The following is a 56344-nucleotide window of genomic DNA, read 5'->3' as shown; positions in this document are numbered from 1 at the left end:
ATCGGCCCGCTGACCGCGCCCGCGGGCACATTCGATGCCTTTCCCACGGCGGCGAAATGGCTGATGATTCTGGCGATGCTGATGGGGCGTCTGGCGCTGCTGGCGGTGTTCGTGCTGGTGCTGCCGCGGTTCTGGCGGGCGTGAGCCTGGCCGGGGCGGGGGAGCGGCGCTCGGGGGCATCGAGCCCCGCTCGCGCCGCGCTGCCGCGGGATGATCCGGAACGCTGTGGCGGTGGTGGGGTTTGAGACCCAGGGCGGGGATGTTTGGAAGCCGCGGATGCGCTGTGTTTGCCGGGACAGACCGCGACAAGGCCACAAGCGGTGGGGCCGGGCGATGCGGTGGAGGCCTCCGGCGGGGATATTTCTGGGCAGAAAATGCGGTGAGGGCCGGGGCAAACCGGGGGGGCGCAACGGGTTGGCCGGGCCGGGCGCGGGCGCGGCAGGCCGCAGCGGGTTGACAGCGCGCGCGCCGCGCCGCAACCCTGCGGCCATGTGGGATCTGCGCCCTGTGGGATATGTGACCGGCCTTTTGGTGGCTGTGCTGGGGCTGGCGATGCTGGCCCCAGTGGCTGTGGACATGGCGGCGGGCGACCCGCACTGGCGCGCGATGTTGCAGGCGGCGCTGATCACCGCGCTGGCGGGTTCGGTGCTGGCGCTGGCCTGTGCCAATGGCAAGGGCCGGGGCCTGACCTTGCAGCAGACATTCCTGATGACCACAGGGGTCTGGCTGGCGATGCCCGCCTTTGGCGCCATTCCCTTCATGCTGGGGGCGCCGGGGGCCAGTTTCACCGATGCGATGTTTGAATCCATGTCGGGGATGACCACCACAGGCACCACGGTGTTCGTGGGGCTGGATGACCTGCCCCTGGGCACGAACCTGTGGCGCGGCATCCTGCAATGGCTGGGGGGGCTGGGCATCGTCATCGTGGCGATGATCTTTCTGCCGGTGATGAAGGTGGGGGGGATGCAGTTCTTCCGGTCGGAAGGGTTTGACACATTGGGCAAGGTGCTGCCCCGCGCGCTGGATATTTCCGTGGCGCTGATCCGCATCTATCTGGGGCTGACGCTGGCCTGCATGCTGTTCTACGCCGCCCTGGGCATGACGGGGTTTGACGCGGTGGTCTTTGCGCTGAGCACGGTATCGACCGGCGGCTTTGCGCCCTATGACGCGTCATTCGCGCGCTATGCCGGCGCGCTGGAGTTTGTGGCGGTGCTGTTCATGCTGCTGGCGTCGCTGCCCTTCATCCGGTTCATCCAGCTGATGCAGGGGTCTGCGCTGCCTTTGTGGCGTGACCCGCAGGTGCGGGCCTATCTGCGCTGGAACGCCTATGCCATTGGCGCGATTGTGGTTTACGAGGTGGTGACGCGGGCGGCCCCGCTGGGCATCACGCTGCGCGAGACCACGTTCAACGTGGTGTCGCAGTTTTCGGGCACGGGGTTCACCTCGGCCGATCTGGCGGGTTGGGCGCCGTTCCCGTTCGTGGTGCTGATCGTGGTGGGGCTGATCGGGGGCTGCACGTCATCGACGGGCTGTTCGGTGAAGGTGTTCCGCTGGCTGATCCTGATCGAGGCGATCAAGGTGCAGGTGAAGCGGCTGCACAGCCCGCATGCGGTGATTGCCTTGCGCTATGACGGGCGGGTGGTGACCGATGATGTGACCGATGCGGTGATCCTGTTCTTCACCATGTTCATCCTGACATTCGGCGTGCTGGCGGTGGGTCTTTCCCTGACCGGGCTGGAGGCGGAAAGCGCCATCACCGCCGCTTGGACATCCATCGCCAATGTGGGGCCGGTGTTCGGCCGCGAGGTGGGCGTGACGGGGGCGGTGGGCGAGTTTCCCACGGCGGCGAAATGGCTGATGATCGCGGGCATGCTGGTGGGGCGGCTGGAGCTGCTGTCGGTCTATGTGCTGCTGATGCCGCGGTTCTGGCGGGTGTGAGGGGGCACGATTGCACCGGGCCAAGGCAACGGTGGCCCCTGCGGAGGCCTCCGGCGGGGATATTTGGGCCAGCAAGAATCCCGCAGGGCCGAGATGGTGGCACCAGGAGCGTGTCTGTGCGCCGCGACCTCAGGCCTCGGCGACCAGACCCGCCGCCGTGATCGCAGCCACGGCGCAGGCCGCGTCGTTTTCAGATGTGTCGCCGGTGACGCCGACTGCGCCCAGCACTGTGCCTGCCGCATCGCGGATCAGCACGCCGCCCTGCACTGGCACGAAGCGGCCATCGTAGATGCCGTTCATCGCCTGCACGAAATAGGGTTGCGCCTCGGCCCGCTTGTTCTGCGCGGCACCGCCGATGCCCAGCATGACGCAGCCATAGGCCTTGCCGCGCGCCACTTCGAACCGCCCGGCGCTGGAGCCATCCTGCCGCAGGAAGGCAACCGGGTGGCCCCCCGCATCCAGCACGACGACGGACAGCGGTTTCAACCCCATTTGCTGCGCATGGGCCAGAGTGGCATCAAGCAGGCTGCGGGCGAGTGCGGATGTCAGCATGGTATCCTCCGGTAGAATGGGTCAGCGGGCGGCCTTGGCTTGCAGGCGGCGGGCGTGCAGCACGGGTTCGGTATAGCCCGAGGGCTGGGCGCGGCCCTGCAACACCAGATCGCAGGCGGCCAGAAAGGCGGGGCCATCAAAGGCCGGGGCCATCGGCACATAGGCGGCATCGCCCGCATTCTGCCGGTCAACCACCAGCGCCATCTTCTGCATCGCCGCCATGACCTGCGGTTCAGAGATGACGCCGTGGTGCAACCAGTTCGCCAGCGCCTGCGCGGAAATGCGGCAGGTGGCGCGGTCCTCCATCAGGCCGACATCATGGATGTCGGGCACCTTGGAGCATCCCACCCCCTGATCGACCCAGCGCACCACATAGCCCAGAATGCCCTGCGCGTTGTTTTCCACCTCGGCCTGAATCTGCTCGGCGCTCCAGTTCGCGCCCTCGGCCAGCGGGATGGTCAGCAGCGCATCCAGCGTGGCGCGGGGGCCGCCTGCGGCGATGGCCAACTGCCGGGCGGCCACATCGGTGCGGTGGTAATGCGTGGCATGCAACGTGGCGGCGGTGGGCGAGGGCACCCAGGCGCAGCTGGCACCGGCCTCTGGATGCGCGATCTTGGCTTTCAGCATATCCGCCATCAGGTCGGGCATGGCCCACATGCCCTTGCCGATCTGCGCGCGGCCCTTCAGCCCGCAGGCCAGGCCGATATCGACGTTGCGATCCTCATAGGCGGCGATCCAGGGCTGTGCCTTCATCTGCCCCTTGGGCACCATCGGCCCGGCCTCCATCGCGGTATGAATCTCGTCGCCCGTGCGGTCGAGGAAGCCGGTGTTGATGAAGGCCACGCGGGCGCTGGCCGCGCGGATGCATTCCCTGAGGTTGGCCGAGGTGCGGCGTTCCTCGTCCATGATGCCCAGCTTTACCGTGTTGGGCGGCAGGCCAAGCGCCGTTTCCACCCGGCTGAAGATGGCATCGGCAAAGGCCACCTCTTCCGGCCCGTGCATCTTGGGTTTCACCACATAGACCGATCCGGCCACCGAGTTGCGCAGCCCGCCCGATTTGGCCAGATCATGCATCGCGCAAAGCGTGGTGACAAACGCATCCATTAGCCCTTCGCCCACCTCTTGCCCGTCACAGTCAAGGATGGCGGGGTTGGTCATCAGGTGGCCCACATTGCGCACCAGCATCAGCGCGCGGGCTTTCAGCGTCAGCGTGCCACCATCCGGGGCGGTGAAGGTTAGGTCAGGGTTCAGCGCGCGGGTGATCCGGTGGCCGTTCTTTTCCAGCACCTCGGTCAGGTCGCCCTTCATCAGCCCCAGCCAGTTGGCATAGGCCAGCACCTTGTCCTCGGCATCCACCGCCGCCACCGAATCCTCGCAATCCATGATCGCCGAAAGCGCGGATTCCAGCCGGATATCGGCGACATGCGCGGGGTCGGTGCGCCCGATCGGGTGATCGGCATGGATGTCGAGGATGATGTGCAGCCCGTTGTTCACCAGCACGATGGCGGTGGGGGCATCGGCGGGCCCGGCGTGGCCGGCGAATTGGGCGGGGTCGCGCAGGGCGGGCACCAGCGCACCGCCCGCAACGGCATAACCCGTCACCGCCGCATGGCTGCCCGTGGCCAATGGCACCACATCATCCAGAAACGCCCGGCCCCAAGCCACCACCCGCGCGCCGCGCGCCGCGTCAAACCCGCCCTTGCCGGGCAGGTCGCCCAAGGCGTCGGTGCCATAAAGCGCATCATAGAGCGACCCCCACCGCGCATTGGCGGCGTTCAGCGCATAGCGTGCGTTCATCACCGGCACCACCAGTTGCGGGCCGGGGATTTGCGCGATCTCGGGGTCAACCCCCGCGGTTGTGATGGTGAAATCGGGGCCCTCGGGCACCAGATAGCCGATCTCGGTCAGGAATTCCCGCGTGGCGGCGGGGTCTTGCGGCAGGCCGCGCCGCGCCTGATACCATTGGTCGATCTCGGCCTGCAACGCCGCCCGCTTGGCCAGCAGCGCGCGGTTCTGCGGCCCCAGTTCATGCACCAGCGCCGAAAGTCCCGCCCAGAACGCATCCGCCGTGACGGCCAGGCCGGGCAGAGCGGCGTTTTCCACGAAATCCACCAGCGCGGGTTTCACCTGCAGCCCGTGTCTGGCGATGCGGTCGGTCATGGCGGTCTCCCGTGATCTGGCTGGGTATGCAATGGCACACAAATACGGGAATCCGGCGGGCAGGGCAATGGAATTGGTCAGCCTGCATTACCAATCGCGCGCAACATCACCTTTCGGCTTTGCCAGCAAGTGCGCAAAGCTTAGTCATATCACTAAGTTTTTGTTGCATCGCGGGCCGCTTCGTGGTGCATTCCTGCATGGCCTATCATGCGTCCGACCTGACCCGCATCTTTCACGCGCTGGCCGATCCGACGCGCCGGGCTATTCTTGCGCGGCTGGCCGATGGGCCGGTGCCCGTCTCGGCGCTGGCCGAACCCACGGGGCTGGCCCTGCCCACGGTGCTGCGGCATCTGGCGGTGCTGGAAGAGGCCGCGCTGATCGGCAGCGTGAAAACGGGCCGGGTGCGCCTGTGCCACGCCCGCCCGGATGCGCTGGCGCAGGTGGAACATTGGCTGGCCGCGCAGCGGCGGCTGTGGGAAGGGCGCACCGACCGGCTGGAGGCGCTGCTGCTGGAACTGGAGGATGACGACGATGACCCCGCTCAACCCTGAGCTTGACCTTGAACTGACCCGGCTGCTGAAAGCGCCGCCCGCAAAAGTCTGGCGCTGCTGGACAGAACCGGAACTTCTGAAACGCTGGTTCACCCCGCATCCGGTTGTGACGCGCGAAGCGATCATGGATGTCAGGCCCGGCGGCCGGTTCTACACCGTGATGGTGATTGACGGGGTGGACCACGCCAGTGACGGCTGTTTTCTGGCGGTGGAGCCGGAGCGTCTGCTGGTGTTCACCGACACGCTTGAGGCCGGGTTCCGCCCGGTGGCGGAACCGGGCCTGGGCTTTACCGCCATGCTGACCTTTACAGCCGAGGATGGCGGCACACGCTATACCGCCCGCGCCATGCACGGCAAGCCCGAGTCGGCAAAGCAGCACGCCGAGATGGGCTTTCACGAAGGCTGGGGCGCTGTGGCCGTGCAGCTGGAGGGCGTGGCGCAGGGGCTGTAAGCTGGCTCGTCTTGCCATGCTGACATCCAGCCGCGTGACGGGCGGGCCCTTGCCCTCTTTCCAGAGACAAGTATCCTCGGGGGGCACGGGGGGCAGACAGCCCTCCGCCTCAAGTTTTGCTGTCCGGCTTGCCCTTTGCCCCCCGGCAGCGGTCCGAGCAGTATTTCACCTCGTCCCACACTTTCGCCCAGGCCTTGCGCCAGGCAAAGGGCCGCCCGCAGGTGGCGCAGGTTTTCGTGGGCAGGTCGCCCTTGCGGATCATCTTGGCCATCAGAGGTCAAAGCTCAGCTGCCCCGCCGCCACGGGGCGGGGGCGGCGGGCCATGCGAGCGCGGTCATTCTCGAAACCCCCCTGCGCAAATCCGGTATCGCCCGCGCGGCTGGCGTGGCGTTCAACCACCTCTGCCGCCTCGTCGTGAAATCCGGGCTTGCGGCGCAGGCCCCAGGCCAGATCGCGCGCCACACGCGCCGCCGCCACCACATCCACCACAGGCTCGGGGTAGCGGCGGCCCAGCAGGCTTTGCGCGCCCGGCCATTTCCACGGCTCTTGCAGGAACATGTCGGGCACTGGGGCCAGTTCGGGCACCCAGCGGCGGGTAAAGGCCCCGGTCGGATCCTGCTCCAGCCCCTGTTTCACCGGGTTGTAGATGCGGATCGTGTTGATGCCGGTGGTGCCCGACTGCATCTGCACCTGCGGCCAGTGGATGCCCGGCTCGTAATCGGTGAACCGCCGCGCCAGCACCGGCCCGGTGGCCCGCCAGTCCAGCCACAGGTGGTAGGACGCCACCGCCATCAGCATCGACCGCATGCGGAAATTCAGCCAACCGGTCGCCGTCAGATAGCGCATGCAGGCATCGACAAAGGGCAGGCCGGTTTCGCCCATGGTCCAGGCGTGCAGCCTTGCGGCATCAGGCTCGCGCGGGCGCAGGGTTTCGGCGGCGCTATGCAGGCAGCGTACCTCCATCCCCGGCTGATCCTCCAGCTTCTGCATGAAATGGTCGCGCCAGGCGAGGCGGCTGTGGAAACTCGACAGCGCACCGCCCCAGCGCCCGCCCGGCCGCTCGGCCAGCCGGGCAGTCGTAGCCTGCGCCACCTCGCGCCCCGACACGGCACCCAAGGCGAGATGCGCGCTGATCCGCGAACAGGCGCGTTCAGCGGTCAGCGGGGATGACATGGCGGCGCGGTATGGCTCGCCCCGGATGGTCAGGAAACTGTCCAGCAGCAAAAGCCCGCTGTCGCGCCCGCCCGCCTGCCGGTGCGGGCAGGGGTCATCGGCCAGCCGCAAGGCGCGGGCCGAGGGGATGCTGCCCGGCTCCACCCCCGCCACGGCGCGCAGGGCGGGCAGGTCGGATTGCGCCGCGGTGGTGAACGCCGCGCGGCCAGCGGCCCAGCCGTTGCGGCTGGCCAGCCTGCGCACCACGCCCGATTGCGGCAGTTCGTCCCAGCCGATGCCCGCAGCCCGCGCCCAGGCCGCCACCCGCCGGTCGCGCGCATAGGTCCACAGGTTGCCGGTTTCCTCGTGGCTGACGATGCGGGTGATCTTCTGCGCGCGGCACAGCTTCTCCAGCACTTGCACCGCATCACCCACCCGCAACACCAGCGGCGCCCCCAGCCCGCCCAGCTGGCGGCGCAGATCGGCCAGACAATCGGCGGCAAACTCCCACTGCCGGGCGGATGTGTCGGGCAAGGCCCAATACTCTGGCTCGACGATATACAGCGGCAACACCGCCCCCAGCGCCGCCGCATGGGCCAGCGCGGGATGGTCGGCCACCCGCAGATCACGTTTGAACCAGACGAGAACATTCATGGAACATGGATGCAACGCCCGGCGCGATTCGTAAAGGGGGCAGGCGGGCGCATGTGTCGCGGGCCGGCGCCAGGGAACCCGCGGCGACCTGCGGGCGTTGCCCCGGCAATCAACCGCATGGAGGCTACAATGGATTTTTCCTGGCTCGTCCCGTTCCTGTCGCTGTTCACCATTCTGGCGGTCAGCGTTCTTTCCCTTGCCAGCAAGGCGAGGGTTGAAGAGCGGCGGCATGACCCGCATGCGCCAAAATCGACGCTGGCCAAGGATGGCCCGCAGGGTGGCGTGGCGTTTCTGCTGCCGCTGGCCGAACAGCGCCGCCATGTGCGGCCCTTGCTGGAATGACCCGCTGACGCGGAACGGCTGGGAGGGGTGGAGACCCGATGCTCAAAGTGAATACAGGCGCCCCCCGGGGCGCCTGTTCTATTTGGTCGCGTGAAAATCAGTTCCGCGCGCGGTCCACCATCTTGCCTTTGGAAATCCACGGCATCATCGCGCGCAGCTACTCGATCAGCAGTTCGATCTGGTGTTTACCGTTGATGCGGCGGGTACTCAATTGATAAAACATGTCTCGGAAATTTAGAATATGTATTGAAGAGTGTTTTTTCCCGCATTGAGCATGAAAAGGCCGGATGTGATTGATATCATGGTCAACCAGAAAAGGATTAGAGGGGATGGTATAGCAAGGGCGAAGTCCCAACCTTCGTCTTTATATGAGCGCCATTGAGCCCCTTTGCTAAAATAACTGTCTCCTTCGAGTTCTGCGTCGGTTAATTGCTTTCTTTCACCATCATGTGTTGGCTCATAGCTGTGCCAATTTGACCTCTTTGTTAGTTGCGGGAAAAGGCTGGGGTAGGGCATGTCATTTATCCGGTTAAAGATCACCCATTGATCTTTGGCCCAGAGGAGCGAGCGTCGTGACGACTCCACACTCCTGAAGGAAAAAAAAGCAAGCGAAGCTCCGAGGATGGAAATGGCGCAAATAAAGGAAAGGCGTGCGAAAAAGTTTAAGTAGTCAAGGTCGGCAGGTGTCTTCATTAGCTCGTTGACCATTAGTGCGAAGGAGGTGATAATGAATCCTTGAAAAATCAGAGTGAGATTCAGTCTCTTGTAGGTTATATCGTCTTCGCGCTCGATTTCTTTGCGTGCGTAGTCATAGTAGTTCTTGATAAAATCGTATCGTTTTGCTGGGTCTTTTTCCAATATGATCTTTGAAACTATATGTTTAGATAATGGTGTAAGGATCCTGTCATGATCGTGGCTTTCATCCTGCTGCCGTAGTGCATGCATTATGCTTCCAGTGAGGCGACGCATCGTCGAATGTAAACGCTCAAGCATTGATTTTACCTAGTTTTAATTGAAATTTGTGAATTATCATGATTTCGCTGTTTCCGCTCAGTTTATTGTTAAACTGTAGGGTTATCTGGTGTGCTTTTCAAGAGGACACCAAACATTCATGAGGGCGCAGCAATCCACTACTGCGCCCTGAATTTTTCATTCGCGTGGCGGAAGATCAGTTCCTTGCCCTGTCCACCATCTTGCCTTTGGAAATCCACGGCATCATTGCGCGCAGTTTTTCGCCGACTTTCTCGATCTGGTGTTCATCGTTGATCCGGCGGGTCGCCTTGAAGAACGGCTGGCCAACGGCATTCTCCTGCATGAAATCGCGCACGAACTTGCCGGTCTGGATGTCGGTCAGCACGGCTTTCATGCGGGCCTTGGTTTCCTCGTAGGGCAGGATGCGCGGGCCGCTGACGTATTCGCCATATTCGGCGGTGTTGCTGATCGAGTAGTTCATGTTGGCGATGCCGCCTTCATAGATCAGGTCGACGATCAGCTTAACCTCGTGCAGGCATTCGAAATAGGCCATTTCCGGCTCGTAGCCTGCTTCCACCAGCGTCTCGAACCCCATGCGGATCAACTCGACCAAACCGCCACACAGCACGGCCTGTTCACCGAAGAGGTCGGTTTCGCATTCCTGACGGAAGTTGGTCTCGATGATGCCCGAACGCCCGCCACCGATGGCCGAGCAATAGCTGAGGCCGATTTCCATCGCCTTGCCGGTCGCGTCGTTGTGCACGGCCACGAGGCAAGGCACGCCGCCACCTTTCACATATTCGCCGCGCACGGTATGGCCCGGACCTTTGGGGGCCATCATGATGATGTCGACGCCCTTTTTCGGCTCGATCAGGCCGAAATGGATGTTCAGGCCATGGGCAAAGGCGATGGCCGAACCTTCGCGGATGTTGTCATGGACGTATTTGCGGTAGGTTTCGGCCTGCAATTCGTCGGGCATGGTGAACATGATCAGGTCGGCCCAGGCGGCAGCCTCGGCGATGCCCATGACCTTCAGCCCCTCGCCTTCGGCTTTCTTGGCCGAGGGCGAGCCTTCGCGCAGGGCGACGACAAGGTTCTTGGCGCCCGAGTCGCGCAGGTTCAGCGCATGGGCGTGGCCTTGCGACCCGTAGCCCAGAATGGCGACCTTCTTGTCCTTGATCAGGTTGATGTCGCAGTCCCGGTCATAATACACGCGCATGATGCGGTTCCTTTCGTGTTCATCTGGCGGGCAGAATAGGGATGCGGGCGCGATGATGGCTGCATAATTTGACCACTTCCGATTTTTCTGCGAAAAATCATTCACCAGATGCGCAAAAGGCGGAAAATTCATGCTTGACGATACCGACCGACGCCTGCTGCGGCACCTGCTGGCCGATCCCGGGCTGGGCACCGCGGAACTGGCCGAACGCGCGGGCATCACGGCGGCGACCGGCTGGCGACGGCTGGAAAAGCTGACGGCGGCGGGGGTGATAAAGGCGCAAGAGGCGGTGATCGACTGGCGCAGGCTGGGCTATGAGGTGGAGGTGGCGCTGCGTTTCACGCTGGACAAGACCGAGCCGCGCGCCTTTGACGAATTTCTGGCGGCGGCCCGGCTGGTGCCCGAGGTGACGGGGATCGAGACCTTTCTGGGCCGGGTGGATGTGCGGCTGACCGTGATCGCCCGCGACATGCAGCATTATGCCGACGTGTATCGGTCGCGCATCCTGATGCTGCCGCATATCACCGATATCGAGGCGCTGATGCTGATCGCCACGATCAAGGATGCCGAGGCCCTGCCGCTGTGATGAAAGGCCAGCCATGATCGACCTTGACGATACCGACCGCGCCCTGTTGCGTGCCCTGTCGCTGGATGCCACGCTGTCGGCGGGCGCGCTGGGGCGGCGTTTCGGCCTGTCGCAGCCCGCCACATGGCGGCGCGTGCGGCGGTTGGAGGAGGCGGGGATACTGGCGGGCCGCAGGCTGGTGGTGGACCGTGCGGCACTGGGCTTTGGCGTGACGGTGTTTCTGGGGGTGAAGCTGGCCACCAAGGGCCGCGTCAGCCTGGAGGATTTCGAGCGCGCGGTAACGGCGATACCGGAGGTGCAGGTGGTGCAGCATGTGCTGGGGCTGTTCGACTATCGCCTGCGCGTGGTCGCCCGCGACATCGCCGATTTCGAAAGGGTGCTGCGGCGGCGGATCATGACGCTGCCGGGCATCGGGCAGGTGGAGGCCAATGTGCTGCTGACCGAAGAGCGGCGGCCGGGGCCGCTGGGATAGGCGGCGGGCCTTTTCACGGAGTTCGTCCTTTCACCGAGCGCCGGGGAGGGGGCGGTCTGCCCACGACCCCGCCCGTTGCCAAGCGCCGGGGAGGGGGCTGTCTGCCTGCGACCCCGCCTTTTGCCAAGCGCCGGGGAGGGGGCTGTCTGCCCCCTCCCCGGACCCCGCCCCCGAGGATGCTTTTGCCAATGAGAAAGCATGAGAAAGGTGATTTCATCTGGCGACGATGGGGGGACATGCCCTATCTCTTGGGGGCAACCGGGAGGAGCCGCCGATGAACGCCTTGCACCAGAATATCGATCCTGACGGGTTGATGGAGTTTTCGGTGGTTTTCACCGACCGTTCGCTGAACCACATGTCGGCGCGGTTTCAGGGGGTGATGCGCGACATCTCGGCCCTGTTGCGCGAGGTCTATGCGGCGGATGCCGTGGCGCTGGTGCCGGGGGGCGGCACCTATGCTATGGAGGCGGTCGCACGGCAGTTTGCCAGCGGTGGCCATGCGCTGATCGTACGGAACGGCTGGTTTTCCTACCGCTGGAGCCAGATATTCGAGGCGGGCGGCTTTGCCGGGCAGACGACGGTGGTGATGGCGCGGCAGACCGGCAACGACCCGCGTGCGCCCTATGCGCCGCCGCCGATTGCCGAAGTGGTGGCGGCGATCCATGAGGCGCGGCCCGATGTGGTGTTCGCCCCGCATGTGGAGACCAGTGCAGGGTTGATCCTGCCGGATGACTATATCGCGGCCATGGCGGCGGCGGCGCATGCGGTGGGGGCGCTTTTGGTGCTGGATTGCATTGCAAGCGGGGCGGTCTGGGTGGATATGGCGGCCACGGGGGTGGATGTGCTGATCTCGGCCCCGCAGAAGGGCTGGTCGGCCTCGCCCTCGGCGGGGCTGGTGATGCTGTCGGCGCGGGCCGCGGCGCGGCTGGCTGAGACCACCTCGAACAGCTTTGCCATCGACCTGAAGAAATGGCGCGGCATCATGGCGGCCTATGAGGGTGGCGGGCATGCCTATCATGCCACGATGCCCACCGATGCCTTGCTGGGCTTTCGGGATGCGATGCAGGAAACCCGCGATCTGGGCTTTGTCGCGCTGAAGGCCGCGCAATGGGAACTGGGCAATGGCGTACGCGCGATGCTGGCGGGCAAGGGTGTGGTGTCGGTGGCGGCAGAGGGTTTTGGTGCGCCGGGTGTCGTGGTCAGCTATACCGACGACCCCGAGGTGCAGAACGGCAAGAAGTTTCTGGCCCAGGGCATGCAGATTGCCGCCGGTGTGCCGTTGCAGGTGGGGGAAGGGGCGGCGTTCCGCACCTTCCGGCTGGGGCTGTTCGGGCTGGACAAGCTGACCGATGTGGCGGGCACGCTGGAGCGTTTGCGCCGGGTGGTGGATGCGGTGCTTTGAACGCTAGAAGTTCAGGCCCTTGCGCATCAGCGTCTTGCGCAACGGTGTGAGGGCGTAAAGCGCGCCCAGCCCTGCGCCGCGCAGATCACGCAGCGCGGGGGCGCCCAGCATGGCGGCCCGGTTCAGCGCGTCGATGCCCATCACGCGCGTCCGCACCTCGGCATGGCGCTGGCGGTGATAGCTGTCCAGCATCGCGGCATCGCCCAGCGTGGCGGGGCTGGCCTTGGCCAAGGCCAGCAGCGCGGCCAGATCGGCCAGGCTCATGTTCAGCCCCTGCGCGCCGATCGGCGGCATGACATGCGCGGCCTCGGCGATCAGCGCCACACGCTGCCCTGCCATCCTGTCGGCAATCTGGCTGATGATCGGCCAGACCCGGCGGGGCGAGGCCAGCGCCAGCGGCCCCAGAACGTTGCAGGACCGGGCGTTCAGCGTGTCTTCAAACTCTGGCACAGGCAGGCCGGCCAGCCGCAGCGCCTCGGGGCCGGTTTCCATCCAGACAACGGCGGAATGGGGCTGGCCGTCGCGGTCGGGCAGCGGCACCAGCGTGAAGGGCCCGCCGGAGCGGTGGATTTCGGTGGATACATCGCCATGCGGCAGGGCGTGGCTGACGGTGAAGGCCAGCGCCTTCTGGCCATAACGCAGGGTGGTCACGCCGATTCCCAGCGCGTCGCGCAGCAGCGATGCGCGCCCGTCGGCGGCAATGGCCAGCCGGGCGCTGATGTGGCTGCCGTCTGACAGGGTGATGCGCGCTTCGGCGTCGCGGGTCAGCACCCGGGCGGTGGCCACGCCGGGCAGAAACCGCACATTGGGCAGATCGGCCAGCCGGGCCAGCATCTCGCGGCGCAAAAGCCAGTTCGGCAGGTTCCAGCCAAAGGGCTGGTCCGACACATCGGCGGCGTCGAAATCGGCGATGCGGCGGGGGGTGGGCTCCGCCCCGCCCGCGTCGATGATCCGCATCACTTGCAGGGCGGCGGCATGCGGGGCCAGCCGGTCCCACAACCCCGCGGCCGCCAGCACCGCGACCGAGGGTTGCAGGAATGCGGTGGAGCGCAGGTCGGCCCCCTCGGCCTCGCGGTCGGTGACGGGGGGGGCGGGATCGGCACAGATCACCGAAAAGCCCGCCGTGCCAAAGGCCGCCGCCGCGCATAGCCCCGCCACGCCGCCGCCCGAGATGAAAATATCGGTCTGGGTCATGATTTGCCCCCTTTGGCGGCAACATAGCGCGCCACGGGGGTGGGGGCGAAGCGACAATCCGTCCCGCCGGCGCCCCGGGCGTGGTTCGGGGCCAGTCGCAGGGTGCGCCGCTATGGATTGCGGTTGATCAGCGGGGCCGCTGGGCGCTAACGTGCCGGATGCGGCCCGGGGCCGCGCCCAGCAATGACCGGAAGACCCGTGCCCAAAGACGCCTACACCCTGATACTCGAAGCGATTGACGGCGGGCTTTACAAACCCGGTGACCGGCTGGTCGAATCTGAACTGGCCGAGCGGCTGGGCGTGTCGCGCACGCCGGTGCGCGAGGCGCTGCAACGGCTGGAAACCCAGGCGATGCTGCGGCGCGACGGGCGCAGCCTGATCGTGGCCAGCCTTGACCACAACCAGCTGGCCGAACTTTACGCCGTGCGCACCGAACTGGAGGGGCTGGCCGCGCGGCTGGCCGCCCGCCATGCCACGGATGAAGAGATTCGCGTGCTGCGCCGCATGGTCGAGGATGACCGCGGCCTGCTGGGCGGCGACCCCAGGGTGCTGAGCCGGGCCAACCGCCGGTTTCACGCACAGATTCATCTGGCCTCGCACAACCGGTTTCTGGTGCAGCAGCTTGATCTGGTGCACCGTTCCATGGCGCTGATGGCCACCACATCCTTTGCGGCCGAGGGGCGCGACGAGGTGGCGATGGGCGAACATGACGACATCGTGCGCGCGATCGAGGCTCGCGACGGTGACGCCGCCTATGTGGCGCTGCGCAGCCATATCTCGCAGGCCTATGAAACCCGGCTGCGGGTGGATGCGGGCGAGTTGAAGCTGCGCTGAGGGCCGCCTGCGGCGTGTTGTCGGCCCGTCGCCGGGCGTGCCGTGGCCGTGGTGCCGCCCCGCACGAACCGGACAGGGCGACGCGGCCCTATTCGCCCCCGCCGGGACCGATGAAGACACCGTGGCTGGTCTTGTCCCAGTAAAAGGGTTTGCGCACCAGTTCCCAGACCGCCTTGTAGGACGCCAGCGCGCCCAGCGGAAAATACAGCGCAAGCGTGGGCACCCACATTGCGCTCATCCCGTGCCGGGTCAGCCGCAGGCCCCTGATGCCCAGTGTGATGTTCACAGCCTCGGTCAGCGCGAACAGCACCAGCAGCCCCAGCGCGGCCCAGCCCGGCAGCGCATCGGCCAGGGGATGCGGCAGGCCCAGCGGCACCAGCCAGAACGACCACAGCAGCGGGGCCAGCAGGAACTGCGACAGGGTGCCCAGGAACAGCACCTGAAAGCCCGCGAATTTGCGCGGCCCCAACTGCCGCCACAGCAGCACGGGGTCGCGCATATGCACGGCCCAGGTCAGCATGTAGCCTTTCAGCCAGCGCGACCGTTGCCTGATCCAGGGCAGGGCGCGGCCATTCGCCTCTTCCAGCGTCACGGTGTCGATCAGTTCGGTGCGGTAGCCGTGCCGTGCCAGCCGCATGCCCAGATCGGCGTCTTCGGTGACGTTATGCGCATCCCAGCCGCCCAGTTCCTCCAGCGCCTTGCGGCGAAAGAACAGCGTCGTGCCCCCCAGCGGCAGGGCCAGACCCAGCCGCTGCATGCCGGGCAGCAGGATGCGGAACCAGGTGGCGTATTCGATGGTGAAACAGCGCGACAGCCAGTTGCTGCACGGGTTGTAGAAATCGAGAATGCCTTGCAGGCAGGCCACCTCGGCCCCGCGCTGGTGAAACCGCGCCACCACGCGGCGGATCTGGTCGGGGTCGGGCGCGTCCTCGGCATCATAGACGCCGATGATGCTGCCCCGACAATGGTCCAGCCCGAAATTCAGCGCGCGGGGTTTGGTTTTCAGCGGGCCGTCGGGCACCACAACCACCCGCATCATGGGGGGAAGGCTGGCACATTGCAGGGCGGCGCGGGTCACATGATCGCATTCCTCGACCACCAGCAGGATATCCAGCCGGTCGGGCGGGTAATCCAGCCGCCCCAGCCGGGCCAGCAGGCGGGGGGCAATGTCGGCCTCGTGATACAGCGCCACCATGACCGACACGACAGGCAGCCGCGCGATCAGCGGCGGTGGCGGGCCGGGCGGTGCGGGGCGCAGCATCACCAGTGCGGCCGCGAGTTTCAGCCCGGTCGCCAGCGCCAGCGTCAGCGCGGCCCAGCCCAGCAGCACCAAAGGCACGGCCGCAGGGGCCAGCACCAGCAGCAGCGCGGCCCCCGCCAGCAAGGCCAAGGCCCAGCGGGGGACGCCCCCCTTTGGGCTGATGCGGCAGCTTTCCGCAGCCGGCACCCGGGTTTCTGCCGCGTCGCGCAGTGCCGCACCACGCAGGGCCAGCAAAGCGGTCGCAATCTGCGGCGCGGGGGCCAGGGCCGCGATCACCGGGCCAAAAGTGGTTTCCAGAAGGTCGCGGTGGCGCAGGAACGCCTCTGGCTGGCTGGCGATCACCACCGTAGCCCCGCCCGCATCGCGCCAGGGCAGCAGCCCGTGGCGCAGACAGACCCTTGCGCCGATCCGGTCGATCAGCCGCGTGTCGGGCGGGTGCGTCACGGGGTCGATCAGCGCCAGCCCGCTGTGGCCCGCCAGCGCCGGATACAGCACCTGTTCGCTGATCATGCCATGCGCCAGCAGCAGCGGGCCAAGCGCCCCGTCGCCCCGCGCATTATGTGCCAGCGCCTGCACCATCGCATGCGGCGCAACCAGCCCGTCACGCAGCAGGGAAATGCCCGTGGCCCTGGCCCCCGCCGGAATGGCGCGCATCGGGCCGTCACCCTTCGGCAAAAGACGCAGGATGTGCGCAGTCATGGCGGTCCACCCCCTTTTGCGCAGGCTGGGGCGGAAGGGCTTAAGTTTTGGTTAAGCCGGGCCGGAACGACAAAATATATCCGTCACCGCCCAGCGGCGGCTGCGCCTGCGGCAAATGCGCCCGAAACGGGGTTGCCTCAGGCCGCCCGGCGGGCGCGCATTGCGGCGGCGAAACGGTCGAACAGGTAATAGCTGTCCTGCGGGCCGGGGCTGGCCTCGGGGTGATACTGCACCGAGAACACCGGCCGGTCGGCCATGCGGATCCCGCAGTTCGACCCGTCAAACAGCGACACATGGGTTTCCAGCACGCCTTCGGGCAGGGTCTGGCTGTCCACGGTAAAGCCATGGTTCATCGAGGTTATTTCAACCTTGCCCGATTCCACATCCTTGACCGGATGGTTCGCGCCATGATGGCCGTGGTTCATCTTCACGGTCTTGGCCCCCAGCGCCAGCGCCAGCATCTGATGGCCCAGACAGATGCCGAACAGCGGCAGGTCGGCGTCGAGCACACCGCGGATCATCGGCACGGCATAGTCGCCCGTCGCAGCCGGGTCGCCCGGGCCGTTGGACAGAAAGACACCCTCGGGGTTCAGCGCCAGCACATCCTCGGCTGTGGCCGAAGCGGGCAGCACGGTGACTTCGCAGCCCGCCGAGGCCAGACAGCGCAGGATGTTGCGTTTCGCGCCATAATCGATGGCCACAACGCGCAGGCCGGGGCCCTCGCGCCGCACATGGCCTTGCGGCCAGGCCCAGCGCATTTCATCCCAGCGGTAGGATTGCGCGCAGGTCACATCCTTGGCCAGATCAAGCCCCACGAGCCCGCGCCAGCCGCGTGCCCTTGCCACCAGCGCGCCGATGTCGAAATTCCCCTCGGGGTCATGGGCCAGCGCCACATGGGGCGCACCCTGCTGCCGGATCGCCCGGGTCAGCCGCCGCGTATCAAGCCCGCCGATGCCGATGCGACCCTTGGCCAGCAGCCAGCTTTCCAGATCACCCGTGGCGCGCCAGTTCGACGGCTCGGTCGGATCCCATTTCACCACCATGCCCGCCGCCACCGGCTGCGCGGTTTCGTCATCTTCTGCCGTCACGCCGACATTGCCGACATGTGGAAAGGTGAAGGTCACGATCTGCCCGGCATAACTGGGGTCGGTCATGATTTCCTGATAGCCGGTCATCGCGGTGTTGAACACCAGTTCGGCCACCGTTTCCCCCGTGGCGCCAAACCCCATGCCATAGAACACGGTGCCATCTGCAAGGGCCAGGCAGGCGGTGGGTTTGGGCTGGCTTTGGTGGCTGGTGGCGGGCATGGGCGACTCCCCCGTGGATGCGTGGTGCAAAATCTGCCGGACACTAAGGGCGCAGCCGCGCGGGGTCAAGGGTGCGGCGCAAAAGCGTTTCCTATGCTTTTCAACGGCTTGGACGAAACGGCTTTGGTTGTCTTGCGCGGCGGCAGGCTGTATGGTCTGGCTTTGCGATGGTGTGAAGCCAAGGCTCGGGGATGAACCAGATGACAGTGCGTGACCGGCTGCAAGCAGGCCTGAAGGAAGCGATGAAGGCAAAGGCGGTGGAGCGTCTGTCCACCCTGCGGCTGATCAATGCCGCCATCAAGGACCGCGACATCGCCGCGCGGGGCGAAGAGGGCACCGAGGCCATGGTGTCGGATGCCGACATTCTGGGCATCCTGGGCCGGATGGTAAAGCAGCGTCAGGAAAGCGCGCGCGCCTATGAAGAGGGCGGGCGGCTGGAACTGGCGGAAAAGGAACTGGCGGAAGTCAGCGTGATCGAAGAGTTTCTGCCGCGCCAGTTGACGGCAGACGAAGTGCAGGCGGCGATCGCGGTGGCTGTGGCCGAGGCGGGGGCCACCTCGATCCGCGACATGGGCAAGGTGATGGCGGTGCTGAAGGCACGCTACATGGGCCAGATGGATTTCGGCGCGGTCGGCCCGCAAGTGAAAGACAAATTGGGGTGAGGCACCAAAACGGTCCGGGGGACCGTTTTGGTGCCGAACGCACGGCCCTATGGGCCGGGCCGGGGGAACGCACGGCGCTCTGGGCCGGGCCGGGGGAACGCACGGCGCTCTGGGCCGGGCCGGGGGAACGCACGGCGCTCTGGGCCGGGTGTGCTGCGCAATACGCCTTTCGCGCCTTGCAGGCCGCTCTTCCTTCGCTTGCGGTCCGGCCTAGCCTTTTTCCACCGTCGTCATGGTATAGAAGGCGCCGAACTCCGCCTCCAGTTCGGCCCGCAGCGCGGGGCCGGCCTGCATGGCCAGCGCCTCCAGCGCCAGTTCGCGCTGCGGCCAGCCGTTCGTGTAGCCCCAGCGATGGTAATGCATGATGACGGGCGCGGCCCCCGGTTCATGCGCCCGGGCCGAGACGGAGAAATTATACTCCACCGGCACCAGATGATAGCCAAGGCCAAAGCGTTTCAGCACCAGCGGCAGCGTGATCTGGTCCAGCCATGGCCGTTTGCCGCCGACCTCGGCCTTCCAGTCGAAATCCAGCGCCGTATCCAGCCACAGCTGGCCAAAACTGCGCCCATCCGCCACGTCGCCCTCGGGCATCAGCACGAAACCCGCGTTGAAATAGGGCAGAAAGCTGATCCGCCTGCGCCGGGTCAGCTGCACCCGCTCGGTGGGCATGGGCAGGCCGAAATGGGCATAGGCGCGTTCCCAGCGGTCGCCCGTGCGGCCCCAGCTTGGCACGCCTTCGGGCAGCAGGCCGACATGGCCGGGGCGTTGCAGCGATGCCAGATCCAGCGGGGCGGTGCAGATCATGTCGGTGTCCAGAAACAGGCCCCAGTCGCCTGCACGGCGGTCGGCTGCGGCCAGTATCTTGTTGCCGTGCGGATAGGCCACGCGCCAGGGCTGCGCCGGTTCCGGCAATGCGCGCAGCGCCACGCCGCAGCGTTCAAACAGGCTGCGCGTGGCCGGGCGCAAGGCGGCGCGGTGGCGTGCGGGCACATAGGCGGCATAGGCGAAACGGCGGCCGTTGTGATGCGCCAGCGTGGCCGCCAGCAAGGTGGCCTGCGCCTCCAGCGCCGGTCCATCGACTATGAAGAAGATCGTCGTCATGCCGACATCACCAAACAAGACCCGCGCTGCCGCTAGTTAAAGCACAGGGCGGAAAAGGGGAAACCGGATCGGCACAAAGGCCCGGATCATGGCAGAATAGTCGCAGGACCATTGCCTTGGCTGCACCGGGCACCGGGCCGCGTTCCGGCTCGTGGGATCATCGTTCCGGGCTGCGGCAACGGCGCAGGGCGGCGTTCAATTCACCCAGCAGCGCCAGCCGTTCGTCCTCGGCCAGAAAGGCACCCAGTTCGACCTGCCGGTCGCCGCCCTGAAGGGTCAGGTAATTCGGAACTGGCCCGCCGGTGCGGTGCAGATCCAGCCGCACCCAATAGGGGTTGGCCTGCCAGTCCTGCCTGCGGCCCCGGGGGCCGTGGCGCGTCAGGGTGATGCGGTCGGGCGTCAGGGTCAGATGCTCGACAATCTCGCCGTCACGGTAGCTGCGGTTGAGAGCGAACCAGACGGCGGCCAACGCCAGCAGGAGGAACGGCAGCAGCCCCCACAGCACGGGCGAGCCAAGGACGGCCAGCAAAGGCACCAGCAAAAGCGTGGCCGTGCCGCCGATGAACCAGACGAACCCGGTTTTCGGCAGGGACCGGTAGGGCCACAGGTGCAGCCGGGTTTCGGTGGGGGTGGCTGGAAGCCATTCGTAGGGCATCTGGCAAGTCTAGCAGCCGCTTGCGCAATGGAAAGGGGACTTGGCGCGACAAAGCTGCGCAGTCAGGATCGCAAATGAACGGCCCCGGATTTCTCCGGGGCCGTTCATTGCTGTCACAAGATCAGTGCGCGTGGCCCTTGTCCCAGTCCGACTGCTTGGGCAGTTGCTCGAACGTGTGTTCGGGCGGGGGGCAGGGCAGGGTCCATTCCAGCGTGTCGGCGTGTTCGTTCCAGTAGTTGTTCTCGGTCACGCGTTTGCCGTAGCGCAGGGTGTAGACCACGATGCCGATGAAGAACAGGAACGAGGCGAAGGACAGGAAGGCGCCGATCGACGAGACATAGTTCCAGGTGGCAAAAGCCTCGGGATAGTCGATGTAGCGGCGCGGCATGCCCTGACGGCCCAGGAAATGCTGCGGGAAGAAGGTGAGGTTCGCGCCGATGAACATCGTCCAGAAATGCAGCTTGCCCGCCCATTCCGGGTATTGCCGGCCCGACATCTTGCCGAACCAGTAGTAGATGCCTGCGAAGATCGCGAACACCGCACCAAGGCTCATCACGTAGTGGAAGTGCGCCACGACATAATAGGTGTCGTGATAGGCCCGGTCCACCGCGGCCTGGCTCAGCACGATGCCCGTCACGCCGCCCACGGTGAACAGGAAGATGAAGCCGAAGGCCCAGAGCATCGGTGTCTTGAACTCCACCGACCCGCCCCACATCGTCGCGATCCAGGAGAAGATCTTGATCCCGGTGGGCACGGCGATGACCATCGTGGCCAGCATGAAGTAGGATTGCTGGGTCAGCGACATGCCCACGGTATACATGTGGTGCGCCCAGACGACGAAGCCCAGCACGCCGATGGCAACCATCGCATAGACCATCGGCAGATAGCCGAAGATCGGCTTGCGCGAGAAGGTGGCGACAACCTGGCTGATGATGCCGAAGCCCGGCAGGATCACGATATACACTTCGGGATGGCCGAAGAACCACAGGATGTGCTGATACAGCACCGGATCGCCGCCGCCCGAAGGCTGGAAGAAGGTGGTGCCGAAGTTCCTGTCGGTCAGCAGCATGGTGATGGCACCGGCCAGCACCGGCAGCGCCAGCAGGATCAGCCACGCGGTCACGAAGATCGACCAGGCGAACAGGGGCACCTTGTGCAGGGTCATGCCGGGGGCGCGCATGTTCAGGAAGGTGGTGATGATGTTGATGGCACCGAGAATCGACGAGGCGCCCGAAAGGTGCACCGCGAAGATCGCGAGATCCATCGAATAGCCGCCTTCGTTGGTGGACAGCGGCGGATACAGCACCCAGCCCACGCCCGAACCCAGCTGGTCGTTGCCGCCCGGCGAGAACACCGAGGCAATCGCCAGTGCCGTGCCCGCGATGAACATCCAGAACGACAGGTTGTTCATCCGCGGGAACGCCATGTCCGGCGCGCCGATCTGCAACGGCATGAAGTAGTTGCCAAAACCGCCGAACATCGCGGGAATCACCACGAAGAACATCATCAGGATGCCGTGGCCCGTGATCAGCACGTTCCAGAGGTGGCCGTTGGGCGTGCATTCCGCCGTTGTGGCGGCAGCGGTCAGACGTGCGCCCTCAAGGCACATGTACTGAACGCCCGGTTCCATCAGTTCCATCCGCATGTAGACGGTGAAAGCGACAGAAATGAAACCGACAATACCCCCGGCAAAGAGGTAGAGGATGCCGATATCCTTGTGGTTCGTTGACATGAACCAGCGGGTAAAGAACCCGCGGGTGTCATGATCGTGGCCATGAATGGCTGCGTCGGCCATGCGTGCCTCCCGTTGCGTTGACTTGAGACTGGAGCGGAGGCTGCCCGACCGCACCTGATTTACCCTTTCGGTTTTAGAGGGCGGGCGCGGCCACGGCAATGTCTGACTTTGCCGCAGGGCACGAAAACCTACGCGCCTGCGGCAACTTGCAGTGTCATTCTGACGCAGCGGCGGGTGCAGCCGCCGTGGCCGGGCTGGCCGAGGCCAGATAGGCCACCATATCGGCGCTGCCCTTGGCCAGCTTGAACGACATTTTCGACCGTGCGGCGGAATCGCCGGTCTTTTCCTTCAGCCAGGCTGTCGGATCCTGCATGTAGGCCGCAAGCAGGGCTTCGTCCCAGACCAGACCGGTGGCACCCACGGCCTTGATCGACTCGCCATAGTTGAAATCCGTGCCCGCCACGGCACGGCCCAGCACGCCGTAAAGGTTCGGCCCGGTCTTGCCGCCTTTCTGAATTTCGGTGCCATCGGGGGCCACGATCATGTGGCAGGCCCTGCATTTCTTGTAATCTGCCTCGCCCTTGGCTGCGTCCTGCGCAAGGGCGGGGGCTGCGGCAAGGGCGGCGGTCAGGGCCAACATTGCTTTCATGTCTTGTGCTCCTTTGGAAGGCAGCGCGTTTGCTGCTGCAGCGACTGAAGCCCCGCAAGAGGCCCGTGTAAATCTGCACAAACGTCGCGCCATTGGGCGCGAGGTAGGTCAGGCAGGTCTGGCCTGCGGATTGGCAGCGGCCTCAGGGGAACGCGCGGGGAAAGCAGCGGATCAAGGCCGCATCCAGATCGGCCATCGTGACCGGCAGGCCAAGATCCACCAGACTGGTCACGCCATGGTCGCGGATGCCGCAGGGCACGATGCCGGTGAAATGGCTCAGGTCAGGCTCCACATTGATGGAAATGCCGTGGAAGCTGACCCATTTGCGCAGTTTCACCCCGATGGCGGCGATCTTGTCTTCGCGCGGGCTGCCGTCGGGGTTGGGGGGCAGGTCGGGCCGTGTAACCCAGACACCCACCCGGCCCTGTCGGCGTTCGCCCGTCACGTTGAATTCGGCCAGCGTCAGGATCACCCAGTTTTCCAGCGCGCAGACGAATTTGCGCACGTCGCGGCCGCGTGCGTTCAGGTCAAGCATCGCATAGGCCACCCGCTGCCCCGGCCCGTGATAGGTGTATTGCCCGCCGCGCCCCGCCGCATGCACCGGAAACCGGCCGGGGTCGGTCAGGTCGGCGGGGTTGGCCGATGTGCCTGCGGTGTAAAGCGGCGGATGCTCCAGCAGCCAGATCGCCTCGGGTGCGGTGCCTGCGGCAATCTGCGCCACCCGGGCCTCCATCGCGGCCAGGGTATCGGCATAGGGGGCCAGACCCGGAAGATGCGCCCATTCCACCAAAGACATCGCAGATTCCCGTTGTTTCCTTGACTGCCCGGCGAAAAAATCGCCTGACAGCCCTGATTCCCATGCTAGGCTGACGCTTATTGAGTCCGCACCCGTTAGGAGAGATGTGATGAAGTTGAAGGCAATTGCAACGGCAGGCATCGTGGCCGCCCTGTCCTTCGCCCCGGCAGAACCCGTGCGTGCCGATGCGGGTGATGCCATCGCAGGCGCGATCATCGGCGGCATCATCGGCAATGCCATTGCCAAGGATCAGCAGAAACGCAAGCAGCAGCAGACACGCTCCACCACCCGGTCCACCAAATCGTCGGGCATTTCCTCGGCGCAGCGCGAGGCCAACCGCGAGGTGCAGGTGGCGCTGAACTATTTCGGCTATCCGGTCGGCACGCCTGACGGGGCGATCGGCCCCAAAAGCCGTGCGGCCATCTCGCAGTATCAGGCGTTGCTGGGCTATCCGGCCACCGGGCAACTCAGCCAGTATGAGCGTGACCTGCTGGTCAATGGCTATTACCGCGCGCAATCGGGCGGGGCCACCACGGCGCAGCAGATCGCCAGCAATCCGCTGGGTGTGCAGGGCCTGCTGCTGATGTATCGGGACGAACAGCTTGGCATCCGCACGGCGTCATCAACATCGGGCAAATACGGCGGGCTGCCCGCCGAAGTGGCGGCCTCGGTGGACGAGATTGCGCTGAACTCTGACCCGACCGGCACGCAGTTGGTGCAGAAGGCCGGTTTCATCCAACTGGCCGACATGAATCAGGACGGGCGCACGGATTACCTGCTGGATACCTCGGTAACGGGCAGCGCCTTCTGGTGCAACGCCACGGCCTGCGCGGTGCGGGTGTTCGTCTCGACCCCCGAAGGCTACAGGCGCAATGATTTTCAGGCCTTCAACGTGACACCGGCGATGTTTGATTGCCAGCGGGGCGACTGCACGCTGATCGGGCAGGGCGGGCAGGGCACGGTGATGGCGGCCACGCCAGCCGCGCCGCCGCCGCCGTCTGGCACGATCATGGCGGGCGCGCTGCCCACACTGCCGGTGCCTTCGGCGCAGCCGGTCGTGTCGGCGGCGGTGCCCACCGCCCAGCCGGGCCTGCCGACCTTCCTTGAAACCGGTCCCACCACCGTGTCGCTGGCGTCGCATTGCAACAAGATCAGCCTGATGACCAACACCAACGGCGGCTATACCAGCGCCGCCGCCATGACCGACGCCGGGTTTGCATTGGGCGAACAGTTCTGCCTGGCGCGCACCTATGCCATGGCCACGGGCGAGGAACTGGCAGGCAAGGTGCCCGGTTTCACACCCCAGCAGATTTCCCAGCAATGCCAGGCGTTTGGCCCGGTGCTGAAGGATCACGTCTCGGCCCTGTCGCTGAAACCGCGGGACGAGGTGTTGCAGGGCGTGCAGGGGTTCATCCTGGCCTCTGGCATGGCGCCTGCGCAACTGGCGGGCACGGCCACGATCTGCCTCGGTGTGGGCTACACCACGGACAACATGGATGTGGCGATCGGCTCGGCCCTGCTGCTGACCGTTCTGGGCGAAAAAGCCTATGGCGAATTGCTGGGCCATCACCTGTCCCAGGGCTTTGGTGCCTCGGTGCGGCCCGATCTGGCGCTGCAATGGTATGAAACCGGGCTGGAGGCGATGCAGGCCGGTGGCAGCATCTTTGCCCCCGGCCTGCCCGACCGGACAGAGTTGATTCGCAAGGCCGCCTACACGATCGGCGGGCGGGCCGATCTGCTGCCGCCGGCCACCCTGCCGGTCTTTGCTCCGCTGACACCCGAGGCACCCGCGCCGGTGGAACAGGCCGCAGTCCAGGTGCCGGCACCCGCGCCGGTGGTGGCTGCGCCGGTGGTGGCTGCGCCGGTGCCTTTGCTGCCCGAACCGGTGGCCGCGGCGGGCGGTGCCCCGGTGGCCGCAGGCCAGGTGCTGTCGATGGCTGCGAAACTGCCGTTTCTGCTGATCGGGCAATAGTCTGGCGGGGCCGGACCGCCGCGATTCCCCGGCGAAAAATCTGCTTTCCTTCGCCGGGGCCATTCGCTAAACACCCGTCACCAAGCCACGATATGCGGATATGGCGGAATTGGTAGACGCGCAGCGTTGAGGTCGCTGTGGGGTAACTCCCGTGAAGGTTCGAGTCCTTTTATCCGCACCAGTGACCGACAGGCGGCCCCCGTGGCCGCCTTTGTCATTTGCCTCCCCTGCATTGAAATTTGTATGCATACAGCCAGTTCAGGCGCAGTTCAGCGCCTGGGTTGCTTAAATTTCAGGCGCTTGCCTGCAAGCGTGCAGCCCGACCACATGATCGTTGCAATGCGCCGGGGCTTCCGGTTAAGTCGGGGCAAGACAAGTGCAGGAAACCTGCCGGGAATACACAGGGAGACTGGGGTGGCTGCTGATACCCGCGCCGACGGCTTTGTCGTGTTTGATCACGTGCAGAAAAGCTATGATGGCGAAACGCTTGTCGTCAAAGACCTGAACCTTGGCATCGGCAAGGGCGAATTCCTGACCATGCTGGGCCCGTCGGGTTCGGGCAAGACCACCTGCCTGATGATGCTGGCCGGATTCGAGACGGCCACGAACGGCGAGATCACGCTGGACGGCCGCCCGATCAACCAGGTGCCGCCCCACAAGCGCGGCATCGGCATGGTGTTTCAGAACTATGCGCTGTTCCCGCACATGACGGTGGGTGAAAACCTGGCCTTCCCGCTGGAAGTGCGCGGCATGGCCAAATCCGACCGCGAGGCCAAAGTCAAGCGCGCGCTGGACATGGTGCAGATGTATGCCTTCATCAACCGGCGGCCCGCGCAGCTTTCGGGTGGCCAGCAGCAGCGCATCGCACTGGCCCGCGCGCTGGTGTTCGACCCTGCGCTGGTGTTGATGGACGAACCCCTTGGCGCGCTGGACAAGCAGCTGCGCGAACATATGCAGTTTGAAATCAAGCATCTGCACGACAGTCTTGGCATCACCGTGGTCTATGTGACCCATGATCAGGGCGAGGCGCTGACCATGAGCGACCGTATCGCCGTGTTCAACGACGGCCGCATCCAGCAGCTTGCGCCCCCGTCAGACCTTTATGAACGCCCCGAGAACGCCTTTGTCGCGGGGTTCATCGGCGAGAACAACAAGCTGCATGGCAAGATCGAGGAGATTTCCGATGGCCGCGCCCTGGTGCGCCTGCCCACGGGCGAGTTGATCGACGCAACCCCGGTGAATGTGCACCGCAAGGGGCAAAGCACGCTGGTCTCGATCCGCCCGGAAAGGGTGGAATTCAAGCCCGAACTGCTGCCCCCCGGCGCCCATGCCATTGACGCCGAGGTGCTGGAATTCATCTATATGGGTGATCTGTTCCGCACCCGCCTGCGGGTCGCCGGATCGGATGATTTCGTGATAAAATCGCGCAACACCCAGGGCCAGCGCATGCTGCAACCGGGGGAAAAGATCAGGATCGGCTGGGCACCCGCAGATGCGCGCGCGCTCGATCCGGTCAACTGAGCCTGCCCCGCCTCGGGGCCAGAAAATTCAACCAGGGAGCCTGACAATGAAAAAACTGCTTGCCTTGACCACCGCCCTTACGGCTGTGGCCTTTACCGCCCAGGCGGATGTTACCGTGATGTCGTGGGGCGGCGCCTATGGCGAGGCCCAGACCAATGCCCACCTGATTCCCTTCACCGCGAAGACCGGCATCAAGACCGTGATGGTTGACAGCGACAACCCCGCCACGCCGATCAAGGCGATGGTCGAGGCCAACAACGTGACCATCGACGTGGCCTCGCTGGAATATGCCGATGCGATCCGCCTTTGCGACGAGGGCCTGCTGGAGCCGATCGACCCGGCCATCCTGCCCGCCGGTGCCGATGGCACGCCCGCGACCGATGACTTCCTGCCGGGCGCCATCACCGATTGCGCGGTGTCCACCGACATCTGGTCGAACATCTTTGCCTATGACTCGTCCAAGCTGACCGGCACGGTGCCCACCACCGCCGCCGATTTCTTTGATCTTGAAAAATTCCCCGGAAAGCGCGGCATGCGCAAAGGCGCGAAGGCCGTGCTGGAATTCGCGCTGATGGCCGATGGCGTGGCCCCGGCCGATGTCTATGCGACGCTGGACACGCCCGAGGGGCTGGACCGCGCCTTTGCCAAGCTTGATACGATCAAGTCCGACGTGGTCTGGTGGGAAGCGGGCGCACAGCCGCCGCAACTGCTGGCCGATGGCGAGGTGGTGATGACCACCGCCTACAACGGCCGGATCTTCAACGCCGCGATTGGCGAGGGCAAACCCTTCACCATCGTCTGGGACGGCCAGCTTTACGAAAACGAGATGTATGCCATCCCGAAAGGCGCCCCCAACAAGGATCAGGCGCTGGAATTCATCGCCTATGCCACCTCGACCGAAGGGCTTCAGGCCCAGGCCCAGCAGATCAGCTATGGCCCGGCCCGCAAATCGGCCAACGCGACCGAGATCATCTTCAAGGATGGCAAGACCGTGATGGGCCCGAACCTGCCCACCGCGCCGGAAAACCTGGCCAATGCGCTGGAAACCTCGTCGGATTTCTGGGTCGACAATGACTCGGAACTGAACGAGCGGTTCAACGCCTGGCTCACCGCCAACTGATGCCTCTGGCGGCGCGCAGGGTTGCACATGCGCGCCGCCGCATACTGACCAAAGGGGCAGCATGGCCGATATGACCGCCGACCACATGCCGCAGGCCGCGGCGAAACTGACAACGGCCGATGGCCGCCCGCTGAAGGCCGCGCTGGCGCGTGCGCAATCCAGCGCCCGGCGCCGCGCCTTTCTGCTGGTGCTGCCGCTTCTGGCCTTCGTGCTGCTGACCTTCATCCTGCCCATCGGCCAGATGCTGCACCGCTCGGTGCACAACAACGGCTTTTCGGCGAACATGCCGCTGATGACCCAGTGGTTTGCCGACAACCCCATCGGCACCCAGCCCGACGAGGCCGCCTTTGCCGCGCTGGCCACCGACATAAAGGCGGCAGCCGTAGCGCGCACCATCGGCATCGTCGGTACGCGGGTGAATTACGAACTCTCGGGCACCCGCTCGCTGTTCACCGCGACGGGCCGCAAGGCGGATGATCTGGCCCCGCCCTATCAGGCGGCACTGGTGGCCGCAGATGAACAATGGGCCGACCCCGTGCTCTGGGCCACGATGCGCCAGGTGGCGCGTGCCTATTCGCCCAACTTCTTTCTCGCCGCCGTCGATCTGGCGCGTGACACCGACGGCAGCATCATCCGCGCACCCGAAGACCGCCGCGTTTATGTCATGCTGTTCATCCGCACCTTCGTGCTGGCCGCGCTGATCACCGTCTGCTGCCTCATCCTGGGCTTTCCCATCGCGCATCTGCTGGCCACGCTGCCGTTGCGCTGGTCCAACCTCTTGATGATCCTGGTGCTGTTGCCGTTCTGGACGTCGCTACTGGTGCGCACGACAAGCTGGATCGTGCTGTTGCAGGGGCAGGGGGTGGTGAACAACACGCTGGTCGCCACCGGCATCCTGACCGACGACACACGCATCCAGATGATCTACAATCAGGCGGGCACGATCATCGCCATGACGCATATCCTGCTGCCCTTCATGATCCTGCCGCTCTATTCCGTGATGCGCCCGATCCCGCCCTCCTACGTCCGCGCCGCGCGCAGCCTGGGGGCAACCAGTTGGACAGCCTTCCGCCGCATCTACCTGCCGCAGACCCTCCCGGGCATCGGCGCGGGGGCGCTTTTGGTATTCATCCTGGGCGTGGGCTATTACATCACCCCGGCACTGGTCGGCGGGGCCTCGGGCCAGCTCATCTCCAACCTCATCGCCTTCCACATGCAGGACAGTCTGAACTGGTCGCTGGCTGCGGCGCTTGCGGCCGTGCTTCTGGCCTGTGTGCTGCTGCTTTACTGGCTTTATGACCGCCTGATCGGCATCGACAACCTGAAGCTGGGCTGAAGCCCGTTTTCATTTTCTGTCTCTAAATATCCCCGGGGGTCCGGGGGCAGGCAGCCCCCGGCGCTGACAACAGGAGCACCCTCAGATGGCCCTTCCCAGCTATGCAAGCCCCCTCGAACGCCTCTGGCGCTATACCTATCTGCTGATCTGCACGGCCATCTTCATCTTTCTCATCGCGCCGATCCTGATCGTGATCCCGCTCAGCTTCAACGCCGAGCCCTATTTCACCTTCACCGAAAAGATGCTGGCCTTCGACCCCGAGGGTTATTCGCTGCGCTGGTATGACATCCTGCTGACCTTCGGCATGGCCGCCCCCGAGGCGGCGCGCGACGGGGCGTGGTGGGCCGATGTCTGGGAAAACGCGACCTGGGTGCAGGTCGCCAAGAATTCGGCCATTGTGGGCGTGTTTTCCACCCTGCTGGCCACGGTGCTGGGCACGATTGCAGCACTTGGCCTCAGCCGCCCGGAAATGCCCTATCGGCGGGCGATCATGGCGGTGCTGATCTCGCCCATGATCGTGCCGATCATCATCACGGCCACCGGGCTGTTCTTCTTCTACTCCTCCACCGGGCTTTCCGGCTCTTACGCCGGGGTTGTGCTTGCGCATGCCACGCTGGGCATTCCCTTTGTCATCATCACCGTCACCGCCACGCTGATCGGATTCGACCGTTCGCTGAGCCGGGCCGCGGCATCGCTGGGGGCCAGCCCCACCACATCGTTCTTCAAGATCACCATGCCGCTGATCATGCCGGGCGTGGTGTCGGGTGCGCTGTTTGCCTTTGTCACCTCGTTTGACGAGGTGGTGGTGGTGCTGTTCGTGGCGGCACATGACCAGCAGACCATTCCGCGCCAGATGTGGAACGGCATCCGCGAACAGATCAGCCCGGCGATATTGTCGGTGGCAACGATCCTTGTGGTGATTTCCATCGCGCTGCTGGCCATGGTGGAAATCCTGCGGCGGCGGTCGGAAAAGCTGCGCGGGGTTACGCCCTACTGACCGTCATCGGCAGGGCTGGCCCGCACTGTCGCCCGCAAGGGCGGAAAAGCGGCCTCAGGGCAAGATCGCCAGCCACAGCCAGACGGTGACAATCGACCCGGCAGTCGCCAGCAGCACGGATGAGGCCGCCACCCGTTTGGCCACGCCATACATGTTGGCAAACAGATAGGCATTCACCCCCGGTGCCATCGCGCCGGTGACGACAGCCGAGCGCAACTGCGCCGTCGTCAGATCCAGCGCCAGCGCAAGGCCGAAGGTGATGGCCGGATGCAGGATCAGCGATATGGCGCAGACCATGGCGATGGTTTTCATGTCGCCCTCGGGGCGATAGCGGAACAGCACACCGCCCAGCCCGAACAGCGCGGTGGGCAGCGCCGCGCGCACCATCATGTCCAGCGCCGCCGTGAACACCTCGGGCTGCGGGATGCCGCCCAGGTTGACGATGAACCCCGCCGTGATGCCGATGACCAAGGGCTGCGTGAAGATCGCCCGCAGCACCTGTGCCGCCAGTTTCGGGGCCGAATGGCCCAGACCCCGGCTGCGGACCAGTTCCATCACCGTGATGCCAAAGCCGTAAAGCAGCGGTGAATGCAGCGCGATGATGGTGAAGTTGCCCGCCAGCGCATCGGCACCGTAAGCCCGCTCCATGATCGGCAGGCCCAGAAGCAGCGAGTTCGAGAACAGACAGCAGAACCCGATGGCCACCGCATCCTGCACCGGGCGGCCAAAAATCAGCCGCGCACCCAGATAGCCCGCGCCGAACCCCGCAAAGGCCCCGGCGTAAAACGCGGTGAACAGCCCCAGATCAAACTGCGCGGCGATGTCCAGCCCGGCGATGCTGCGGAACAAAAGGCAGGGCACGGCAAAGTTCTGCGCGAAACGCATCACGCCATCGACCGCGCTTTCGTTGAACAATCCTGCGCGGGCGGCGGCATAGCCGAACCCGATCACCAGAAACACTGGCAGGATCACATCCAGCAGCGCGGTCATTCCGCTGCGATCTCGATCACCATGCCGTCAAAGGCGGGGCAGATATGGCCCGGCAGTTCGGCGGCCAGAATGTCATGGTCCAGATCGACATGCATGTTGGTCAGCACGGCGCGGGCGGGCGCGGCGCGGGCGATCCAGTCCAGCGTCAGGGCCAGATGGGCATGGGTGGGGTGGGGCTTGCGGCGCAGGGCATCCACCACCCAGACCTCCAGCCCTTCCAGCACGCCCCATGTATCCGCCGGAATGGCCACCGCATCGGGCAGATAGGCCAGCCCCCCGATGCGGAACCCCAGCGCATCCATCGTGCCGTGGTCGGCGGCAAAGGGCACCAGCATGACCGGCCCGCCCGCCCCGGTGATGGTGAAGGGGCCGTCGATCGTGTTCAGGTCCAGAATGGGCGGATAGGGAGAGCCTGCGGGCTGCACGAAGGCATAGGCGAACCGTGCCAGCAGCGATTCCTGCGTGGGGCCATCGGCCCAGACGGCCAGACGCGCGCGCATGTTGAACACGATCTGGCGCAGGTCGTCGATGCCATGCACATGGTCGGCATGGGCATGGGTCCAGGCCACGGCGTCCAGCGTGCCCACGCCTGCATCCAGCAATTGCTCGCGCATGTCGGGGGCGGTGTCGATCAGCACGCGGGTGATGCCTTCGGCCCCGATGCGTTCCACCAGCAACGAGCAGCGGCGGCGGCGGTTTTTCGGGTTGGCGGGGTCGCAATCGCCCCAGTCGCCGCCCAGTCGCGGCACGCCGCCCGATGATCCGCATCCGAGGATGGTAAAGCGCAGCCGGTCCATCACGCCGCACCGGCTTCTTGCGTCTGCAAGCCGGGGGTGGGCGACATGCGCGCCTTCCAGAACAACCGGTCGAAATTCGCCGTGGTGGCTGCGGCGAAATCTGCCAGCGGGAGGCCAAACACATCCGCCCCGGTTTTCGCGGTAAAGGCGGTATAGGCCGGTTCATTCCTGCGCCCCCGGTGCGGCGGCGGTGCCAGATAGGGGCTGTCGGTTTCCAGCAGAATCCGGTCCAGCGGGGCGGCGGCAAAGATCGCCCGCAGATCGGAGGATTTCGGAAAGGCCGCGATGCCGGACATCGACAGATAGAACCCCAGATCCAGCGCGGCCTCGGCCAGTTCCGGCCCGGATGAAAAGCAATGCATGACGCAGCTATAGGCCCCGGCGCGGTATTCGGCGGTCAGGATGCGGGCCATGTCGTCATCCGCAGCGCGGGCGTGGATGATCAGCGGCAGGCCGGTCTGCCGGGCCGCCTCGATATGGATAGCGAGGCTTTCCTGCTGCACGGCCTTCGTTTCGGCGGTGTAGTGGTAATCCAGCCCCGTTTCGCCGATGCCCACGAATTTCGGATGCCGCGCCAGCGCCACCAGATGATCGACGCTCAGCAGCGGGTCTTCGGCGGCGCGCATCGGGTGGGTGCCTGCGGCATAGAACACCGCAGGGTTCGCCTCGGCCATGGCGCGCACGCGCGGCTCGTTGTCAGGCCTTGTGCAGATCGTGACCATGCGGCTGACGCCCGCCGCTTGCGCCCGGGCCAGGATGTCGGGCAGTTCGCCGTCGAAGTCGGGAAAGTCCAGATGGCAATGGCTGTCGACAATCTCGGGGGGTGCTGCGGTCATGGGGATCACCTTGGGGCGAGGCTTCCCGCCGTCTCGTCGATTTTCAGAACCATATCCATGAGAAGGGCGGCAGGGTCAAGGTTCACCGCCTTGCCGCGCCGGGCGCGGATGCCCAGCGTCTGCGCGAGTTCCGCCCAGATGCGTGCCGCCTGCGGATCGGGCGACAGCCGGGCGATCAGCGCCGCCTCGCCCGGTGCCGCCTCGGGCGGGCAATGGCCAAGGGTGCCCGCCCGCGCCAGCCGGGCCAGAAACAGGTCAAGCAGCGTCAGGATCAGGTCGAACCGCGCGTCATTGCCGCGCCCGCTGCCCGCCTCGGCCAAGGTCAGCAGGCGCGAACGGTCCAGACGGGGCAGGGTGGCGAACAGATCGACCAGCGAACGATACAGCGCCAGCCCGTCCAGATTGGCCAGCCGCAGCGCCGCACCCACCGACCCGCCCGCAAGTTCGGCCAGCGCGTCAGGCGCATCTGTCTCGGCCCCGGCCATCGCCATCGCCGCCGCCATGTCCTCTGCGGCCAAAGGCCCCAGCCGCAATTCGCGGCAGCGTGAGCGGATGGTAGGCAGCAGGCGAAACGGCTGGTGGCTGACCAGCAGGAATGTGACACCCGCAGGCGGTTCTTCCAGCAGTTTCAACAGGGCATTGGCCGAACTGGGCGGCATCTCGTCCACCGCGTCGATGATCGCGGCACGGCGGCCACCATCTGCCGCCGACAGGTTGAAGAACGCCTTCATCCTGCGCACCTCGTCCACGCGGATGTCATCCGACAGGCCCGTGCCCGTGCCATTCATGCCCCGCCGCAGCAGGAACAGCCGCCCTTCGGACAGTGCGGCCATGCGGCGGGCAACGGGGTGGCTGGCGGGAATGTCCAGCGTGGCGGGTGGGGGCGGGGCGAACATGCCGCCGTCATCGTCCGGCGTGGCCAAAAGGAAACGCGCGATTTTCCAGGCCAGCGTGGCCTTGCCCACGCCGCGCGGCCCGCTGATCAGCCAGCCGTGATGCGGCCGGCCGGCATTGAACGCCTCCAGAAACGTGGCTTCTGCCGCCGCATGGCCGATCAGGGTCTGGGTTTCGCGCGGGTGCGGCGCACCTTCGACCCGGTCGGGTTCGGGCAGATCCTCGGGGGCCAGTGCCATGGCCTAGGCCCCCAGCCGGGCCAGCGCGCGGGCCAGCACATCGGCGGCCACCGCGCCGGGCGCGCCTGCGCCGTCGATCACGCAGAACCGGGGGGCCCCGGCCGCCAGCGCAAGAAAGCCGGTGCGCATCTGCGTTTGCAGGGCAAGGCCCATATCCTCGAACCGCTGCTCGGCGGTGTTGCGGCCCAGTGCGCGGGCCAGACCCACCTCGGGCGCGATGTCGATCAGGAATGTCAGGTCAGGCTCCATCCCGATCATCATGGCATGCAGCTGGTCCACCATACCGCGCAGGTCGCCCCGGCTGATGCCCTGATACATCCGCGTGCTGTCGGCGAAACGGTCGGTGATCACCACAGCGCCCCGGTCCAAGGCGGGCCGGATGGTCTTTTCCAGATGGTCGCGGCGCGCGGCGGTGAACAGCAAGAGTTCGGTTTCGGCTGACCAGCGGTCGGGGTCGCCCTCCAGCACCAGACGGCGGATATCCTCGGCCCCCGGGCTGCCGCCGGGTTCGCGCGTCAGCACCACGTCACGGCCCGCCGCACGCAGGCTGTCGGCCAAGAGCCGCGCCTGCGTCGATTTGCCAGACCCGTCGATGCCTTCAAAGCTGATGAACAGCCCCGTGCCCCCTGCCAGCCCGGCCATGTCAGGAGGCCGGAGCCTCTTCTGCCCCGCCCTCGTCACCCAGAACCTGCCCGTAAAGCGCGGATGCCGCCGTGCCGATGCGGGTAAAGAACCCGCCGCGTGCCACAGCCGTTTCAGCCACCAGCGGAATGCGGGCGTCGGGCAGGTCTGGCACATGGATCACCAGTTCCGCCAGTTGCTGCCCCGCCGCGATCGGGGCGGCAAACGGCCCGGTATAGATCACCTCGGCGGTCATGCCTTCCTGCACCAGCGCGGGCACCAGCAGGCGCGCGTCGGCGGCGGGCACCAAGCCCACGGTGCGGGCGGCGCCCATCCAGACCTCGGCCTCGGCCACGCGCACGCCTGCCTTGGCCACTGTTTTCTGCACGAATTGCCGAAAGGCCCAGTTCACGATCTGCTCGGCCTCTTCGGCGCGCTGCTTTTCGGTGGCCAGCCCGGTGATGACAAAGATTACCCGCCGGTCGCCCTGTTTCGCCGACCCGACAAGGCCATAGCCCGCCTCTTGCGTGTGGCCGGTTTTCAGCCCGTCGGCGCCGATGCCCAAGCCCAGCAGCGGGTTGCGGTTGAAGCGGTTGTCGGGTGCGCGGTTGTCAAAGGGAAATTCGGTTTCCGCGAAATGCCCGTAATGTTCGGGAAACTCCTCGATCAGGCGGCGGGCCAGAATGCCCAGATCCTTCATGCTCATCCGGTGGTCCGGATGCGGCCAGCCCGAAGAATTGGCGAAAACCGAGTTTTCCATGCCCAGCGCACGCGCGCGTTCGGTCATCTGGCGCGAAAACGCCTCTTCCGTGCCGGCCAGACCCTCGGCCACCACCACGCAGGCGTCATTGCCCGAATTGATGATGATGCCCTTGATCAGATCCAGCACGGTGGGGCGGTCACGTTCGTTCAGGAACATGGTCGATCCGCCCATCTCCCGCGCCTTGGTGGAAACGCCAAAGGTGGTGTCCAGCGTCACCCGCCCGTCGCGCAGCGCCTCGAACAGCATGTTCAGCGTCATCAGCTTCGACATCGACGCGGGCGGCAGCGGCTGATCGGCGTTCTTGTCCATCAGCACGGTATGGGTGGTCACATCATAGACCCAGGCGGCACTGGCGCTGGTGTCAAAGGCCTGAGCGGGCAGGGCTGCCAGCAGGGCGAGGGCAAGGCTGAGACGGTGCAGCATGCGATTGCGTCCTTGTCGTTGTGGCCGGGGCAGGGGGAGGTGCCCGGCAGACAACCCGGAATTACCGGGTGAGATAGGCATCGGCAAAGCCTGCGGCCTTGACCTTTGCCAGTGTGGCGGCGGAATCGGCGCCGCCCCGGGCGACCACGCTCCAGAAGGCTTTGCCCTGGCTGGTTTCCTGCCGCTTTTCGGCCGGAACGCCTGCGGCGGTCAATGTGGCGGCGGCACGGTCGGCATTCGCCTCGACCGAGAAGATGCCGATCTGGATCAGGCGGCCACCGCTGGCCGCCGTGGGCGCGGGGGCAGGGGCAGGGGCGGGGGGTGGCACCGCCGCCTCGACCTCATCCAAAGCGGCTTCGGCCACGGCAACCGGGGCCAGCGCGCTGGTTTCCACGGTTTCGGCCGCATCCAGGATGGGGCTGTTGGCATCGGGGCCCGTATCGGCCACTTCTTCGCGCCGCAGGGCGGTGACATTCAGCGTGGCGGGTGCACCCGCCAGCATCCCCAGCGCCGCCGCCGCATCGGATGAGATTTGCAGCTTTGGCCCCGGGTTTTCGCGCTCGCGCCGGAACAGCGCGCCGATCACGAATTTGCCGTTGCCGGGGTTGCGCAGGATCACCCGTTCCGGGTCAACCGCATCGGGCGAGGCCACCCAGACACCACCCAGCGACGGGCGGCCATCCCACAGCGCCTGATCCGTGACCTGAAACACCTGCGGCGCCTCGACATCGCGGTCCACCAGCCGGACAGAGGTGGATTGCGCCACGGGTGCCGCCTCGGCATCGGCCGGGTTGTCCTTGCGCGCAAAGGGGTTGGTGCCGTTTTCGCAGCCCGCCAGCAGGGCCGCTGCCGCTGCCGTCAGGATGATGTGCCGGATGAAACCCCGCGCGGCCGGTTGCCGCGCCCCGCTGTGATATGCCACGCCTCGCCCCCATGTCGCGCGGATTCTGTGCCACGCTTGTCCTCGGCCACCCCGCCCGGATGCCCTGCTGCCCGCCGCGCGAACGCGGCACTCGGGGCGCATGATAACCGTGATGCGCGTTGCTGGAAAGGGCTGCGGGCGTGGCGCGGGGAAATCGGCAGCCGCCCGCCATCACCTTTCTGTGGGGGCGCGACCGCAAGGTTTTTGCAGACCCGCGCCATGATCCGCCGAATTTCAGGATTGCCCACCCTTTCAGAATCGGAACAGCCCCGCTAAGCCGCTTGTAACGGAGGAGTGGCAGAGCGGTTTATTGCACCGGTCTTGAAAACCGACGTGGGTGCAAGCCCACCGTGGGTTCAAATCCCACCTCCTCCGCCACTTCCCCCCCCACCACCTGCATCTGGCCTTATCGACGCGCGCTCTCTGGCCCTAAGACGCCAAGGCGCTATCCCTGATCATACACAAAACCCTGACAGGAGATCGCCATGGACGGCAACCAGCCCAATGACATCAGCGCCGTGGTGGCCGCCGACCGCGCGCATGTCTGGCACCACATGATCCAGCACAAACCCTTCGAGACGATCGACCCGCGGGTGATTGTCGAGGGCAAAGGCATGCGGGTGTGGGATGCCCGCGGCAAGGAACATCTGGATGCGGTGTCCGGCGGGGTCTGGACGGTGAATGTGGGCTATGGCCGCGTCAGCATCGCCGATGCGGTGCGCGACCAATTGGTGAAGATGTGCTATTTCGCAGGCTCTGCCGGCTCGATCCCCGGGGCGATCTTTGCGCAAAGGCTGATCGAAAAGATGCCGGGCCTCAGCCGCGTCTACTATGCCAACTCAGGCTCCGAGGCGAATGAGAAGGTGTTCAAGATGGTGCGCCAGATCGCGCACCGGCACCATGGCGGCAAAAAGTGGAAGATCCTGTATCGTGAGCGTGATTACCACGGCACCACCATCACGGCGCTTTCAGCAGGCGGCCAGCAGCAGCGTGCGGCACAATATGGCCCGCTGACCCCCGGCTTTGTCGAAGTGCCGCATTGTCTGGAATACCGCCGCCAGTGGGACGGGCCGGATTATGGCATCCGCGCCGCCGATGCGATCGAAGACGTGATCCTGCGCGAGGGCCCCGACACCATTGGTGCGATCTGCCTGGAGCCGGTTACGGCTGGCGGCGGTGTGATCGTGCCACCGCATGGCTATTGGGACCGCGTTCAGGACATCTGCCGCAAATACAACATCCTGATCCATATTGATGAAGTGGTCTGCGGCATGGGCCGCACTGGCGAATGGTTCGGGTATCAGCACTACGGCATAAAGCCCGATTTCGTGACCATGGCCAAGGGCGTGGCCTCGGGTTATGCCGCCATCGCCTGCACGGTGACGACCGAGGCGGTGTTCGACATGTTCAAGGACGATGCCGATGACCCGCTCGGCCATTTCCGCGACATTTCCACCTTTGGCGGCTGCACCGCGGGGCCTGCGGCGGCGCTGGAAAACATGCGCATCATCGAGGATGAGGGCCTGATCGCCAACACCACCGCCATGGGCGCGCGGCTGATGGCCAATCTGGCCGCCTTGCAGGACAAGCATGCCGTCATAGGCGATGTGCGCGGCAAGGGCCTGTTCTGCGGGGCCGAACTGGTGGCGGATCGCGTGACGAAAGAGCCTGCGGCGGAAAAGCAGGTGGCCGCAGTGGTGGCCGACTGCATGGCGCAGGGCGTGATCATCGGCATGATGAACCGCAGCGTGCCGGGGCTGAATTGCGCGCTTTGCCTTGCCCCCGCGCTGATCGCCACGCCCGACGACATCGACCAGATCACCGGGGCAATCGACGGTGCGCTGGGGCGGGTGTTCGGCTAGGCGGCACACCCGGCACGGCCAGATCCAGCCGGTTGCGCCCCAGGGCGCATCCGGCAGCGCATCCGGCATGGCGTTGCAACGGCCTTTCCCGCTGTGGCGACGGGCAGGCCTTCATCTGGCTCTCTGTCTTGCGCGTGGCATGCCTTTTGACCGTCAGGACCGCGAAGCCCCCGGGCAGGTGATGTTAAGCCATCGCAGGCGCGGGCAAGCCAGTGCGGGACGGAATATGCATGACGGGTTCTGCGGCCCGCGTGCCAGGGCCTTGTTCGGCAACACGCCTCGCATCATGCGAACCCGCCGGGCAAACCCCGCACGCACATTGCCCCGCCAGTCCGCTGATTGAACGCATGGCTGCCCGCCATTGCGCCGTCACAGCGCGGCAGAAGGGCAGGGCATGCGTGATGCCACGATTTCGCCCCGGCTCAAAGACGCCGCATCTTCCCCTGCCGCGGAACTGGCAGGCGCGTGCCATTACCGGCGCGGGAAAGCCGTGCGACCCGCGCTCCACCTGCGACCCTGTGCTGCCGCAACCGTGGCGCGCCGTTTCAGTCACCACCGCGAAGCAAACGGCGCTCGCTGTCACACAGGACGCGCGCACGCCGCTGCATCCCGCCTTTCCGCCCCGTCCCGTCCGTCATTTTTCTGACATTAGCCTCTGGACGCCCCCCAAACCCCCCGCTATAAAGCCCCCGTGTTCCGGCGTAGCTCAGCGGTAGAGCAGTTGACTGTTAATCAATTGGTCGTAGGTTCGATCCCTACCGCCGGAGCCAGAAATCTCAAAAGATTTCAATGAGTTACAGGGGAGGCAGCAACGCCACCCCGTATCATTTCTGCGACGGTCAGACATATAGCAGACATTTTGCGATTTCCACAGTGGCGCGCGTCAGGTTCGCAGACAGCCCGCAAGGCGCTGATCTGGCTGTATAATCCTGCAACGATGGAAATCCCGACCGAAAATCTGGCGCAAGCATAGAGCGTCAGGCTTCCCTCGGTAGGACCCCACCCTCTATCTGTATAGGGGGACAAACTCCCATCGTCCCCGAACCCGGTCACACAGCCCTCTCGTCCAGCATCATGCCGCATGGCCGATGACGGCGACGAGCAGACACGATGAACCACGGAATCAGACAGCACAGACTGATACCGGGATCACGGCGTGGCTGTCGTGCAGACGACGCACGATACGCGACACCCCTCAACACGCACGCAAAACCACGTCACAGCGCACGATGCCCCCGAACTCGACACGTCCCCTCATCGAACGCACGCCCCCCCCTCGCCCCTCAATAACCACATGGGGCCGCACGGGCCGGGCTGTCAAAGGGCGATGACGGACGAACCAGCTCCTCCACCCCCTTGTTACGCTCTGTCATGGAGGTATGATCGAAGCATAACAGAAAATTCCGATTTGATTTCAACAGTCTGTTACGGTTGTTATAGTGTTATGAAAAACATTGAAGTTTCATTATTTCAAAAGGAAATGTGGGTAAAATATGTATTGATCGCCCATACAGAGAGAAAATGCGTAACACGTAACATTTCGTAGGCAACGCCATGATATTGCAAAAGAAATTTCGTTATGAACTGCGGTGCGCTCCCGTAACACGGGCGTAACGCGGATCATAACATCGGCGCATTCCGCGGCACAGATGGCCGGTTGCTTGCCCAAGAAGAAAGTGAACCCGACTTCTTCGCTATTTTTCGTTAGGTCCAACTTTCGTAGTTCGATAGGGACAAGGAGTCCAAATCGTTGGCAACCCCGAGCCCCCCTGTGGAGATACTCGTCAGGCGCGCGCCAAGTCCTTGAGATTCCGTTGAGAAGTCTCTGCCGCGACTTCCCATGCGGCAGGGTCCATCACAGGGACGAGTAGCAGGCCAGAGGTCTTCACCAGCGCCAGCGCGGCCTGCTTCCGAGCATCATCACGGGCAGAGATCAGTCGGAACAGGCGATCAAACGACTTGGCGGCATGGTCAGACTCTGCGCGGTTGATGTCCTCCATGCCCATGTAGTTTTCAAATTCGGTCTTCAATTCATCCAGCGTCTGACACTCCTGAAACCGAACCGGACGGACTCGCTTCGCCCTTTCAGCAAAAAGAAGTTTGGCAGCGTCAACGTCGCCGCCCTTCGCGCGGAGGGTCAGGCCAACAACAATTCTTTCTTCGTCCTGCTCGTCCATCGCGCCCTCGCGTATTTAATCAGCCCCATTATATGCGCAGATTCAATTCAATCAATCTCACGCAATCTCAATAATCAGGAATACACGAAATTACCGTTTAATTGAGTGACGCGGGAATAATAAAATCAATGCAGTTGAGGGGTTTGAAAATGAGCAAGGGTGTCCCAATAGAGGAATATAGGTTTAAAAGCCTATTGGACCACGCCTCCAAGTTTGGGGCGCTGATGGGCGGCATCCAATGGTATGGCCCCGCGTTGTCCGATACCCTCCCTCAATCGAACTTGCTGCACGGACAGTTCTGGCACTCGACAGCCGACTTTCATGATAGCTTGCAGGAGATGCGCGATTACTGCCGCAAACACCCCGACAATCACGGGCTGGATCACGCCCACGTTTACGCGCTGGACGGACGCGGCGGCGCGATGAAGTTTCATGCCTACCTGTGGACGCCGATCATGGGTGAAGCGATGCAGCCCCTCGATTACGGGCGCGCAGTTGACCCTCACAACCGGGCTTACTCATCCTGCATCCTTGAAACGTTGCTGGCACAGAAGAAGGCTGTCAAAACGTCCACAGTGGTGAAGCGGGCGCTCCCCTTGGCCCTGCAACGGTTGGGCGCAGGGGTCAGCGAGGAGACGCACAACGTCCTGCTGCACAAAGCCTTGACCGTGATGATGAACACCGAATCCCTGATCTACACACGGCGGTTCGACAGCGACCACTCCCCGAGCGGCCAATTCACGATGGTTGAACACCTCGGAATTTATGACAAGGAACCAACATGGCTACTCTGATCCCCCTCGACCTCGCGGCCTTTGAACCCAAGCTGACGCATGAGGCGCAGGAACGCTTTGACCGCTGGCGGGCGATCTATGACGATATGGCCCAACATTGCAGGCAGGCCGGGGATTGGTCATGGGCAGGGGAACTGGTTTACAAGGTCGCATCGGTCAGGCGCATGTGCCGCAAGATGCCACAGCCCGTCAGTCTCGAGCACATGGATATGATCATCGAACTGGTCAACGAACACCACCGCCTCCCCGTCAAGCACAACCCTGTGGTCACCCTGACGGCCTGACTCCGCAACCTTAACTTGCTTGCCAAGCGTTCGCGCCCCGCGCTAGTGGTGGAGGGAGTTTACCCTTCACCATTGGTACGGCATTGGCGACTAAAGCGAACCATCACTACATTCCGCAATTCTATCTTCGGGGTTTCTCTGCTGGCATTGGCCGTCAGGCTCAAGTGTTTGTCTTTGACAGTGATACCAAGAAATCATTTACCACACTGGTTAGAAATATTGGAAGCCGCAGACACTTTAATCGTGTCGAAGCACATGGCGTCGGGCCAAATCACATCGAAGATGCCATGTCGAAAATTGAGGCAGAGATCGCCCCGCACTTACAACAGGTGATTGAGGCACAAGCATTCCCCGGCCCTGAGCACTTCAATTCGATAATGAACCTGATGGCACTTCTATCGGTTCGCAATCCTCGACTTCGGGGAAACATGAGCGATTTCCATAAAGACGTTGTTGAGCGCATTATGGGGCTATCCGTATCGACAAATGATATTTGGGAATCCCAAATAAGGAAGATGCGAGAAAGCGGTGTGCCTGTAAAAGAGGATGTCACATATGACGAAATGAAGCGTTTCCACGAAGAACGAAACTATGAGATCGTCATCGACCAGACCCATCTAATTACCCTTGAACTTAAGATGGTTGAACCGGTGTTGGAACAGCTTTCTCGTCGCAGCTGGTGCTTTGCTCGCGCGCCGAAGGGCCATCAGTTCATAACCTGTGACGATCCAACGGTGTTAAGTTGGACTGACAAGGTGAAGCAGCCGAACCCTTGGTCTCCGGGTCATGGCTTGCAGAACACCATCGTGATGTTCACGCTATCCCCGGAACTGGCACTTGTCGGGCTATTTGAGGACCTGCCCCAACGGTCGGACTATCGCCCTGAACAAGTCGTCGCCCTTAACACGGCTGTTGCGCGTCACTCGCGCAACCAGATCTATGCCAGAGACGGGGGCTTCATGTTGCACCTCAAGGATGGGCAGTTTGTGCGGAGTGACGAACTCACTCGCGTGTTCTTGGGGCGCGGATGATACCCTGCCGCTCACAGCCGCCGAAAAACCGCTCTCACACGCGCTGTCTGCGTTCACGCGTGTCCTTGCTGCAAAAGCCCGTAACGCTGCTGTGATACAGGTCACAGCAAGCGCACGGGCGGCATGGGCGACGTCAGCCACACCGTCGCCCCCTTGCTTCACAGCACACGCCAGAGGATAGTGCCGCAAGAAACTGCAAGCGGGTGATACCTTGAGATACTTAAATAGTGCGACGCAAAACCCCCAAGATGCCGTGGGGCACTGGGTTCAAGCAGAGAACGCTGCGGAAATCAACCACCTCAGGGTAACGAGTGGATACTTTTCACTGAATGGCTTAAGTGCGTTTAAAGCAATAATAGATGCCCTTAACGCAAATCAGCGAGATATCTCTGTTGTGATTGGGGCGAACGCCCGAGACACCCTTCAATCAGACGTAGACGCTTTAATCGACCTTATACAACACCCCCGACAGAACACGAAAATCGCAGTTGTGGGTTTCTCAAATGGCCTTTTTCATCCCAAGGTTTACCATCTGACGAGGACGGACGGAAGTCAGCTTGCGTACATCGGCTCCGCAAACCTAACACCAGCGGGCATCACGGGGCTGAACATTGAAGCCGGAATGCTTCTAGACTCGAGGAATGGCGACGATCCGGGCGTTCTGAACTCCATCGCCTCTTCAGTTGACGACTGGTTCCGCGCACCACTCGATAGTCGGGCCAACATTGTCGCTGCCAAAGCGGACACCTCTCAACTCGTTGCCGACGGGCTTCTAGGTATAGCCCAACCGCCGCGTCAGGGAACCGCTGCACCGGCGAACGGACCGTCCAAACGTCCATCGCTCAAGCCACTTGTCGTTGCGCCCTCAATTATCCAGCCCGCCCCGGCGGTTGCAGCACCAAATGCACCGCCAGCGCCGCCGGCGCCGCCTGCCGGACAACAACAAGCAGTAGCGCCTGCACCACAACCGCCAGTGGCGGCAGCGGTTGCAAACGATGTGCTAGTCGCCGAAATCGGTAAGGGCAACCGCTGGAAGCAAGCCAACTTCCCTAAGGAAGTTATGAAAACCTACTTTGGCGTCGATCCCCTTGCAAACGAACATGTTTCACTCATTCCGGTTACAGCGGCGGGCGTAGCTTCGCCACCGGTAAACACGCAGGTTGTTCACGTTAAAAGCGTGAATTTCAGAATTGAACTCACTGCCGTCAATGGAATGGCGTATCCGGCTCAGAACATGCCGATTGCGGTCTTTAGGCGCACCAAACTCAAGGAATTTAGGTATCACGTTTATATGCCCGGAGACGCAGAATACGCAGCACTAGATCAATTTCTAACGACACGCTATGTAGGCCGTTTCCTGCGTCGAGTTATAGCAAACGCTGCTGATCTTGCAGTTATCGCACCGCCGATTAACGTTTAACGAGCACCCTTGCAAATTATCAGGAACTCAGCCTCAGCCGCACCCTCTTTGTTTAAGTCGGTGCGGTTAAGCTTGGAGTGAACAAAACTTCCCACTGAAACCACGTCCACCTCAGCGTAGTAATTTCTACTAATTTCGAGAATTGCATCAATAGTCATCACTCTCGGATGAGCATCTTTATCGGCGGCATATGGCGAGTACGACACCACAATTGGGACCCCTTGGACGGCTACGCCTTCAAACATTTGGTCGAATGCCAAAGGAGCTTGGCTCCGAATGCAAAATGGAGATTGATGCCGCTCCTCTCGATAGGCTCCCCGACTAGGCAACACTTGACCGTTCACTTTGTTTGTTGAAATTCTAGGATCGTCACGAAGCGCCATTGTTTCAAGAACGTGATAAAACCTACTGTAGTGATCTCTTGTGTAAGGAGGATCAGCATATACTACTCCACCTTTTAGATTAGTCTCACGAATGAAATCTAAATAGTCCAACCTAACAGCCCGGCAATCAAAAGGTGGACGTCGCAAATTAGAGTACTTTGATATCGCACTGAGAAAAGACGTGGAAGCAACACGCATCCGATCTCTCGCAACCAATCCATACAAGTTGCCTTTAACCATGCCCTCCTTGTTGCGAGGGCGAATTGGTTGAGCGAACTGCTTTCCCACAGTGTTTACCAAATCGCTTGCACACGTCAGCGCCGCAGCAATAAGAGTATCCTTTGTGTCTTGCCGATAACTATGTGAAAGCGACAAGATAACGTCCAGTTCTGCGGCCTGTCGGAATGAGAAGTAAAGCCCTCCGAAGTGTCGAAGCATCATGGCAGAATATTTTCCGGCATCTGATAGGGAAGAAATGCGTCGTTCCGCCTCCCTATGAGCTTTATCCACTATTGCGTTTGCTGATTTTGTCACGCTGATTTGGAGAGAGCCTGCCTCAAGCAAATCTGCTAGAAGTTCCGTCTTACCTTGCGATGCGAGTTTGATAGCCTCTTGCTCAACTTCTATTAACGGCATCACTGCACTGATGACACCTGACTTTAACGATTCATCTATTCTTGTCGAAAGAAGTTGGCCTACTTCGTCAAAACTCACTGCCACTGGTGAAAGCAGTGAATTATTAAGAACGCGAGAGTATTCTTGAATATCCACAGATACAACGGGACGGCTTTGCGCTAAGAATGAAGAGACCGTTCCTGATCCGGAAAATATATCATAAACCGTGCTGCCTACCGAAGTTACACTAGATAGCGCGTCTTCAATGCTTGTGAGCGCGCGCAGTTTGCTACCGAGGTAGTGGATCGGACGCCATGGACTAACCGCCGTGTCGATGCCATACGGTTCGCTCGCGACCACGGCTCCATGCAGATTTGCTTTCATCTTGTCCGATTCTCGCTGATCGTGTAAGTGTAACCGTATATGGTGTGCGCTCGAAGCCCAAGCCCTACAATTAGTCAAAGGAGCCGCAAGTGCTAGACGAAGTGATCCTCAACCGTGCCAAGCAGGGCACCAAGGGCAAAGGGGTTGAGGATGTGCCTGAACTGCGGCTTGGTGACAAGGGGCCTGTGTCGTTTCTCGTTCACGGTGACAATGACGAAGTGCTTGACTGCGTTAGCCCGCTTTTGAATGGTTCTGTTAAATGCGTCTACATTGATCCTCCTTATAACAACCTTGAGTCATACACGCACTATGAAGACCGCGACACGCATCGCGATTGGATTGATCGACTCACTGGACATGCTGAGAGACTTAAGCCGTTACTCTCAGAAACTGGCAGCATATGGATTTCAATAGATGACCGTCAGGTGCATTATTTGAAAGTTGCACTTGATGCGGTTTTTGGGCGTGGTAACTTTGTGGCGACAGTTATTTGGGAGCACAGGAAGACGCGTGAGAATCGTCGGGCTTTTTCTAATAATCACGAGTATATACTTGTTTATGCAAAAGACGCGGAAGCCTTCAAGAAGTCGCGCAATCGTCTTCCCTATGATAGCGAGGTCCTAAAACGCTTCAAGAATCCAGACGGCGATCCTCGGGGGCTTTGGCAATCAATCTCCCTAAATGTTCAGGCTGGGCACGCAACAGCGAGCCAGTTTTACGAGATAGTAGGGCCATCAGGAAAGAGACACGCACCACCCCAAGGAAGGTGCTGGATGTATACGCTAGATCGGGTTCGAGAATTAATTTCAGACAATCGCATCTATTTTGGCAAGAATGGTACTGCCGTTCCACGATTGAAACGCTTTCTCTCTGAAATCGATGGGGGGTTGACTCCACAGACTTTATGGCGCGCAGATGAAGTTGGTACGACAGATTCTGCAAAGAAGCATACTATCAGTTTGTTTCCCGGATTACCCGTGTTTGACACTCCGAAGCCCGAGGAATTGATTGATAGGATTTTTGGCATAGCCGCCAATCCCGGTGATCTAGTGTTGGACAGTTTCCTTGGTTCAGGCACGACTGCCGCTGTGGCTGTCCGGCGAGGGCTGCGCTTCTTCGGTATCGAACGGGGCGACCACGTAGTTACCCATTGCCACGACCGGCTTAAGCCCCACGTGACTAAGTTTGGTGGAACGGTCCATTTCCTACGTCAGCGGTAGGTTCGATGGTCGGCGTCGTGTACCGCCCGGTATCGACCTGATTTTTCCGCTCAAGTGTATATGGAGTCGCCCCGGCATGGACACCCCCCACCCCCCACCTATGCCCCCCTCCTTGTGGAGGTGTCCGGTCAATCGAGCGCCCAGTCCTCCATGCCGTCGCCCCAGTCGTATGCCGACACATTCTGATGGAAGAGGAAGGCCATACGAGCATCAGTCAGCTTGGGCAGCGTAAGGACGCGCCACGACTTGGATGCCTGACCACTGACGTTGATGCGCCTGACGCGCACAGGGGACAGCGCCACAGGGGCGAACACACGCGCGGGCTGCGGATAGCTATGCCCCACCTTGCTGCTGTTCTTGATGAAATGCTCGGTCAATGCTGTCACCCGTACTTCCCACGTCCTCCCGTCGAAGTGCGAACATGCAGGCAGACGGCCAGCTTCAAGAAAATCAAACAGCACACGCTCAGGGCCAACTACAGAAGCCATCTTCTGTTTGTCCTTGGCTTGAGTGAACGGGATGACACTCGGGCGGAAGGCCGATATGTCGCGCGTCCGCAGAGCGTGCATGAAAGCCTCCATCTCCTGTGGAAATGCGTCATGCGCTGCGGACCAGAACGCAGCATTGTTCGCGTGTTTGGCCGAGACGTTTAGCACAAACATTCGGCGATCATGTCGGGCCAAGTGCGCCACCTGTTGTGCGTTGGAGGTCATGAACACCCGCGCGAAGTTTCGGGCCTCGATTACCGCAATGCCCTTGGGGTTATAGCTGGCCGTTTCATTGGTAATCAGCGCCTTGATCTTGCTTTCAATCTTGCGGTCATTCGGGGCAACGGCTTCTTCAAAGTGCAACAGCACCTTATTTAGGGCGCGGTCATTGTGCGGTCCGACGAAGTGATCTGCGTCAGAGGTGGATGCGCAGTAGCGCGACCCGAGCAGTTTACGCAGCAAGGTCATAAATGTGCTCTTGCCCGTCCCTTGTTCCTCGCTTTGCAGTATTACAGCCGTTCCCGGCAGCACATGGGGTTTCTGAACCATATGCGCCAGATAATTAAGAAGGTATTCCGTCGCATCGACAGAACTCGAGCAAATAATGTCGCGGATTAGATAATGAATTGCAGGCCATGTCCCGGCAGCGGGCATCGTTGCCCAGCCTTGAAATAGGTTGAATACCTTTTCCCCATTTATATCTACCACCCTTTCAGTCGTCTCAAACCGCATTTCCTGCTTTGCGTATCGGCGGGCCTTTGGGCTTTCCGTCCACATGCGAGCAAATCGCTCAACATGCGGTTTATCTTCCGAAATGTTGAAAGACAGCAGAACCAACTCGTGAACTTTCGCCTCTTGGAAGGCGCGCGGTCGCCAGAACTCTTGTGCGCCGCTTTCAGGATGAAACGCATCCCGAAACACCATCGCGGAGCCGCCATAGTTTTCGACAATATAAAACTTCTCGTTGTATTCCTTAAAACGGACCTTAACGCTAATCCGCTTTTCCTCGGCGATCATTTCGCCCATGAAGTCGTTTAGCTCAATAACCTCTGTGGTCGTGGCGCTTTGAGCCATAATGCAGGCATCAAGGCACAGCTTCGCCATATCGTCCTTTTTAGCCGCCCGCAGCATATTGGTAAGGCTGTTTTGACGTTCGGGCGTCAGATAGCGGAACAGGGGGGCAAGGGTTTCAGCATCAGTCCCGCGATACAGCCCCTCCGTGATAAGGTCTTCTGCGCGCTGTTGAACCCTGAACTTGACGTAACCGCTCTGACGGCAATCCCAAAGATCGGCCAATGTCAGGGGGCCAATATCCACATGGGCCGCAGCCTCAGCCCTACGGCTTGGCTCGGTCTTAATCAGGGAGTCGCGCCATTCCTTCGCCCAAAGGCGGTCCAACTTTTCAATGCGCGACACTGACCCTTTGTCCTCGGCCAGTTGAACAAGCCCGCTCGTTGCGATGACCTGATAAGCAAGCTGCTCGTCGGTGCAGAACTGCGCCGTTGCGTTCAGGATCGCCTTGAATGTGGTTGACCAATCGTTCGCCCTGCGCCCGTCACGAAAAGCTTCCCCGTTCTTCCCTGCCGACAGGATCAGCTTAAGCTGTTTCGCGTCTGTGACGCGGCCGGGGGTGATGACGCCATCTGCGGGAAGGGTCGCAACGCCCGTTGCAGGCCCGTCACCCTCATTGAACTTGCGATGAAGCGACTGCACCTGCGATGAAATGTCTGCAATCTCCGTGGTCGCGTTCGGGGCCTCGGGCTGATGATCGCCCGTCACGACAAGGAAGGATCGGATAAGGAGATCAATGTGGTATTCCGGGTGCTTCACGCAGGCTTTGTCGGTCGGGGGCGTGGGGCATCGCCCGATGAAGTGCCAGCCCTTACCCGAGCGTGAGACTTCGCTGTAAGTAAGAGGCGTAAGCCGTTCTCGGATCAGGCGTTGCTGTTCAGCCGCCCCGTCCCGATGTTCGGGGGCCACCTTGTCAAGGTCGTCCAGATCGACACAGGCGAAGTCGTTGCCGACACCCAGGACAAAGCCTAGCCCAAGCGAGGGATCGGCGGCAATGGCCTCCATGGCGTCTGCGAACGTGCAATGGTTCGCAGCGTCGTGATGATCGACCGGATAAGCCGATACGATGACGCCGCCCCCTGTGCCGCGCGTGACGCGGTGGGGCTTCTTGTCCCGTGCGACCATCCAGCACGGCGCGGCCCTCATGTCAGCCGGGACGGACCTGTAACGGGTCGCGGCGAGGTGATCGGCCTCCGATGAAAGGCCATCTGTGGACATGTAGTCCGGGGTGACAGGGGCGACGGTCGAAGCGTCAAAAAGGGTCGGAAGATTCACCATCGTTCTGCCTCAAAATCCCGGCGAAACGGGCGGAATGTCTGGCATGTGTCTGCGACAATCACACGCCAGCACCTAAGCCGTTCTGTCGGAGGGGATTATTGGGATCGACCTCCTGATAGGTTATCAGGAAGTCGCCTTTTTCGACTGATCGGCCATCGCGCGGTCGGCTGACACGAGCGCGGTCTTGGCTTCCAGCACCTTGTAGCCCGCAGCCGTGTCTTGCAGGTCTTTCAGCCCGCCCTCATTCATGCACTGCCATGATGCGACCTGTTCAACGCTGACCCCTTGCACCGCTGCCGTCTGCTGGAACGCTTGAAGGCGACGCTTGGCCCCTTCGCGCATCTCGATGGCGTATTGCAGGGATTCCTCCTCCTCAGCCGTCAGGTTCGGTTCAACAATGCGAGGCCGCGGCGCAGGGTTCGCATTGCTGCCCGCCCGTGCGTCCACAGGGGCGAACAAGATGGTGCCGTCCGCGCTGACGAGTTTGGTATTGTTCAGCACGAAATCCGCGACGATGGGCGGGAGGAAATCGTAGTTGCTAACCATGCGATCCTTGGGATTCACAAGGACGCTGGGCGGCGGTTTGACGTTGAAGTGCTGCGCCTCCTGGGCCAGTTGCACCGCCTCATGCAGCGCGTTTGCAACGGCAGGGAGGGTGTCCAGCCATTCGGCCAGTTGCTTGCCGATCACGTCACGACGCTTCACCAACCGCTGATACCATGCCTTTTGCGCGGCATCCCGTTCGCGCAGCGTGATCTGATCCCGCAGGGCTTCCAGACGTGGCATGGCCCCTGACAGCCGCGCATGGAGCAAACGGGATGCGTTCAACCGTTGCTCGATTGCCGCTTCCTGATCCTCAGGGGTCAGGATGTCGGCCAGCAACCGCTCGTCCTCTGCGACGGTTTCGGCCACTCGCGCAAGTTCTGCTTGCGCCTCAGCGATCAAGCGCGCAACGCTGTCGCTGGTGTGGTTGTCGCCCTTCTTGGTCAGGGCATGATGAATGTTGACTGCAACGCTGGTCATCGCGCCACCTCTTGAAGGGAGTTGATCCAGCCGACAATATCGCCGTAGCGCCATGCCACAGTGTTCGGCCCTGTTTGAAGCGGCTTCGGGAACTTCCCTTGCCTGATGTGCGAGTAAAAGGTCGAAACAGAAAGCCCGGTCAAATCGGCCACTTGTTTCGCCCGTAGAAGTCTGTTGGGGTCAATCTGTTCCATGTCACACCTTTGTGCGTCTCATGGAATCATCATGCAGCGCCCCGCCCTGTTGCGCGTCCCTCGAGTGCCAAAATCAATTTGAGGGACAAAACGCGGTTATCATCATTTCCACAGAGGGGGCTTTTTCAGCCCTCCGCCTCGGACGATGATGCAAGGGGCGCGCGGGCTAGATATTCGTCCTCAGCCATTTCCTTTGCCAGCTTGCGATGGCTTTCCCAAACAACCCGCACCCCATCCCATGACAGGCTCAAGGCAGGAAATTGCTTGTTCAAAACCCGCACGACGATGCTTGCGGCATCGTTATTTGGCTTTGCGTTACGGCGGTTATTTTCAAACTTGGCTTTGTTGAACACCGCCGCGATACCAAACTCGGAGGTGAGGATATTCATAAGGCTGAGGATGAGCGCATTACGTTCAGCGTCGTTTGGTCCCTTCTTTTCGTCTGGTCGAACAGTATTCACCAGATCACGAAAAAGACGGGACATGAAGGGTGTGTTCAGCCTGCCGCTCAACGCGACCTCATTGTAAAGGAAGGTTGCCGCGTCATGGAACTGCGGAACCGTTTGCGCGCCCTTAACAAGTCTGGTCAGGATCAATTCCTGCTCGTCGGGTGATTGGTCGAAAAATTGTTGCAAGGCAATGTCCGGCCCTATTGCGTATGGAAACCCAATCTCTGTCAACGCGGCATCGACTTCGGGGGAACGAGTTGAAAAGACTCGCCCTGCAACCGTCGCAAGGTAATCCCGTGCGCGCTGTTCCATGACTTCAACAGGTGGCGGGTTCGGGCGGCTCACGATGCGATGCTCACTACCTTGGCGCTGCGTTTCGTCACCAGTTCGGCCCACCGATCAAGGACGATGGCCCGTTTGTCCAGTTGCGCGGACAGGTTGTAAACACGGGCGACTGCGCTTGCGGCTGATGCGCTGGCCGAATGGTTCAGGATACGGTCAACGATCCCTTCGTCTGCCCCGCCCTCAGCCATGATGGTTGCGAACGCGGTGCGGAAGTCGTGGAACGTCCAAGGGGCCATGTCCTCGGGCAGCAGCTTGTCAATTTCAACCTTGACCTTGGAGAAGCCCGACACGGGGGTTTTCCCTGTTGTCGTGAACATGAGGTCATTCGTCGGGGTGACGGCTGATGCGATTTCAAGGGCGGGTTCGGACAGGTGGACGATATGCGCCTTGCCGTTCTTGGTGCGCGACCCCGGCAGGTCGATGCGGCGCTTGTCGAAGTCGATCTCCGAATGACGCAACCCGACGATGTCCCCCCGGCGCTGCGCTGTCAGGATCAGGAGACGAATGATCGGCGTCCACAGGGGGGATAGCAGGCCAGCCGCGTCATAGATCGCGCGAACCTCAGTCAGGGTCAGCAGGCGGTCGCGGGGCTTTTCCTTGCCGGGGGCTTTGGCGAGGCCCGCACCGATGTTCTGGTCAATGTAACCGCGCTTCCATGCGAACGAGGTGAACGCGCTGATTGCCGCCTTGTAGCGGTTCGCCAAAACCTTGGTCCCCTTCCCCGCCACCTTGTCGATGAACTCTTGCAGGTGCCGCCGTTCGACCTTGTTCATCGGATCGTCCAAACGGTTGCCAAAGGCGACTTCGATCTGCTTGCGGCGCTGCTTGCCCGTGCGAAGCTGGGCGAGGTGCATTTCGTCATAGCGGTCAAGGATCGTCCTGACCGTCTGCATGTTCTTGACCTCGGCCTTGCGGTCCACCCCCTCAACGGCTTCCTTCTCAAGGGTCAGGGCTTTCTCTCGCGCCTCGGCCAAGCTGATGACGGGGAACCGCCCGAGCGTGTGGCTCCGCAGCTTGCTTTCGCCCCGCACCCGCTTCTCAAAAACCCATGTCTTGATCCCGGTAGGGGCAACACGGACCCGCAGCCCTACGCGCTTGCTGTCCGAAACGTCATACCGCTTCTCCTTCGGCTGCAACGCCGCCACCGACCGATCCGTCAGCATCACCCTTGCCATGGCCCGTCCTTTCACTGGCGTCTTCTGTCAGACATATAGCAGACAAAATTACACATCACGCATCGCTATCGCTTGCAACGCATGATAACGCGCTGCAATGTATAGAACAATGAAAATAAAGGGTTTTAGTGATGCTGCACGGCACTTCTCGCAACGCCTCGGCACGGCCTGCAATGCCTAGATGTTGTGACTGTTAATCAATTGGTCGTAGGTTCGATCCCTACCGCCGGAGCCAAAAAATCTAATAAGGTCAGATGGCTACGCAGAACCCGCTTTGGCGGGTTTTCTGATTTTTCTGCCTAGGGTAACACTGGGGGTAACAGATTCCTTCATATGTTCTGGGCAATGAAAACGGCCGGAAGCTTCGCCACCGGCCCCTGCATTGCTTGCATCGCCTTCACTGCCGGGACCTATTCCCGCGCCGCCTCACCCCTGCCCCTCGTCTCACTCAGTGTGCCGCAGGCTCACTACCTCCCCGACTCCCATTTGCAGGGCGTCGATTGCCGCTGTGATCGCAGCACTCGCCGGGTCGCTCGACGAAAGAGCATCATGATCGAACGCCAGAGATGCTAGCGCCGTCACTAGCCCTTTCACGCGCGCAAGTTTGGCGTCGGTCGTATCAAAGGCCTCGCGCCACTCAGCGTTCATGGCGTCACTCTTTCAAGCGTCTCCGACAGATTGCGGGCCTTGCGGACTACTTCCTCGGCCAGTGCATAAGCGCTATGGCAAATAATGTGGACGCCGTCTGACGCGCTCTTGAAACCGCCGGGGTAGAATTCCTACCTGAGAACGGCGGCGGTGCCGGTATTAGATTGAGAAAGGGTTCTGAAAAATGTTAAGGATTGGTGCTCGTCATGCGTTCTCCTACATGGAGTACAACTATGATGATAAGTGTTATTCTGAGACGACCTACTATCACGTTGTAGATGCCCAAGAAGGGATGCTTGTTTCCGTCCGGGATGTTGATGGCAAACTGAAGATCATAAATTTGACCTCTCCGATGTTGGTGAGCGTAACTGAGCGATGACGGCCATTTCAACGGGCGCGAATGCTTCGTGCCCGTTGAACATAGGCGCATCCTGCTCTATCTCACGCCAGATTATCTCCACCACCGAAGTTCACCGACAGCAGCGCCGATTCCATCTGTGCCGGTGACTGGCCCAGCTCTTTCGCGCGCCCCATCGCCGCGATCCGCACGGCTTTAGAATCCGCTGGCGTTGTGTTCCTGCCCGAGAACGGCAACGGGCCTTGCATGGCACTTCGGAGGGGCAACAAGTGATGCTTACTTCCCAACGCTCTGACAAAGGTCTGGCGGAGTAGCACGGCAGAACCTCTGCCGTGCTACCTGTTATCGCCAGATCAACACTATACTGACGAAAAGCTGTAGAAGTGCGGTTTTTTCCGAAACGGACAGCCCCACCCACCAAGCGAATAAATCGCCCATGGCATTTTCTCCCCAAAACAAGGGTTACATATGCAGGTTGTGCGGGGTGGGGTCTGAGCCCGTGCATACCCAAATCGACAAATTGAACACCAAGGTTTGAGCCTGGGCCAGCGATGGTTGGGCGTCGCAGACTTAGCGGAATGGTCAGGGGATGGCAAGACGCTTCAGGTTGAATATGTGCAAACATTCAACCGCGAAGAAGGCCGGGAGGCATCGCCCCCGGCGCGGATCGGACCTGCTACTGGCGTGCCGATCCGCGCAGTGCACTCGGCATGTTCGCCACCCACGCCGCAACGCTCAGTCGCTGACTTTCCATCAGATGCCGCCTGTGCAGGTTGTGGCTGATGACGATCGCCAGCACGTGGTCGCCGTCATGCCAGTGCACAAAGAGAGCGGCAAGGAATCGTTGGCTCGGTGTTGCCCTTGTGAAATGGTGCCGTGGAACGGTGAAGCGCAGATAATGGCGGATGGGTAGATGAACGATGCACTTGTAAGTATGTTCAAATCAATTTTCGCCTTTGTGACTTGGAGCGCCATTCTATCGCTTTTCACAATCGGCGCTGCCATGGTTTGGAGTGGGCGAGTTGAGACTTGGTTGGCCTATGCCATCGTGTTTGGCGGCCCCCTGATCAGCATCACCTTGGGCGGGGTAGTCGCTCTCATGATCCAAAACAATGACCTCTTGCGGCAGATCGCACAGGAACGGAGCGCCGGTGATGTGCCCAGTACATTTGCGGCAGAAAGGCGCGAGCCAACGCTGCGGGCTATGAAGTGAGGATCACGGGCGAATACCGTCGCGTCGAGCACGGCGGTGACGTCGAGGTTATGCAATAGTGGAATGGCCGCAGTGGCTTACCGAAGCGCGGATAGCGTTGGCGGGCACCGCAATGAACACGGTCTTGGCAGTTGGTTCTGTGCTGTATGCCCGGCGCATGGCAAAGAACGACACCGAAAGGATGCGCCGAAAGGCATTGGTCTTTGAGTTGGAGCGCAGCGGGGTCAATGAAGAAGCGCCTGAATGGATATCTTACTATCTCATTGTCAGAAACCTTGAACCCATCGGCGCGAAAGTTCTAACCATAGCCGCAAAGCCCAAGGCTGGCAGAGTGCTGAGCAATCTAGACGCATATGGTGACCACCCCGGATACGACGCCGCGACCGGTAGAAACCACCTCAAAAACCCTTTGCCCGATTTGCGCCGCACTGATCTCAACTATCGGGTTGGGCCAAGCGGTTCATCCAGATCGGCGAGTGGGGCTTCTCCGGGTGACACCGTTTACATCCCCTTCATGGCGAAAAATGTCATGAAAATCGGTGACCTGTCGTTTGAGTGGGAATGGGCCGATGGTCAGAAAAGGTAGCCGTTGGCCTCTAGCGCCAGCACCATGAAAGCCAAGTTCAGCACGACTGCGGCCCAGCTGAGACGCAGCGCAAACCGAGTCCCCCGCGCCCGCGCCGCCTGGTGAAGTTGATCGAGATCGCCTGCCCCGATCGGCTCCGGTTCTTTCGCCATCCATCACCCACCACGGCCCGCCCCACGGCGGGCCTTTTGCGTTCCGCCGAGCATTGCTGGACTATCGACCGCCTTAGCCGCCAAGTGCAGGCATCAGCCATACCTGTCGTAGAGCGTAGATCCACTGGACAGCAGGGTTGTGTGCGACTGCAATGCACGGCGCGATTTCTGCTGTGACGGCATGTTGTCCAGGAAGGTAGCGGCACCCTGTAACGCTATGCCCCCAGCCTTGAACACCGATGCCCGCCGGGCCTGCTTGCCGTCGAACCGCGCCGATGCGGCTTGCTGCGACCGGCCGAGGCTGTGTGAAAACCTCCAGATATGGTATGCTTCCTGCGATACAGGAGTGCATTTATGTCAGGTTTCATTGAAGGGGTAGACCGGGATCAGGTGACGCTGTTTCCGGACCGTCTTGAGGA

General features: G+C 62.5%; 54 protein-coding genes, 3 tRNA genes and 1 pseudogene (1 of these 58 cut by a window edge). 26 read left to right on the top strand and 32 right to left on the bottom strand.

What is annotated here, in order from left to right:
• A protein-coding gene (locus GEU84_RS05880) for a TrkH family potassium uptake protein (RefSeq protein WP_152824982.1) crosses the window boundary here: on the top strand, positions 1–144 show its 3' end. 1305 nt of this gene lie to the left of the window's left edge; only the last 144 of its 1449 coding nucleotides appear in the window; its start codon lies off the left edge, out of view; it ends in the stop codon at positions 142–144.
• Between the two features lie 345 nt (positions 145–489).
• The gene (locus GEU84_RS05875; protein ID WP_152824984.1) at positions 490–1938 is read left to right on the top strand and encodes a TrkH family potassium uptake protein; all 1449 of its coding nucleotides are present in this window, start codon (positions 490–492) and stop codon (positions 1936–1938) included.
• 129 nt (positions 1939–2067) lie between these two features.
• Here the strand turns inward: GEU84_RS05875 and GEU84_RS05870 are convergent, their stop codons facing one another.
• Positions 2068–2490 carry a GlcG/HbpS family heme-binding protein gene (locus tag GEU84_RS05870; protein WP_152824987.1) on the bottom strand — a complete coding sequence of 141 codons (423 nt, stop codon included), beginning with the start codon at positions 2488–2490 and terminating at the stop codon, positions 2068–2070.
• Positions 2491–2511: 21 nt separating this feature from the next.
• On the bottom strand, positions 2512–4650 hold the full coding sequence (locus tag GEU84_RS05865; protein WP_152824989.1) for a malate synthase G: 2139 nt from the start codon (positions 4648–4650) through the stop codon (positions 2512–2514).
• 197 nt (positions 4651–4847) lie between these two features.
• Between GEU84_RS05865 and GEU84_RS05860 the strand changes: the two genes are divergently transcribed.
• Together GEU84_RS05860 and GEU84_RS05855 are read left to right on the top strand one after the other, a co-directional pair.
• Positions 4848–5201, top strand: a complete 354-nt coding sequence (locus GEU84_RS05860; RefSeq protein WP_152824991.1) for an ArsR/SmtB family transcription factor — start codon at positions 4848–4850, stop codon at positions 5199–5201.
• Positions 5182–5652: an SRPBCC family protein gene (locus GEU84_RS05855; RefSeq protein WP_152824993.1), complete on the top strand. Its 471-nt coding sequence runs from the start codon at positions 5182–5184 to the stop codon at positions 5650–5652. The genes GEU84_RS05860 and GEU84_RS05855 overlap by 20 nt, the downstream gene beginning before the upstream one ends.
• 109 nt (positions 5653–5761) lie before the next feature.
• Here the strand turns inward: GEU84_RS05855 and GEU84_RS05850 are convergent, their stop codons facing one another.
• Both GEU84_RS05850 and GEU84_RS05845 read right to left on the bottom strand, forming a co-directional pair.
• Entirely contained in the window at positions 5762–5923 is a 162-nt protein-coding gene (locus GEU84_RS05850) for a DUF2256 domain-containing protein (protein ID WP_152824995.1), read from the bottom strand.
• A complete protein-coding gene (locus tag GEU84_RS05845; RefSeq protein ID WP_152824997.1) occupies positions 5923–7458 on the bottom strand; it encodes a cryptochrome/deoxyribodipyrimidine photo-lyase family protein in 1536 nt (511 codons plus the stop codon). The genes GEU84_RS05850 and GEU84_RS05845 overlap by 1 nt, the downstream gene beginning before the upstream one ends.
• A 129-nt stretch (positions 7459–7587) precedes the next feature.
• Between GEU84_RS05845 and GEU84_RS05840 the strand changes: the two genes are divergently transcribed.
• Complete coding sequence (locus GEU84_RS05840; RefSeq protein WP_152824999.1) at positions 7588–7800, top strand: hypothetical protein; 213 nt, start codon at positions 7588–7590, stop codon at positions 7798–7800.
• Between the two features lie 97 nt (positions 7801–7897).
• On the opposite strand, the pseudogene GEU84_RS05835 reads toward GEU84_RS05840, so the two are convergent.
• From GEU84_RS05835 to ilvC, 3 genes and pseudogenes are all read right to left on the bottom strand, one after another.
• A pseudogene (locus tag GEU84_RS05835) lies at positions 7898–8017 on the bottom strand (ketol-acid reductoisomerase); the annotation flags it as partial.
• 17 nt (positions 8018–8034) lie between these two features.
• The gene (locus GEU84_RS05830; RefSeq protein WP_174539350.1) at positions 8035–8769 is read right to left on the bottom strand and encodes a hypothetical protein; all 735 of its coding nucleotides are present in this window, start codon (positions 8767–8769) and stop codon (positions 8035–8037) included.
• 199 nt (positions 8770–8968) lie between these two features.
• Positions 8969–9991, bottom strand: coding sequence for a ketol-acid reductoisomerase (gene ilvC / locus GEU84_RS05825; protein ID WP_152825003.1), 1023 nt, complete (start codon positions 9989–9991; stop codon positions 8969–8971).
• Between the two features lie 130 nt (positions 9992–10121).
• Between ilvC and GEU84_RS05820 the strand changes: the two genes are divergently transcribed.
• From GEU84_RS05820 to GEU84_RS05810, 3 genes are all read left to right on the top strand, one after another.
• A complete protein-coding gene (locus GEU84_RS05820; RefSeq protein WP_152825005.1) occupies positions 10122–10577 on the top strand; it encodes an Lrp/AsnC family transcriptional regulator in 456 nt (151 codons plus the stop codon).
• Positions 10578–10590: 13 nt separating this feature from the next.
• Positions 10591–11049: an Lrp/AsnC family transcriptional regulator gene (locus tag GEU84_RS05815; protein WP_152825007.1), complete on the top strand. Its 459-nt coding sequence runs from the start codon at positions 10591–10593 to the stop codon at positions 11047–11049.
• A 274-nt stretch (positions 11050–11323) separates the two neighbouring features.
• Positions 11324–12451 (top strand): aminotransferase class V-fold PLP-dependent enzyme, encoded by a 1128-nt coding sequence (locus GEU84_RS05810; protein WP_152825009.1) that lies wholly within the window; start codon positions 11324–11326, stop codon positions 12449–12451.
• 3 nt (positions 12452–12454) lie between these two features.
• Here GEU84_RS05810 and GEU84_RS05805 read toward each other — a convergent pair whose 3' ends face one another.
• Positions 12455–13645 carry a UbiH/UbiF family hydroxylase gene (locus GEU84_RS05805; RefSeq protein WP_152825012.1) on the bottom strand — a complete coding sequence of 397 codons (1191 nt, stop codon included), beginning with the start codon at positions 13643–13645 and terminating at the stop codon, positions 12455–12457.
• A 198-nt stretch (positions 13646–13843) separates the two neighbouring features.
• On the opposite strand from GEU84_RS05805, the gene GEU84_RS05800 reads away from it, so the two are divergent.
• Positions 13844–14479, top strand: a complete 636-nt coding sequence (locus GEU84_RS05800; protein ID WP_174539349.1) for an FCD domain-containing protein — start codon at positions 13844–13846, stop codon at positions 14477–14479.
• 88 nt (positions 14480–14567) lie between these two features.
• Here the strand turns inward: GEU84_RS05800 and GEU84_RS05795 are convergent, their stop codons facing one another.
• Together GEU84_RS05795 and carA are read right to left on the bottom strand one after the other, a co-directional pair.
• Positions 14568–16439, bottom strand: coding sequence for a glycosyltransferase (locus GEU84_RS05795; protein WP_152825016.1), 1872 nt, complete (start codon positions 16437–16439; stop codon positions 14568–14570).
• A 137-nt stretch (positions 16440–16576) separates the two neighbouring features.
• Positions 16577–17746: a glutamine-hydrolyzing carbamoyl-phosphate synthase small subunit gene (gene carA / locus GEU84_RS05790; protein ID WP_152825018.1), complete on the bottom strand. Its 1170-nt coding sequence runs from the start codon at positions 17744–17746 to the stop codon at positions 16577–16579.
• 200 nt (positions 17747–17946) lie between these two features.
• Here carA and GEU84_RS05785 point away from each other — a divergent pair, with 200 nt between their 5' ends.
• Positions 17947–18408, top strand: coding sequence for a GatB/YqeY domain-containing protein (locus tag GEU84_RS05785; protein ID WP_152825157.1), 462 nt, complete (start codon positions 17947–17949; stop codon positions 18406–18408).
• Positions 18409–18618: 210 nt separating this feature from the next.
• Here GEU84_RS05785 and GEU84_RS05780 read toward each other — a convergent pair whose 3' ends face one another.
• The 5 genes from GEU84_RS05780 to lipB form a co-directional block, all read right to left on the bottom strand.
• Complete coding sequence (locus tag GEU84_RS05780; RefSeq protein WP_152825020.1) at positions 18619–19509, bottom strand: hypothetical protein; 891 nt, start codon at positions 19507–19509, stop codon at positions 18619–18621.
• 157 nt (positions 19510–19666) lie between these two features.
• Positions 19667–20164, bottom strand: a complete 498-nt coding sequence (locus GEU84_RS05775; RefSeq protein ID WP_152825022.1) for a DUF2244 domain-containing protein — start codon at positions 20162–20164, stop codon at positions 19667–19669.
• A gap of 121 nt (positions 20165–20285) precedes the next feature.
• Positions 20286–21959: a cytochrome c oxidase subunit I gene (gene ctaD / locus GEU84_RS05770; RefSeq protein ID WP_152825024.1), complete on the bottom strand. Its 1674-nt coding sequence runs from the start codon at positions 21957–21959 to the stop codon at positions 20286–20288.
• A 154-nt stretch (positions 21960–22113) separates the two neighbouring features.
• Positions 22114–22548: a c-type cytochrome gene (locus GEU84_RS05765; RefSeq protein ID WP_152825026.1), complete on the bottom strand. Its 435-nt coding sequence runs from the start codon at positions 22546–22548 to the stop codon at positions 22114–22116.
• Between the two features lie 142 nt (positions 22549–22690).
• Complete coding sequence (gene lipB / locus GEU84_RS05760; RefSeq protein WP_152825028.1) at positions 22691–23485, bottom strand: lipoyl(octanoyl) transferase LipB; 795 nt, start codon at positions 23483–23485, stop codon at positions 22691–22693.
• On the opposite strand from lipB, the gene GEU84_RS05755 reads away from it, so the two are divergent.
• The 6 genes from GEU84_RS05755 to GEU84_RS05730 all read left to right on the top strand — a co-directional run bounded on the left by GEU84_RS05755 (position 23454) and on the right by GEU84_RS05730 (position 30290).
• Positions 23454–25316, top strand: coding sequence for a peptidoglycan-binding domain-containing protein (locus tag GEU84_RS05755; protein WP_152825030.1), 1863 nt, complete (start codon positions 23454–23456; stop codon positions 25314–25316). The genes lipB and GEU84_RS05755 overlap by 32 nt on opposite strands.
• A 94-nt stretch (positions 25317–25410) precedes the next feature.
• A tRNA-Leu gene (locus GEU84_RS05750) sits at positions 25411–25497 on the top strand.
• A gap of 233 nt (positions 25498–25730) precedes the next feature.
• A complete protein-coding gene (locus GEU84_RS05745) occupies positions 25731–26837 on the top strand; it encodes an ABC transporter ATP-binding protein (RefSeq protein ID WP_338144763.1) in 1107 nt (368 codons plus the stop codon).
• Between the two features lie 46 nt (positions 26838–26883).
• Positions 26884–27957, top strand: coding sequence for an ABC transporter substrate-binding protein (locus GEU84_RS05740; RefSeq protein ID WP_152825032.1), 1074 nt, complete (start codon positions 26884–26886; stop codon positions 27955–27957).
• A 61-nt stretch (positions 27958–28018) separates the two neighbouring features.
• Positions 28019–29293 (top strand): ABC transporter permease, encoded by a 1275-nt coding sequence (locus GEU84_RS05735; RefSeq protein WP_152825034.1) that lies wholly within the window; start codon positions 28019–28021, stop codon positions 29291–29293.
• Positions 29294–29378: 85 nt separating this feature from the next.
• On the top strand, positions 29379–30290 hold the full coding sequence (locus GEU84_RS05730; RefSeq protein WP_152825036.1) for an ABC transporter permease: 912 nt from the start codon (positions 29379–29381) through the stop codon (positions 30288–30290).
• Positions 30291–30344: 54 nt separating this feature from the next.
• Here GEU84_RS05730 and GEU84_RS05725 read toward each other — a convergent pair whose 3' ends face one another.
• The 7 genes from GEU84_RS05725 to GEU84_RS05695 all read right to left on the bottom strand — a co-directional run bounded on the left by GEU84_RS05725 (position 30345) and on the right by GEU84_RS05695 (position 36775).
• On the bottom strand, positions 30345–31280 hold the full coding sequence (locus tag GEU84_RS05725) for an AEC family transporter (protein WP_152825038.1): 936 nt from the start codon (positions 31278–31280) through the stop codon (positions 30345–30347).
• On the bottom strand, positions 31277–32077 hold the full coding sequence (locus GEU84_RS05720) for an MBL fold metallo-hydrolase (RefSeq protein ID WP_152825040.1): 801 nt from the start codon (positions 32075–32077) through the stop codon (positions 31277–31279). The genes GEU84_RS05725 and GEU84_RS05720 overlap by 4 nt, the downstream gene beginning before the upstream one ends.
• On the bottom strand, positions 32077–32913 hold the full coding sequence (locus tag GEU84_RS05715) for a TatD family hydrolase (protein WP_152825042.1): 837 nt from the start codon (positions 32911–32913) through the stop codon (positions 32077–32079). The genes GEU84_RS05720 and GEU84_RS05715 overlap by 1 nt, the downstream gene beginning before the upstream one ends.
• A 5-nt stretch (positions 32914–32918) precedes the next feature.
• On the bottom strand, positions 32919–34046 hold the full coding sequence (locus tag GEU84_RS05710; RefSeq protein ID WP_152825044.1) for a DNA polymerase III subunit delta': 1128 nt from the start codon (positions 34044–34046) through the stop codon (positions 32919–32921).
• 3 nt (positions 34047–34049) lie between these two features.
• The gene (tmk, locus tag GEU84_RS05705) at positions 34050–34688 is read right to left on the bottom strand and encodes a dTMP kinase (RefSeq protein ID WP_152825046.1); all 639 of its coding nucleotides are present in this window, start codon (positions 34686–34688) and stop codon (positions 34050–34052) included.
• A 1-nt stretch (position 34689) separates the two neighbouring features.
• Complete coding sequence (locus GEU84_RS05700) at positions 34690–35853, bottom strand: D-alanyl-D-alanine carboxypeptidase family protein (protein ID WP_152825048.1); 1164 nt, start codon at positions 35851–35853, stop codon at positions 34690–34692.
• 61 nt (positions 35854–35914) lie between these two features.
• Positions 35915–36775 carry an SPOR domain-containing protein gene (locus GEU84_RS05695; protein ID WP_338144762.1) on the bottom strand — a complete coding sequence of 287 codons (861 nt, stop codon included), beginning with the start codon at positions 36773–36775 and terminating at the stop codon, positions 35915–35917.
• Between the two features lie 288 nt (positions 36776–37063).
• Between GEU84_RS05695 and GEU84_RS05690 the strand changes: the two genes are divergently transcribed.
• From GEU84_RS05690 to GEU84_RS05680, 3 genes are all read left to right on the top strand, one after another.
• A tRNA-Ser gene (locus tag GEU84_RS05690) sits at positions 37064–37153 on the top strand.
• Between the two features lie 107 nt (positions 37154–37260).
• Complete coding sequence (locus tag GEU84_RS05685) at positions 37261–38637, top strand: aminotransferase family protein (protein WP_152825052.1); 1377 nt, start codon at positions 37261–37263, stop codon at positions 38635–38637.
• A gap of 695 nt (positions 38638–39332) precedes the next feature.
• Positions 39333–39407: transfer RNA gene (locus GEU84_RS05680), tRNA-Asn, on the top strand.
• Positions 39408–40421: 1014 nt separating this feature from the next.
• Here GEU84_RS05680 and GEU84_RS05675 read toward each other — a convergent pair.
• A complete protein-coding gene (locus GEU84_RS05675; protein ID WP_152825054.1) occupies positions 40422–40814 on the bottom strand; it encodes a hypothetical protein in 393 nt (130 codons plus the stop codon).
• Between the two features lie 149 nt (positions 40815–40963).
• Between GEU84_RS05675 and GEU84_RS05670 the strand changes: the two genes are divergently transcribed.
• From GEU84_RS05670 to GEU84_RS05655, 4 genes are all read left to right on the top strand, one after another.
• A complete protein-coding gene (locus GEU84_RS05670; protein WP_152825056.1) occupies positions 40964–41608 on the top strand; it encodes a hypothetical protein in 645 nt (214 codons plus the stop codon).
• On the top strand, positions 41596–41892 hold the full coding sequence (locus GEU84_RS05665; RefSeq protein WP_152825058.1) for a hypothetical protein: 297 nt from the start codon (positions 41596–41598) through the stop codon (positions 41890–41892). Before GEU84_RS05670 ends, GEU84_RS05665 begins: the two co-directional genes overlap by 13 nt.
• 83 nt (positions 41893–41975) lie before the next feature.
• Complete coding sequence (locus tag GEU84_RS05660; protein ID WP_152825060.1) at positions 41976–42923, top strand: DUF4238 domain-containing protein; 948 nt, start codon at positions 41976–41978, stop codon at positions 42921–42923.
• A 211-nt stretch (positions 42924–43134) separates the two neighbouring features.
• The gene (locus GEU84_RS05655) at positions 43135–44343 is read left to right on the top strand and encodes a phospholipase D family protein (RefSeq protein WP_152825062.1); all 1209 of its coding nucleotides are present in this window, start codon (positions 43135–43137) and stop codon (positions 44341–44343) included.
• Here the strand turns inward: GEU84_RS05655 and GEU84_RS05650 are convergent.
• Positions 44340–45725: a DNA adenine methylase gene (locus GEU84_RS05650; protein WP_152825064.1), complete on the bottom strand. Its 1386-nt coding sequence runs from the start codon at positions 45723–45725 to the stop codon at positions 44340–44342. The two genes, GEU84_RS05655 and GEU84_RS05650, sit on opposite strands and share 4 nt — an antisense overlap.
• An 89-nt stretch (positions 45726–45814) precedes the next feature.
• Between GEU84_RS05650 and GEU84_RS05645 the strand changes: the two genes are divergently transcribed.
• Entirely contained in the window at positions 45815–46945 is a 1131-nt protein-coding gene (locus tag GEU84_RS05645) for a DNA methyltransferase (protein WP_152825066.1), read from the top strand.
• Between the two features lie 128 nt (positions 46946–47073).
• Here GEU84_RS05645 and GEU84_RS05640 read toward each other — a convergent pair whose 3' ends face one another.
• The 7 genes from GEU84_RS05640 to GEU84_RS05610 all read right to left on the bottom strand — a co-directional run bounded on the left by GEU84_RS05640 (position 47074) and on the right by GEU84_RS05610 (position 54222).
• The gene (locus GEU84_RS05640; RefSeq protein ID WP_152825069.1) at positions 47074–49782 is read right to left on the bottom strand and encodes a DUF5906 domain-containing protein; all 2709 of its coding nucleotides are present in this window, start codon (positions 49780–49782) and stop codon (positions 47074–47076) included.
• Between the two features lie 123 nt (positions 49783–49905).
• Positions 49906–50805, bottom strand: coding sequence for a hypothetical protein (locus tag GEU84_RS05635; protein ID WP_152825071.1), 900 nt, complete (start codon positions 50803–50805; stop codon positions 49906–49908).
• Entirely contained in the window at positions 50802–50999 is a 198-nt protein-coding gene (locus tag GEU84_RS05630; protein ID WP_152825073.1) for a helix-turn-helix transcriptional regulator, read from the bottom strand. Before GEU84_RS05630 ends, GEU84_RS05635 begins: the two co-directional genes overlap by 4 nt.
• Positions 51000–51124: 125 nt before the next feature.
• Positions 51125–51793 (bottom strand): hypothetical protein, encoded by a 669-nt coding sequence (locus tag GEU84_RS05625; protein ID WP_152825075.1) that lies wholly within the window; start codon positions 51791–51793, stop codon positions 51125–51127.
• Positions 51790–52968 (bottom strand): tyrosine-type recombinase/integrase, encoded by a 1179-nt coding sequence (locus GEU84_RS05620; protein WP_152825077.1) that lies wholly within the window; start codon positions 52966–52968, stop codon positions 51790–51792. The genes GEU84_RS05625 and GEU84_RS05620 overlap by 4 nt, the downstream gene beginning before the upstream one ends.
• Before the next feature lie 444 nt (positions 52969–53412).
• On the bottom strand, positions 53413–53616 hold the full coding sequence (locus tag GEU84_RS05615) for a hypothetical protein (RefSeq protein WP_152825079.1): 204 nt from the start codon (positions 53614–53616) through the stop codon (positions 53413–53415).
• Between the two features lie 441 nt (positions 53617–54057).
• The gene (locus GEU84_RS05610) at positions 54058–54222 is read right to left on the bottom strand and encodes a hypothetical protein (protein WP_174539348.1); all 165 of its coding nucleotides are present in this window, start codon (positions 54220–54222) and stop codon (positions 54058–54060) included.
• Positions 54223–54887: 665 nt separating this feature from the next.
• Here GEU84_RS05610 and GEU84_RS05605 point away from each other — a divergent pair.
• Both GEU84_RS05605 and GEU84_RS05600 read left to right on the top strand, forming a co-directional pair.
• On the top strand, positions 54888–55187 hold the full coding sequence (locus tag GEU84_RS05605; RefSeq protein ID WP_152825081.1) for a hypothetical protein: 300 nt from the start codon (positions 54888–54890) through the stop codon (positions 55185–55187).
• 112 nt (positions 55188–55299) lie between these two features.
• Positions 55300–55773 (top strand): hypothetical protein, encoded by a 474-nt coding sequence (locus GEU84_RS05600; protein WP_152825083.1) that lies wholly within the window; start codon positions 55300–55302, stop codon positions 55771–55773.
• Here GEU84_RS05600 and GEU84_RS05595 read toward each other — a convergent pair.
• Positions 55761–55925 carry a hypothetical protein gene (locus tag GEU84_RS05595; protein WP_174539347.1) on the bottom strand — a complete coding sequence of 55 codons (165 nt, stop codon included), beginning with the start codon at positions 55923–55925 and terminating at the stop codon, positions 55761–55763. The two genes, GEU84_RS05600 and GEU84_RS05595, sit on opposite strands and share 13 nt — an antisense overlap.
• Positions 55926–56344: the final 419 nt, after the last annotated feature.

It is taken from the genome of Fertoeibacter niger (assembly GCF_009380135.2).
Lineage (GTDB): Bacteria > Pseudomonadota > Alphaproteobacteria > Rhodobacterales > Rhodobacteraceae > Fertoeibacter > Fertoeibacter niger.
This window is presented reverse-complemented; position numbering and strand designations above follow the sequence as displayed.

Coding starts and splice junctions, on each gene's coding strand:
- GEU84_RS05875 (WP_152824984.1), top strand. CDS start 490: ATGTGGGATCTGCGCCCTGTGGGATATGTGACCGGCCTTTTGGTGGCT.
- GEU84_RS05870 (WP_152824987.1), bottom strand. CDS start 2,490: ATGCTGACATCCGCACTCGCCCGCAGCCTGCTTGATGCCACTCTGGCC.
- GEU84_RS05865 (WP_152824989.1), bottom strand. CDS start 4,650: ATGACCGACCGCATCGCCAGACACGGGCTGCAGGTGAAACCCGCGCTG.
- GEU84_RS05860 (WP_152824991.1), top strand. CDS start 4,848: ATGGCCTATCATGCGTCCGACCTGACCCGCATCTTTCACGCGCTGGCC.
- GEU84_RS05855 (WP_152824993.1), top strand. CDS start 5,182: ATGACCCCGCTCAACCCTGAGCTTGACCTTGAACTGACCCGGCTGCTG.
- GEU84_RS05850 (WP_152824995.1), bottom strand. CDS start 5,923: ATGGCCAAGATGATCCGCAAGGGCGACCTGCCCACGAAAACCTGCGCC.
- GEU84_RS05845 (WP_152824997.1), bottom strand. CDS start 7,458: ATGAATGTTCTCGTCTGGTTCAAACGTGATCTGCGGGTGGCCGACCAT.
- GEU84_RS05840 (WP_152824999.1), top strand. CDS start 7,588: ATGGATTTTTCCTGGCTCGTCCCGTTCCTGTCGCTGTTCACCATTCTG.
- GEU84_RS05830 (WP_174539350.1), bottom strand. CDS start 8,769: ATGCGTCGCCTCACTGGAAGCATAATGCATGCACTACGGCAGCAGGAT.
- ilvC (WP_152825003.1), bottom strand. CDS start 9,991: ATGCGCGTGTATTATGACCGGGACTGCGACATCAACCTGATCAAGGAC.
- GEU84_RS05820 (WP_152825005.1), top strand. CDS start 10,122: ATGCTTGACGATACCGACCGACGCCTGCTGCGGCACCTGCTGGCCGAT.
- GEU84_RS05815 (WP_152825007.1), top strand. CDS start 10,591: ATGATCGACCTTGACGATACCGACCGCGCCCTGTTGCGTGCCCTGTCG.
- GEU84_RS05810 (WP_152825009.1), top strand. CDS start 11,324: ATGAACGCCTTGCACCAGAATATCGATCCTGACGGGTTGATGGAGTTT.
- GEU84_RS05805 (WP_152825012.1), bottom strand. CDS start 13,645: ATGACCCAGACCGATATTTTCATCTCGGGCGGCGGCGTGGCGGGGCTA.
- GEU84_RS05795 (WP_152825016.1), bottom strand. CDS start 16,439: ATGACTGCGCACATCCTGCGTCTTTTGCCGAAGGGTGACGGCCCGATG.
- carA (WP_152825018.1), bottom strand. CDS start 17,746: ATGCCCGCCACCAGCCACCAAAGCCAGCCCAAACCCACCGCCTGCCTG.
- GEU84_RS05785 (WP_152825157.1), top strand. CDS start 17,947: ATGACAGTGCGTGACCGGCTGCAAGCAGGCCTGAAGGAAGCGATGAAG.
- GEU84_RS05780 (WP_152825020.1), bottom strand. CDS start 19,509: ATGACGACGATCTTCTTCATAGTCGATGGACCGGCGCTGGAGGCGCAG.
- GEU84_RS05775 (WP_152825022.1), bottom strand. CDS start 20,164: ATGCCCTACGAATGGCTTCCAGCCACCCCCACCGAAACCCGGCTGCAC.
- ctaD (WP_152825024.1), bottom strand. CDS start 21,959: ATGGCCGACGCAGCCATTCATGGCCACGATCATGACACCCGCGGGTTC.
- GEU84_RS05765 (WP_152825026.1), bottom strand. CDS start 22,548: ATGAAAGCAATGTTGGCCCTGACCGCCGCCCTTGCCGCAGCCCCCGCC.
- GEU84_RS05755 (WP_152825030.1), top strand. CDS start 23,454: ATGAAGTTGAAGGCAATTGCAACGGCAGGCATCGTGGCCGCCCTGTCC.
- lipB (WP_152825028.1), bottom strand. CDS start 23,485: ATGCCTGCCGTTGCAATTGCCTTCAACTTCATCACATCTCTCCTAACG.
- GEU84_RS05740 (WP_152825032.1), top strand. CDS start 26,884: ATGAAAAAACTGCTTGCCTTGACCACCGCCCTTACGGCTGTGGCCTTT.
- GEU84_RS05735 (WP_152825034.1), top strand. CDS start 28,019: ATGGCCGATATGACCGCCGACCACATGCCGCAGGCCGCGGCGAAACTG.
- GEU84_RS05730 (WP_152825036.1), top strand. CDS start 29,379: ATGGCCCTTCCCAGCTATGCAAGCCCCCTCGAACGCCTCTGGCGCTAT.
- GEU84_RS05725 (WP_152825038.1), bottom strand. CDS start 31,280: ATGACCGCGCTGCTGGATGTGATCCTGCCAGTGTTTCTGGTGATCGGG.
- GEU84_RS05720 (WP_152825040.1), bottom strand. CDS start 32,077: ATGGACCGGCTGCGCTTTACCATCCTCGGATGCGGATCATCGGGCGGC.
- GEU84_RS05715 (WP_152825042.1), bottom strand. CDS start 32,913: ATGACCGCAGCACCCCCCGAGATTGTCGACAGCCATTGCCATCTGGAC.
- GEU84_RS05710 (WP_152825044.1), bottom strand. CDS start 34,046: ATGGCACTGGCCCCCGAGGATCTGCCCGAACCCGACCGGGTCGAAGGT.
- tmk (WP_152825046.1), bottom strand. CDS start 34,688: ATGGCCGGGCTGGCAGGGGGCACGGGGCTGTTCATCAGCTTTGAAGGC.
- GEU84_RS05700 (WP_152825048.1), bottom strand. CDS start 35,853: ATGCTGCACCGTCTCAGCCTTGCCCTCGCCCTGCTGGCAGCCCTGCCC.
- GEU84_RS05685 (WP_152825052.1), top strand. CDS start 37,261: ATGGACGGCAACCAGCCCAATGACATCAGCGCCGTGGTGGCCGCCGAC.
- GEU84_RS05675 (WP_152825054.1), bottom strand. CDS start 40,814: ATGGACGAGCAGGACGAAGAAAGAATTGTTGTTGGCCTGACCCTCCGC.
- GEU84_RS05670 (WP_152825056.1), top strand. CDS start 40,964: ATGAGCAAGGGTGTCCCAATAGAGGAATATAGGTTTAAAAGCCTATTG.
- GEU84_RS05665 (WP_152825058.1), top strand. CDS start 41,596: ATGGCTACTCTGATCCCCCTCGACCTCGCGGCCTTTGAACCCAAGCTG.
- GEU84_RS05650 (WP_152825064.1), bottom strand. CDS start 45,725: ATGAAAGCAAATCTGCATGGAGCCGTGGTCGCGAGCGAACCGTATGGC.
- GEU84_RS05640 (WP_152825069.1), bottom strand. CDS start 49,782: ATGGTGAATCTTCCGACCCTTTTTGACGCTTCGACCGTCGCCCCTGTC.
- GEU84_RS05635 (WP_152825071.1), bottom strand. CDS start 50,805: ATGACCAGCGTTGCAGTCAACATTCATCATGCCCTGACCAAGAAGGGC.
- GEU84_RS05630 (WP_152825073.1), bottom strand. CDS start 50,999: ATGGAACAGATTGACCCCAACAGACTTCTACGGGCGAAACAAGTGGCC.
- GEU84_RS05620 (WP_152825077.1), bottom strand. CDS start 52,968: ATGGCAAGGGTGATGCTGACGGATCGGTCGGTGGCGGCGTTGCAGCCG.
- GEU84_RS05615 (WP_152825079.1), bottom strand. CDS start 53,616: ATGAACGCTGAGTGGCGCGAGGCCTTTGATACGACCGACGCCAAACTT.
- GEU84_RS05610 (WP_174539348.1), bottom strand. CDS start 54,222: ATGCAAGGCCCGTTGCCGTTCTCGGGCAGGAACACAACGCCAGCGGAT.
- GEU84_RS05605 (WP_152825081.1), top strand. CDS start 54,888: ATGAACGATGCACTTGTAAGTATGTTCAAATCAATTTTCGCCTTTGTG.
- GEU84_RS05600 (WP_152825083.1), top strand. CDS start 55,300: ATGAACACGGTCTTGGCAGTTGGTTCTGTGCTGTATGCCCGGCGCATG.
- GEU84_RS05595 (WP_174539347.1), bottom strand. CDS start 55,925: ATGGCGAAAGAACCGGAGCCGATCGGGGCAGGCGATCTCGATCAACTT.